Raw genomic sequence first — 44,112 nt, forward strand, 5'->3', positions numbered from 1 at the left:
GGGTGCGGCGCCGGGCCCAACTGGCGAAGGTCCCCGCAAGGGGGCCTGAGCCAGGCGGGAGCGCCTCTGGATGCGGCTGAAAGCCCGTCAGTTGCCCAGGATGTCGCGCAGGATATTGTCGACCGCACGGCCCAGCTCCTGGCCGAGGTTCGGCCCCTGGCGGCGGCGGTGCTCGCGGCGGGTTTCCTGCGGCGGCGGCGCAATCGGGGCGGGCTCCAGCATCGGCAGCGGCTTCGGCTCCAGCCCCTCGTGCACCCGCACCATGGTCTCGCGCCAGATCTCCGCCGGCAGGCCGCCGCCGGTCACGCCCGAAAGCGGCGTGTTGTCGTCATAGCCCATCCAGACACCGGCCACGTAATCGGCGGTAAAGCCGATGAACCAGGCATCCTTGGCCGCAGAGGTGGTGCCGGATTTGGCCGCCGCCTGCCAGCCCGGGATCTGCGCCCGCTGGCCGGTGCCGCCGGCAATCACCTTCTCCATCATCCAGACCAGCTGCTGCGCCGCCTCGGTGCGGATCACCCGCTCGCCGATGCCGCCGCTGGCGCCCATCAGCGCATCGCTGTCCTCGACCAGCTTCAGCTCGGTCACCCCGTAAGGCGTCACCGAGGAGCCGCCGTTGAGGATACCGGCATAGGCCCCGGTCATCTCCAGCAGGCTGCTTTCGGAGGCGCCCAGCGCCAGCGCAGGCCCGGCCGCCAGGTCGCTGTCGATGCCGAAGTCCTTGGCCACACGGCTGACCTTGTCGCGGCCCACCGCCTCCGAGATCTTCACCGCCGGCACGTTGAGGGAATCCCGCAGCGCGCGCGCCAGCGTCACCTCGCCATAGAACTTGCGGGTGTAGTTATCGGGGCACCATTGGCCGGAGCCGGGAATGTTCAAACAGTATTTTGCGTCCAGCACCCGGTCATAAGGCGAATAGCCCAGCTCCAGCGCGGTGGCATAGACAAAGGGCTTGAAGGCCGAGCCGGTCTGCCGCTTGGCCTGGGTGGCGCGGTTGAACACGCCCGAGACCTTGGTCTTGCGGCCGCCGACCATCGCGCGCACAGCACCATCGGCGCTCATCACCACAATCGCCGCCTGCGCCTTGGAGCCCGGGCGGACCTTGTTCTCGAATACGTACTTCAGCGCTTCCTCGGCCGCCGTCTGCAGGCGCTGGTCCAGGGTCGAGCGGATCACCACGTCCTCGGTGGTCTGGTCGCCCAGGAAGTCCGGGATGGTGTCCATTACCCAGTCGGCAAAGTATCCGCCGGCCCGCGCCGCGGCGGCCTCGCTCAGCTCTGCCGGGTTGTCCTGGTTGCGCTTCATCTCCGCCGTGGTGAGATAGCCCTGCTCCTGCATCAGCCGCAGCACGGTGGCGGCCCGGTCCTGCGAGCGCTGCAGGCTGTTGGTCGGCGCCAGCGTCGAGGGGGCCGTCAGCAGCCCGGCCAGCATCGCGCCTTCGGCCGGGTTCAGCTGGTTGGCGGATTTGCCGAAGTACCGCTGCGCCGCGGCCTCGGCGCCATAGGCACCGCCGCCCATATAGGCACGGTTCATGTAGATCGAGAGGATCTCGTCCTTGGTGTATTTGGCCTCCAGCGCCAGGGCAAAGATCGCCTCCGTCGCCTTGCGCCACAGCGAGCTCTTGCGGCAGTCGGCCTCATAAGCGCTTTCGCTCTTCCACTCAGCGGGGTCATAGACCCGGCCCAGGCACAGGAGCTTGGCGGTCTGCTGGGTGATGGTGGAGCCGCCATGGCCGGACAGCGGCCCGCGGCCCTCGCTGAGGTTGATGCGCACGGCGCTGGCGATGCCGCGCGGCGAGATGCCGAGGTGGCGGTAGAAGCGCTTGTCCTCGGTTGCGACAATCGCGTTCTTCAGATGCGGTGAGACGGTATCCGCCGTCACCACGCCGCCGAACTGGTCGCCGCGCCAGGCAAAGACCTCGCCTTCGTGATCCAGAATCGTGACGGACCCGCGGGCGCGGCCGTCCAGATAGGCCGAGACGTCCGGCAGCTTTGCATACTGAAACGCCACCGCCAGACCGACCAGCAGGCAGACCACCATGCCGATGCGCCAGGTGAATCCCCAGACCAGCCGGAACGCCCAGGCAAAGGGTGCCAGCAAGAGGCCGATGATCCCGCGCTTCTTCGGCGCGGGCCTGGCGCGGGCCTTCTTGCGGAACAGCAGGCCAAGCAGCCCGGGCTTCTTCGTCTTGCGCGCGGGCTTCCTGCGCGCAGGCTTTTTGGCGGCGGCGGGCTTGCCCTTGCCGCCTGCGGAATAGCGTTTTTCTGCCACCAGAGGCTTGCGCCCGGATCCTTGAGCCATCGTCATTTCCTGCCCGGTTTGCCCGATTGCCGCGACAATACTCTGCCTGCCGCGGATTGTAGAGGGGGCAGAATCCGGACCTTTCCCCTTTTGCCAGATGTCCGGTTTTTAAGCGAACCGCGCAAAAGGCGCAAAATTATTGTGCGCCCGCAGAAAGACGCGCGGAAACTTGCTGGCCGTTTCTTTGCACGACTCGGATGGGCGGCTTTGCTGCAAGTGCGAAATGCATCGGCATGGGGCCGGCGTAAGCAAATGCAGGGGATGCTGCGATGAAAATGATCATAGCTGCCATCAAGCCCTTCAAGCTGGACGAGGTCCGCGAAGCGCTGACCTCGCTGGGTGTGAGCGGGCTGATGGTCACCGAAATCAAGGGCTTTGGCGCCCAGGCCGGGCACACGGAAATCTACCGCGGCGCCGAGTACGAAGTGAATTTCTTGCCAAAGCTGAAGCTGGAACTGGTGGTGCCCGCGGATCAGGCCGAGCAGGCCGTCAGCGCCATCGCCGAAACCGCCCGCACCGGCAAGATCGGTGACGGCAAGATTTTTGTTCTGGATGTGGAACAGGCTGTGCGGGTGCGCACCGGCGAAACCAACCTCGAGGCGCTTTAAGCGCGCCCGGCATGGAGGAAAGACTTATGAAGCAACTGAAACTCCCCCTGGCAGCCTTGGCGCTGACCGCGCTGCCGGGCCTGGCGCTGGCCCAGGACGGCCCGGCCTCGGGCGTGAACCCTTCGACCGATACCGTGTTCATCCTGAACTCGCTGCTGTTCCTGGTGGGCGGCTTCCTGGTGTTCTGGATGGCGGCAGGTTTTGCCATGCTGGAAGCGGGCCTGGTGCGCTCCAAGAACGTGACCATGCAGCTGACCAAGAACATGGCGCTGTTCTCGCTGGCGGCGGTGTTCTACTGGCTGATCGGCTATAACCTGATGTATCCGCTGGGCAGCTGGTCCGTGGACGGGGTGCTGTCCGGCGTCTTTGGCCCCGGCGTTCTGGAGGCCGTGGGGATCACCGCGGAAGGCGCGGATGACTATTCCTATGCCTCCACCGGGTCGGATTTCTTCTTTCAGCTGATGTTCTGCGCCGCCACCGCGTCGATCGTGTCCGGCACCCTGGCCGAGCGCATCAAGCTGTGGCCTTTCCTGATCTTCACCATCGTGCTGACCTCGGTGATCTACCCGATCCAGGCCAGCTGGAAATGGGGCGGCGGCTTCCTGGAGGAGATGGGCTTCCTGGACTTCGCTGGCTCGACCGTGGTGCATTCGGTGGGCGGCTGGGCCGCGCTGACCGGCGCGCTGATCCTCGGCCCGCGTATCGGCAAGTACAAGGACGGCAAGACCATCCCGATGCCCGGCTCCAACCTGGCGCTGGCGACGCTCGGCTGCTTCATCCTGTGGATGGGCTGGTTCGGCTTCAACGGCGGCTCGCAGCTGGCGATGGGCTCTGTGGGTGATGTGGCGGATATCTCGCGCATCTTCGCCAACACCAATGCCGCAGCCGCAGGCGGCGCCGTGGCCGCGCTGGTGCTGACCCAGCTGCTGTTCAAGAAGCCTGACCTGACCATGATCCTGAACGGCGCGCTGGCGGGCCTGGTGGCGATCACCGCCGAGCCGCTGACCCCGGGCCTGGGCCTGGCCACCCTGATCGGTGCGATCGGCGGCGTGATCGTGGTCTTCGCAGTGCCGTTCCTGGACAAGCTGCAGATCGACGACGTGGTCGGCGCCATCCCGGTGCACCTGATCTGCGGCATCTGGGGCACCGTGGCCGTGGTTCTGTCGAACCCCGATGCCAGCCTGCTGAAGCAGCTGACCGGCATCGCCGTGGTGGGTGTCTTCACCGTTGCTGCCTCGGCCGTGGTCTGGATCATCCTGCGCGCCACCGTGGGCATCCGGGTGGGCGAAGAGGACGAGGTCAACGGCCTCGACATGGCGGAGCTGGGCATGGAAGCCTATCCCGAGTTCTCGCCGAGCTGAACCGTCCAGCCTGCTGAACAACAGAAACACGGCCCCCGGGGCCGTGTTTTGCTTTTCTCCGGACAGACCGCGGGACCGCGCCCGCTTTCACACCAAATGCCCGGCAATCTGTGCTATACTTTTACGCTCTACTCACGGGACAAAGGATATTGAAATGACGATATTCCGTGTGAACACCGACCGCGACATGGCCGAGGTGGTGAAGAAGGGCCCCCAGCGCATCAAGGACAAGGAACTTGTGAAGGCGCTCAAGGAATTCAGGGATCTCGACAAATGGCGCAGCGCGCTGGACGACCTGAAGTATCTTTCGGACCTCAACGTCAAACGCGCGCGCACCGTCTATTCGATTTGCGACAAGCGGCTGAAGGACAAGGGGCTGTCGAAGGACGACAAGGGGGAACTGCTGTTCATCCGCAAGAAAGCCTATGAATTCACCATGTCGATGAAGAAGCTTGGCTTCGTCTGACCGCTTTTGCCGCGTCCGGCGCACAAGAAAACGCGCCCCCAGCGGGGCGCGTTTGCAGATCAGCCCGCTTGCATAGGCCCGCGGGCGGTGCTGTTGAGCCTGGCGTCAGCTTTTAGGCACCACGATCACTTTGGGAGCCGCCTTCTGATCGCGGTAGTCGCGGCGGTCCTCGGCGCGGTCCAGGTGATCCTCCACCACGTCCCAGACGCCGGTATCCACGGCTTCATCGCGGCGGTTCTCGCGGCGGTCGGCGCGGTTTTCCACCCGGTCGATGACTTCACCGTTCGCAGCAAAAGCCGGGGCAGCCAGCGGCAGGGCAACGGCGGCGGACAGGATCAGGGCGAGGGCAGATTTTGCGAGGGTCATTTCAGGTCTCCTAGGCTGTGTTACGCGTGACTTCCGCAAGCACAAACGCGGGCTGCGGCCGCTTCCGTCGCCGCCCCCAGGATTACCTTGCGTCAAGCAGCAGCCTGCACCGCGCCAGCGGTGCCACGCCCAAGCCTGCAAGGGGCTTGGCGCAGCCAGGGCACGCTGCCAGGCGCGGGAGCCTGCCCTTGCAGAACCGCAGATCACCGCTGTTGCGAGCAAAAGTTTTCTGAAAACTTTTGCCTGAGACTTTTCAGAAAAGCCTTAGGCGCCGCCCCAAGAAAAAACGCGCCCGAAAAAGGGCGCGCTCCTGACTTTCAAAGCACCTGAAGCTCAGACGCCGGCGTCAACAATCGCCTTGGCCAGCACCGGCACGGTCTTCGCGTTAAGACCGGCAATGTTCAGGCGGCTGTCGCCCACCATGTAAATGCCGTTGTCCACCCGCATCTTCTCAACCAGCTCCGGCGTGGTGCCCAGGAGCGAGAACATGCCGCGGTGCTGGGCGATGAAGCCGAACCGGTCGGACCCGGTCAGCCGCTGCAGCTCATCCGCCAGCTGCTGGCGCAGGCCCAGCATGCCCAGGCGCACTTCTTCCAGCTCCGCGGCCCAATCGGCGCGCAGCGCGTCGTCGTTCAGGATCATCGTCACCAGACGGGCGCCATGATCCGGCGGGAAGGAGTAATTCTGCCGGTTCAGGAAGGCCAGCGTGCCCTGGTTCAGCGCCTGCGCGGAGGCATCGTTCGAGACAGCCATCAGCAGGCCGGTGCGCTCGCGGTAGATGCCGAAGTTCTTGGAGCAGCTGGCCGCGATCAGCGTCTCGGGGCAGCTGGAGGCCACCAGCCGCACGCCCAGCGCATCTTCTTCCAGACCGTCGCCAAAGCCCTGATAGGCGATGTCGATCATCGGGATCAGGCCGCGCTCATTCAACAGCGCGATGACCTCTTTCCACTGCACCTCGTTCAGGTTGGCGCCGGTCGGGTTGTGGCAGCAGCCGTGCAGCAGCACAACGTCGCCCTTCTGCGCGCCCTTCAGGTCTTCCATCATGCCGTCGAAGTTCACGCCGCGGGTGTCGCGGTCGAAGTAGCGGTAGACGACGGTTTCGATGCCAACGTAGTTCAGGATCGACACGTGGTTCGGCCAGGTCGGATCCGACACAAAGACGTGCGCCTTGGGGTTGGCCATCTTGATCAGCTCAAACGCCTGGCGCACCGCGCCGGTGCCGCCGGGGGTGGCAGCAGCCGCGATGTTTTCACGGGCAACCGCATCGCCCAGGATCAGCTTGATCATCGCGTCCGAATAGGCCGGATCGCCGGCCAGGCCGACATAGGACTTGGTGGTCTGCTCTTCCCACAGCTTGTGCTCCGCCGCCTTGATGGCGCGCATCACCGGGGTGACGCCCTCGGCGTTCTTGTAGACGCCGACGCCAAGGTCGATCTTGTCCGCGCGCGGGTCGTCGCGGTACATCTGCATCAGCGCCAGGATCTTGTCGGCGGGCTGGGGTTTCAGGGTCTCGAACATCAGTTCTCTCCGGTAGCAACGGGAAGGGTCGGGAAGGCACCCCATTCCACCCAGGACCCGTCATAAAGCGAATGATCGGTCTTGCCGATCCGCTCTAGGGCGAGGCTGAGGATGGCGGCGGTGACGCCCGATCCGCAGGAAGTAATCGCAGGTTTGTTCAGATCGACGCCGGCGGCCTCAAAGGCGGCGCGGATGCCCTCGGCATCCTTCATGGTGCCATCGGCGTTCAGCACCTGGCCGAAAGGCACATTGCGGGAGCCCGGGATATGGCCCGCGCGCAGGCCCTCGCGCGGTTCCGGCGCGTCGCCGCGGAATCGCTCGGCAGAGCGGGCGTCGATGATTTCATGATCGCCCAGCTTGGCGGCGGCGGAGACCTGGGTCACGTCGCGCACCATGTGGTTCTGCACCCGCACGGTCATATGGCGGTCGCGGATCACCGGCGGCAGGTCCTCGACCGGATGGCCCTCGGCCTGCCACTTCGGAAAGCCCCCGTCCAGCACCGCGACATTGGTCTGCCCCATCAGCCGGAACAGCCACCAGACGCGGGCGGCGGAAAACAGGCCGGCACCGTCATAGACCACCACCTGATGGCCGTCGCCCACACCCATCGCCCGCAGCTTGGACATGAACTTCTCGACCGGCGGCACCATATGCGGCAGGTCGGAACGGTTGTCGGAAATTTCGTCGATATCGAAGAACCGTGCGCCGGGGATATGGGCAGCCTCATATTCCGCCTTGGCGTCGCGGCCCTGCTGCGGCAGATACCAGGAGGCGTCCAGCACCCGCAGATCCGGGTCCTTCAGATGGGCGGCAAGCCAGTCCGTGGAAACCAGCGTCTTCGGATCGTCCTGCATCAAAGCGTCTCCCTATCTGCATATAGCGCCATGGGTACATCCGGCAGCACAGCGGTGCAAGCTATCCCCGCCTTCTACCTGCGGTTACAAAATTCTTGCGGGGATTTAACGGGCCGGCGATAACAGGGAACACTGTTTGAGCTTGTTATTGCAGAGGCGTATTGCCATGCCCGGTTTCCGTCGCATTCTTTCAGCCCTTCTCGTTTCCCTTTGCCTGGCCAGCCCCCAGGCGGTGCGCGCAGACTGCGTGGAAATCGGCAAAACATGCATAAATGACAATGACTTGAAGGCGCAGGTCAGGATTGGCCGCCATACGCCGGACCTGCAGGGGCTGGAGCGGTTCACCCAGCTGACAGAGCTGACACTGATGGCCGATCTGCGGTTTGATGCGCCGGTCGACCTGTCGCCGCTCACTGCGCTGCCAAACCTGGAACGGCTGGCGCTGGTCAGCATCACCGCGCCCGATATTGCTCCGCTCACCCGGCTGCCGGAGCTGAAGCGGCTGAGCCTTGATTCTGTCCACGCGCCGGACTTCACCCCGCTGGCCAGCATGACCGGGCTGGAGCACCTGTCGGTCTGGGGCGTCGAGGAAGTTACCGACCTGTCCTTTATGCGCGGCCTGATCCGTCTGCAAAGCCTGAATATCGCCGATTCCGGCGTCACCGACCTGAGCCCGCTGGAGGACCTTGAAGAGCTGGAGATCTTTCTGGCCTTCAACACGAAGGTGTCCGACCTGAGCCCGCTGGCGGCGGCCAATCTGCGGGTCGCCTGGATCTCCAACTGCCCGGTGGAAAGCGTCGCCGCGCTGGCCGCCTCGGACCGGCTGGAGATGCTGCGGGCGGATGGCACCCGGCTGCAAAGCCTGGAAGGCCTGCAGAACAAGCCGGCGCTGCAAACGCTGATCCTGTCGGACACGCAGGTGGCGGAGCTGGCGCCGATCGCGGATGCGGCAAACCTGAATGAGCTGGCGCTGGACGGCACACAGGTCAGCGATCTTTCTCCGCTCGCTGGTCTGAACGCGCTGCGCAAGCTGACCCTCAAGGGCACCGCGGTCGCCAGCCTGGCGCCGCTCGCGGGCAAGAACCTGCGGGAGCTTTCGGTGACCAACACGGCGATCGCGGAGCTCGACGGGATCGAAGGCATGGATCAGCTTTGGGAGCTCAGCATATCGGGAACCGGCATTCGCGATCTGACACCGCTCACCCGCTTGAAAAAGCTAGCCATCCTGCGGGTGATCGGCCTGCCCGCGGGGGCGCTGCGGCCGCTTCTGGAGATCGACAGCCTGCGGATCGTCTTTGCCGGCCCCGCCCTGAAGTCCCACAAGCGCCTGCTGGGCCGGGAGAAGATCACGGAATACATTTCCAGCGTACAGTAGGCCGCCAGGCCTCGCCTGCCTGGATCAGCGTCAAACAGATCCGCCAGCTTTTTCCGGCCACCTCAGGCCACCACCCGCAAGCGCGGCGCTGCCGGACGGGCTGCCGCCTGCCCCGCCGAAAACCGGTGCGCAAAGGCGAGCCCCGCGCGGATAACATGCGGGTCCATCTGCCCGCCGGTGGCATCCGCGACGGCGTCGCGCGCCCCTGGCGTCTGGTCCCGGCGCATGTGGTGCAGCATCCGCAGCAGCGCCGCCTCGTCCGGGGTCACCGTGCCGCGAAGCTCCAGGTCAAAGGGATCGATAAAGGAAAACTGCCCGTTCCGGCTGTCCAGCACCGCACGCAGCAGCTTCATCAGCGCCTGCGCCGCGGGCAGCCCGATGGCTTCGCCCCAGCGCTCCGCCGCCGCCATATAGGCCCGCTGCCAGGCCTGGCTGTCCGGTGTCTCATAGCTCAGCAGAAACTGCCGCAGCACCGGCAGCAGCCCGGTCTCGAATTCGTCGAATTGATGCGCCGCCAGCCCGGCCTCATGCGAAACTTTACTCATCCGCTTTTCCCTTGGTGAAGTCTGGGCAGCAGGCGGGCTGTCCTCTCCGTCCGGGCTTGATCCAAAGGCGAATCTGCTGGGCAGCATTTGTCTGACTTATTTAGTCAGGCATTGCAATGGCCGGGAACGGTCCGAACCCGGCACCACAGGGCGGCAGGCGCACGCCGCCTGCTTCTTTCTGGTTCAAAATACCCCGGGTGAATTGGCCGCCAGGCCAAGAGGGCAGAGCCCTCCCCTGCCGGAACGCTGCCTCAGCGGGCGTCCTTCAGCAGCCGCTGCTTCTGGCGGCCCCAGTCGCGCTTGGCCTGGGTTTCGCGCTTGTCATGCAGCTTCTTGCCCTTGGCGATGCCCAGTTTGATCTTGGCGCGGCCCTTGTGGTTGAAATAGATCACCAGCGGCACCAGGGTCATGCCCTTGCGTTGGGTCAGGTTCCACAGATCCGACAGTTCCTTGCGCGACACCAGCAGCTTGCGGCGGCGACGCTCCTCGTGCTTAAACACCTTGGCCTGCTCGTAAGGCGGGATGTAAGAGTTCACCAGCCACAGCTCGCCATTCTCCACCGCGGCGTAGCTGTCCGCGATATTGGTGCCGTTGCCGCGCAGCGCCTTGACCTCGGACCCTTCCAGCACGATGCCGCATTCGATATCGCTTTCGATCGCGTAATCGAAACGGGCCCGCCGGTTCTCGGCGATCACCTTGTAGTTCGGGTCTGATGTCTGCTTCTTCTTGGCCATGGGCGGCAGATGTAAGGCCGCGCGGCGGCGGGTGCAAGATGGCGCTCACACCTTGCGGCTGCGCAGCAGCGTGAAAACACCACTGCCGACGATGACGGCGCTGCCGATCAGGGTCAGCGCATCGGGACGTTCGCCGAACACCAGCACCCCCAGTACCATGGCAAAAACCAGCCTTGTGTAGCGGAACGGCGCGATGACCGAGATTTCCCCGGCCCGCATCGCCCCCGACAAGGCGTTATAGGCAATCACCCCGATCACCGTCGCTGCGCCGATATCCAGCCAGTTGCGCGGGGCCGGCCAGACCGTGCCGCCGGTCCAGCCCAGCGCGATCGCCCCGGCCACCACCAGCATGGCGAACCCCAGGAACCCCAGCTGGTTGTTGCTCATGTCCTTGGGTGCCGCGCGGGTGGCCAGGTCACGGCCTGCAAATCCCAAAGTGCCAGCCACCGCAAACAGCGAGGCAGGCTCAAACCCGCTGAGGCCCGGGCGCAGGATCAGAAGCACCCCGGCAAAGCCCAACCCGATTGCCAGCCAGCGCCGCCAGCCAACGGTCTCACCAAAGAACACCACCGCGCCAGCGGCCACCACCAAGGGCGTTGCCTGCAGGATGGCCGAGGCTGAGGACAAGGGCGTCAGCGCAATCGCCAGAGTGAAACACAGGCGCCCCACGACCTCCGCCAGGGAGCGCCACAGCATCGGGCGCGTGCCGAACCCCGGGTGCCAGGGGGCGTGACCTTGCGCACGCGCCAGCGCTGCGAATACTGCCATGCCGCCGAGGCCAAACAGGATCAGGATCTGCCCCACCGGCAGGCTGGCGGCGGCGGATTTGATGAACATGTCCTCCAGCGCAAAGGCCGCCATGGCCAGCACCATCAGGAAGCTTCCGCGCAGCGTGTCCATTCCGGTGCTCCTCAAATCCCTAAAACTCAATCACTTGCGCAAGTGGTAGGCAGCCTGGAGAAAATACACAAGTGAAGCACATCAATCCCGCTGCGTCAGACCCGCCTGCCGGTAGTGGTGCATGTTGAGGAAGGCCGCGCCTGTCTCCAGGCTGCGGTAGCCATGCGGCTGGTCAGCGGCAAAGCGCAGGCCCTGGCCTGCTTCCAGCGGCACCCATTCCCCGTCCTTCAGCACCTCCATGGAGCCATGCAGCACAAAGACCTCCTCGGTCACCCCGGTGTCGTGCGGCTGCGACTGATGGCACTGACCCGGCTTCAGCGTGACCTGAAAGGTCTCGGCCCCCAGGAGCGGGTCAAAGGGGAAAACGATCTTGACTCCGATGCTGCCGGGAAACTGCACCGTCTCATAGACCCCGGCGGCCTCCCCCACCGGCCGGGTTGCCTCGCCGATCAGGGTGGTCAGCGGCAGGTGGAACCCCTTGGCGATCTTCCACAGCGTCGCAATCGTCGGGCTTGATTCGCCGCGCTCGATCTGCCCCAGCATCGCCTTGCTGACCCCGGTCGCCTCCGCCGCCTTGGACAGGCTAAGTCCCGCCGCCGCGCGGATTTCCCGCAGGTTCAGGGTGATGCCGTCATCGCTCATTGTCTTTGCCTCTGCACTATCTGGCAAAAAAATCTGGCAAAAAAGCCTTGTGCGTTATAACGCACAGAATGTAGTGTGCGCTATAACGCACAAAACCCCTACCCGATCCGGCGCCAGAGGAAAACCCGCATGCTCAAGGATCTGAAGCTCTCGCATCTTGTCTCCGGCGCGGTTGCCGTTCTGGTCGGCTACACCGGTTCGGTCGCCATCATCTTCCAGGCGATCGAGGCGGTGGGCGCGACCCAGTCCCAGGCCAACAGCTGGATGCTGGTGCTGGGCCTCGGTATGGGGATCACCAGCCTGATCCTGTCGCTGATGTACCGGATGCCGGTCCTGACGGCTTGGTCGACGCCGGGCGCGGCGCTGCTGGCGGTCAGCCTCAACGGTGTGCCGCTGGCGGAGGCGGTGGGCGCCTTTCTCCTGTGCGCAGTCCTGCTGACCCTCACCGGCATCACCGGCTGGTTCGCCGCCCTCTCCCGCCTGATCCCCGACAGCCTGGCCAGCGCCATGCTGGCGGGCATCCTGTTCCAATTCGGCCTCTCCGCCTTCACCTCGCTGCAGACCGACACCGCGCTGGTGGCGGTGATGGGCCTCACCTTCCTTGCGGGCCGCAAGCTGTTTCCCCGCTACACCATCCCCGCGGTGCTGGCCGCGGGCGTGGTCTGGTGCGCAGGCACCGGCGCATTCGGCAGCCTGGAGGCGCTGGACCTGACGCTGGCCCGGCCGGAGTTCGTCATGCCCGCCTTCTCGCTGCCGGTGCTGATCGGCATCGGCCTGCCGCTCTACATCGTCACCATGTCCTCGCAGAACATGCCCGGCGTGGTGGCGCTGAAGGCCTGCGGCTATGAACCGCCGGTGTCGGCCAGCCTCACCGTTACCGGCCTGGCCTCGCTGATCCTGGCGCCCTTCGGCGGCTTCGCCTTCAACCTCGCCGCCATCACCGCCGCGATCTGCGCAGGGCCGGAGGCGGATGAGAACCCGGACACCCGCTATCTGGCGGGCGTGATGACGGGCCTTGTCTATATCCTGGTGGGGCTTGGCGGCGCCACCGTCATCAGCCTGTTCCTGATCGCGCCCAAGGCGCTGGTTGCCGCCGTAGCGGGGCTGGCACTGCTGGCGACCATCGGCAACAGCCTGTCGGCCGCGCTGGCAGAACCGAAGGGGCGCGAGGCGGCGCTGATCACCTTCATGACCACGGTCTCCGGCATCAGTTTCCTGGGAATCGGCGCGCCGTTCTGGGCGCTGGTGCTGGGGCTGGCGGTGAATCACTGGCTGAAGCCCCCCGAACCCGCCCCGGTACGCGCCTGAGAACCACCGCCAGAGACATTTCGCCACTTAAATCCGGCGCAATCTGCGCCAATATTACCGAAGAGAGCCCCGCCCGGTTGCCTTTATTGCGCAAATCGTGTCCCTGAGGGCAAAGACTAAGGGAACCAGCCTGATGCCAAAGTACCGATCCAGAACCTCCACCCATGGCCGCAACATGGCGGGCGCGCGCGGACTGTGGCGCGCGACCGGCATGAAGGACGATGATTTCGGCAAGCCGATCATCGCCATCGTCAACTCCTTCACCCAGTTCGTGCCCGGCCACGTCCACCTCAAGGACCTGGGCCAGATGGTCGCCCGCGAGGTCGAGGCGGCCGGCGGCGTCGCCAAGGAGTTCAACACCATCGCGGTGGATGACGGCATCGCCATGGGCCATGACGGCATGCTCTACTCGCTGCCCTCGCGCGAGGTGATCGCCGACAGCGTCGAATACATGGTCAACGCCCATTGTGCCGACGCCATGGTCTGCATCTCCAACTGCGACAAGATCACCCCCGGCATGCTGATGGCCGCCATGCGCCTCAACATCCCGGCGATCTTCGTCTCCGGCGGCCCGATGGAAGCGGGCAAGATCGACATCGCCGATCTCGACATGAAGAAGATCGACCTGGTGGACGCGATGGTTGCCGCGGCGGATGACCGTTTCACCGACGAGCAAGTGAAGCACATCGAGGAGAACGCCTGCCCCACCTGCGGCTCCTGCTCCGGCATGTTCACCGCCAACTCGATGAACTGCCTGGCCGAGGCGCTGGGTCTGGCGCTGCCGGGCAACGGCTCGACGCTGGCCACCCACGCTGACCGCAAGGAGTTGTTCCTGGAAGCCGGCCGCAAGATCGTCGAGATCACCAAGCGCCACTACCAGGACGAGGAAAAGGGCCTGCTACCGCGCGAAATCGCGACCTTTGAGGCGTTCGAGAACGCGATGAGCCTGGACATCGCCATGGGCGGCTCCACCAACACCGTGCTGCACCTGCTGGCGATTGCCAACGAGGGCGAGGTGGATTTCACCATGTCCGACATGGACCGCCTCAGCCGCCGGGTGCCCTGCCTGTGCAAGGTGGCGCCGAACATCCACAACGTCCACATGGAGGACGTGCACCGCGCCGGCGGCATCTTCTCGATCCTGGGCGAACTCAGCCGCGCCGGGCTGCTGCACGAGGACTGCCACACCGTGCATACCGCCACCATGGGCGAGGCGATTGCCAAGTGGGACATCAAGGTCGCCAACAACCCGGAGGCCGAACAGCTGTTCAAAGCGGCCCCCGGCGGCGTCCGCACCACCCAGGCGTTCTCCCAGGCCAACCGCTACAAGGAACTGGACACCGACCGCGAAAACGGCGTGATCCGCGCCAAGGAGCATGCCTTCAGCCAGGACGGCGGCCTGGCGGTGCTGTTCGGCAATATCGCCCGGGACGGCTGCATCGTGAAAACCGCGGGTGTGGATGAGCACATCCTGAAGTTCACCGGCTCCGCCTATGTCTGCGAAAGCCAGGACCAGGCAGTCAACGACATCCTGACCGGCAAGGTCAAGGAGGGCGACGTGGTGGTGATCCGCTACGAGGGCCCGCGCGGCGGTCCGGGGATGCAGGAAATGCTCTACCCGACCTCCTACCTCAAGTCGAAGGGCCTCGGCAAAGCCTGCGCGCTTCTGACCGACGGGCGCTTCTCCGGCGGCACCTCCGGCCTGTCGATCGGCCATGTCTCCCCCGAGGCAGCCGAGGGCGGCACCATCGGCCTGGTGCGCCAAGGCGACAAGATCGAGATCGACATCCCCAACCGCACGATCCACCTGGCGGTCTCCGACGAAGAGCTGGCCGCGCGCCGCGAAGAGCAGGACGCCAAGGGCTGGAAACCCGCCGAGCCGCGCAAGCGCAAGGTCTCCAAGGCGCTGAAAGCCTATGCGCTGCTGGCCACGTCGGCCGCCAAGGGTGCCGTGCGTGCGCTGCCCGACGAAGACTGAGGCGCAATAGCCTGACTTTGGCTTCAAACCCGCCGCCTCAACGCGGCGGGTTTTCTTTTGCCCTCCGCGCCTGAGGCCGGGTCAAGGGCCGCGCAAGGCGCGGCGGCGCAGCCGCTTGCCCTTGAGGCGGTTTCAGGTGCTTTACCATGGACAGGGCGCGTTCAGGGCAAACCTGCCCCTGAACCGCTTCTCAGCAAATTCTGCGCCAGCAAAGACCTCCCGCCCCCGCTTTGGCCCGCTGGCTGACGCCAGCACGCCACGCGGCGTTGGGCGTGGCGCCGTGCTGGCGCACGGCGCGCCTCCGGCGGGAGTATTTCGGCAAAGGAGAGGCTGCTCTGCCAGATGAGGCACCCGCCCGCGCCGCGCCAGCGGCGCCCGGCCCAAGGCTTTGAGCTGCATCTTTGATGCTGCCCGAAGGCGCGGGAGCCACGCTTCTTTCAACACTCAAAATGACTGGGGAAAGGACAGTTTTTCCACGGGGTCACCGCATTTCACAAAGCCAAAGATGCGCACTGCATTCCCCTCGGCTTGCCCAGCCAATCCAATCTGCTCGAGCCGTCTTTGAAAGGCGGCATCAGCCAAGCAGCTGCCACGCAATTCCACCCATTCCAAATCCGAAAAACCGCCGTCGGAAAAATGGTAGTACCATTCGCGGTCCCAACCACTTACGTATCCGCTGACTATACAACGAGACCGGAAATCAGGCCTGTCGCCGGGGTCCAGCGTCAAGACCAAGTCCCTGAGCTCCATCCATTTGGTCTGGCTGGAAACGGGGTAGCTGTCCTCGGCTTCCTGCACCACGCCTACTCCCCCAGCTTGGCGTGCACCTCGTCCAGGTCGATCTCCCCCACCGGCATCTTGTTGGCCGGGTTCTCGAAATCGTACTTGAACAGCTCGAAATCGCGCTTGTAGATCTCGTAGACCAGATGCATCGACAGGTCGTCGAAATAGTCCTCGACCGGATGCGCGCGCTTGGGGCCGTGGCCTTCGCTTTCGTTGAAGCGCGGGATTGCGGCCAGGTCGACGGCATGCGGCGTCTCGATCGCGTCCAGCACCTGCTGCATGCCGTCGTTGAAGGCCTCGGTCCAGAAGATCTGGTTGTAACGCCCGCCGTTCAGGATGAAGGTCGAGACATGCCCCGACATTGCCGACCAGTGGATGTCCGGGTCCATCGGGCGGCGCCAGCGGATGGTGTCGCGGGCAAACAGCAGGAACCGGCGGAAGCTGGCGATCTGGTCGAACTCCTGCTTGCCGTCTTCGCCGCCCACCTCGATCCCGTATTCATAGGCAAGCTTGGGCACCAGGTTGCCGCGGTAGCGGCGGCCGTTGCGCTGGATGCCGCAGATCTTGTCGAAGAAGGAGCTGAGGATGCGGGTGTAGGGATTGCGCACGCAGGTGAAGGCATAGGAGCGGTGCCCCTGCACATTGCGGGTGATCGGCCCCTGGCTGTGCTCCTGCGACCATTTGTGCAGGCCCTCCTTGGCGTCGTGAATGTCACCGTCGAAGAATGTCCCGTGATCGGAGTAATAGAGGATCTGCCCGATCGTCGAGCAGGCGCATTTCGGCACCACCCGGTAGACCACACTTTCACTTTCCGTCATCCAGGTGCCGGGGAACCCCATCCGCTGCCCTCATTTTTATCCGCCGTTCCCTGCAGTCATCGCATATGTTTACCGAAACGGGAACTATCTGGTTTATTCGTGCCTTCAGCCCGCTTATCAAGGGAAACAATTAGGCAAGTCGAGGCGCTCCGTCCACCCTATGGCGAAAATCGCATATATTCTGCTCTGCCATAAAGACCCCGAGGCGATCATCCAGCAGGCTGAGCGGCTGACCGCGGTCGGCGACTACATGTCCATCCATTTCGACGGGCGGGCGGCGCCGGAAGACTACCAGATGATCCGGGATGAACTGGCGGACAACCCGAATGTGACCTTTGCCAGCAAGCGGATCAAATGCGGCTGGGGAGAGTGGTCGCTGGTGCAGGCCACCCTGCACGCGCTCATCAGCGCGGTGGAGGAGTTCCCGCGCGCCACCCATTTCTACATGCTGTCGGGCGACTGCATGGCGGTGAAGACGGCGGAATATGCACATCGCTTTCTGGACGGGCACGACAAGGACTTCATCGAAAGCTTCGACTTCTTCGAAAGCGACTGGATCAAGACCGGCATGAAGGAAGACCGGCTGATCTACCGGCACTTTTTCAACGAGCGCAAGCACAAGCAGCTGTTCTACTGGAGCCACCGGCTGCAGAAGCGGCTGGGGCTGCAGCGCGAAATTCCTTCCGATATCCAGGTGCAGATCGGCAGCCAGTGGTGGTGCCTGCGGCGGCGCACGGTGGAGTGGATCCTGAAATTCATCCGCAAGCGCCGCGATGTCATGCGGTTCTTCCGCACCACCTGGATCCCGGATGAGACCTTCTTTCAGACCCTGGTGCGCCACCTGATCCCGGAACGGGAAATCGAATGCCGCACGCTGACCTTCCTGATGTTCACCGATTACGGCATGCCGGTGAACTTCCACAATGACCACTACGACCTGCTCTTGAGCCAGGACTTCCTGTTTGCCCGCAAGATCAGCCCCGAGGCCAAGGAGCTGAAGTCCCGCCTGGGGCGGCTTTATGCGGCGCAGGGCGTGGACTTCCAGATCTCCAACGAGGGGCGCAGCCTCTACCGGTTCCTGGCCCAGCGCGGCCGCATCGGGCGCCGCTTTGCACCGCGGTTCTGGGAGACCGAAAGCAGCCTCGGGCGCGAACGCGAGCTACTGATCGTGGTCTGCAAGAAATGGCACGTTGCCAAGCGGCTGCTGGAGCAGATCCGCCAGGTGACCAACATCCCCGCCATCGAGTATCTGTTCAACGAGGAAAACACCCCGCTGCCCGACCTGGGCGGCATCCAGACAGCCCTGATGAAGCGCACCCGCCACCGCCGGGCGCTGATGCGGATGCTGTTCGAATACTACGAGACTGATCAGCTGATCATTTGCCTGGATCCCGGCGCCATCGACCTGATGAATGATTTCCATTCCGACCGCTCCTCGACCCGCTTCCTGCACATCGAATGCGAGTTCAGCGATGACTACCTGATCGGCCACGCCCACCGCGTTGGTCTGGCGGGCGAGCGCACGCCGCAGCTGGCGCTGGAACGGCTGCTGCCAACGATCCGGAACGATATCCTGCACGAGGGCGACAGCATCCGCGACGCCGGGTTCAGCCAGCTGTTCCACATGCGCGAGGGCGCCAGCCCGGAGGAAAACGCGGGCCAGCTCGGCGGCTTCCTGAACCTGTCCGGGGACAAGGCGATGGAGATTGCCGCGGCCCGCCACCTGTTTGCCGACTGAGCCGGCTGCCGGTCACGCCGCGGCACAGATTGACAAGCGCGCACCTGTGGCCTCGTCATGTTCAGATGCAGGGATCCGCCCGGGGCGTCCGTGCGCCTGCCCGGCCTGGGCGCAGGCCCTCGAGCACTGAAAGGGGTGATGGATGGCAGACCAGGCGGAACCCAAGGCGGTCTTCCTCACCGGCAGCCTGATGCGGCATGTCACCCGCATGTCGCTGACGGCCAGTATCGGGCTGATGGCGATGTTCGCAGTCGATTTTGTCGACATGGCCTTTATCGCCATGCTGGGCAACGACGCGCTGGCCGCCGCCGTGGGCTATGCGGGCACCCTGCTGTTCTTCACCAATTCGATCAATATCGGCCTGTCGATTGCCGCAGGCTCGCTGGTGGCGCGGGAGCTGGGCGCGGGCCGGCCGGATCAGGCCCGCCATTATGCCACCAGCGTCGCCGCCATCGGGGTCCTGACCGGGCTGGTGATGCCGGTCTTTGTGCTGGCTTATCTGGAGCAGATCCTGACGCTGCTTGGCGCGGAGGGCGAGGTGCTGCGGCTGGCGATGCGCTATGTCTGGATCATCCTGCCGACGATGTGGGTGATGGCGCTGGCGATGACCGGCATGGCGGTGCTGCGGGCCCATGGCGATGCCCGCCGCTCGATGGTGGCGACGCTGTATGGCGGCGGGCTGAACGCGGTGCTGGATCCGCTGCTGATCTTCGGCCTGGGGCTGGGGCTGGACGGGGCGGCCATCGCCTCGGTGCTGGCCCGGGCCTGCATGCTGGTGGCCGCGTTCTGGCCTGCGATCCGGGTGCACCAGGGCTTCATGCGGCCCGCACCGGCCCAGGTTGCCGGCGATCTGCGGGCGATCCGGGCGATTGCGCTGCCGGCGGTTCTGACCAATATCGCCACCCCGGTCGGCAACGCCATTGTCTTGCGCGAGATCGCCCAGTTCGGCACCGAGGCGGTGGCCGGAATGGCGGTAATCGGGCGCCTGATGCCGGTCGCGTTTTCGGTAATCTTCGCGCTGTCGGGCGCCATCGGCCCGATCATCGGCCAGAATTTCGGCGCCGGACAGTTTGACCGTGTCCGCAAGGCCTTTGTAGCCGGCATCACTTTCACCGCGGTCTACGTGCTGCTGATGGCCGCGGTGTTGTTTGCCCTGCGAGTGCCAATCGCGGACTTGTTCTCCGCCACCGGCGAGACCCGCACACTGATCTACCTGTTCTGCGGGCCGCTGGCGCTGGCGCATTTCTTCAACGGGGTGATCTTTGTCGAGAACGCCAGCTTCAACAACCTGGGCCGGCCGGTCTATTCCACCTGGATCAACTGGGGCCGCCACACCCTGGGCACCTGGCCGCTGGCGGTGCTGGGCGGCTACCTGGCCGGCGCGCCGGGGGTGCTGCTGGGCCAGGCCGCAGGCGGGATGATCTTTGCCGCACTCGGCGCGCTGCTGGTGCACCGGGTGCTGCTGGGTCTCACCCAGCCCGCCCCGGTCGATGCCTTTGCGCCGCAGAACCGGCTGCACGCCCTGCTGGGCCGCCGCGGCTGGTAGCGCTTTACCGCCTGGCAGAGCCCGCCAGATGCTCGGCAATCCAGTCGAACACCAGGCTCGGCCCCTGCAGGCGGCTGGAGTAGTCGCGCGACATCACATAGCCCGCATCGCTCACCACCACATCGGGCACCGCCTGCACCAGCGCGCCCTCCTGCAACAGCCTGTCGATCAGCCCCATCCAGCCCAGCGCAATGCCGTCGCCGGACACCGCCGACTGCACCACCATGTCGTAGTTGTTGAAGCTGATGTAGTGCTTCGACCGCTCCCCGGCGATGCCCAGACGGTCGAACCACCCCTGCCAGGTCTGCCACTCCGCCGAGGCCGGTTTCGACAGGCTGAGCAGCTGGCAGTCCAGCAGGCCCGCGGACGAGGCCACCGGGCCATGCTTCTCCAGGTAGGCCGGGCTGCACACCGCCCCGACCCGCTCCTGCAGCAGCATCACATCGCCGTCGCCCATGCTGCTGCGCGGGCCGACGTGGATCTTGATATCGCAATCCTCGCCATAATCGTCCGGCGGCACCTGGCTGGCGAGGATCTGAATCTCGATCTCATCCCCCAGCTCTGCCCGCAGATGCGACAGCCGCGGCAGCAGCCAGAAGCTGGAAAACGCAAAATCCGCCGAAATCCGCACCCTGGGCCGGGACTTGCGTTCCAGCAGCGATGACACGGAATTGCCCATTTGCGTCATCGCCGGGCGCACCACATTCAACAGCCGCACCCCCTCGTTGGTCAGCGACACGCCGCGGTGCCCGCGCCGGAACAGGGCAATGCCCAATTCGGTCTCAAGTCCCTTGATTTTCTGCGAAACCGCCGACTGCGTCAGCCCCAGCGCCTCTGCCGCACCGGTGAAATTGCCATGCCGCGCCACCAGGTCGAAGGTGTGCAGCGCGACCAGGTTGTAGCTCAGCTTCCTATTAATGCTGCTAATGTCATCCATAAATAATTGCCTACTGCAAAAGGCAGAATTTTTATAACAGAAAATGCCCTGCGTAAGTTCTGCTAAAGCCGCAGCCCCGGCGGCATCAACCGGCAGAGCAAGGGAAACAGGGATACTCTATGTCAATCAAACCTCCTCTGACGGATCTGCCGATCGGCACATCCGACCGCGGCTTTTACCGGGGCTTCAGCCAGATCGTCACCATCTCCTCAAAGCTGATGATCGGCGGGCTGGTGGTCTGGGCCATCGCCTTCCCGGAACAGTCGGGCGCGGTGCTGAACTCGATCAACGGCTTCATCCTCGCCTCCTTCGGGGCCTGGTACATCTGGACCGTGGCGCTGTTCGTGCTGTGCTGCATGGCACTGGCGATGTGGCCCACCGCCGGACGGCTCAAGCTGGGGCAGCCCGGCGACCAGCCCGAATTCTCCAACTTCTCCTGGTTTTCGATGATGTTCGGCGCAGGCATCGGCGTCGGCATGCTGACCTGGGCCGTGGCAGAGCCGATCTATCACTGGAACAACAACCCCGAAGTGATCCAGGGCCTCACCAACGGCGGCACCGCGGACAACATCCGCATGGCCTACAAATGGTCTTTCCTGCACTGGGGGCTGGGTGCCTGGGCCTGCTATGCCATTGCCGGGCTGGCGCTTGGCTTCTTCAGCTACCGCCGCGGCCTGCCGCTGACCATGCGCTCGTCGCTGACACCGCTGTTCGGCGCGCGGCTCTCCGGTTCCATCGGCCATACCGTCGACATCGTCGCGGTGGTCGCCACCATCCTTGGCGTCGCCCAGACCCTGGGGTTTGGCGTTGAACAATTCGTCTCCGGCCTCACCCGCATCGGCATTGGCGGGCTGACCAACGAGGGCGGCACCGCCAACACCACCGGCGTCATCGTCGCGATCCTGGTGATCATGCTGGCCTCCACCGCCTCGGCGCTGTCGGGTGTGGGCAAGGGCATCAAGTGGCTCTCCAACATCAACATGGCGCTCAGCATCGCGCTTTTGGGCTTCTTCCTGCTGTTCGGCTCCACCTTCTTTGGCCTGCAGGCGCTGCTGGTCGGGCTCTGGGACTATCTGACCGCCATGCCCGACATGCTGTTCCGGGTCTGGACCGGCGACGGCAACCCGGACAGCGTTGCCTCGAAACTGGAAGGCTGGCAGGGCGGCTGGTCGGTGTTCTACTGGGCCTGGTGGATTGCCTTTGCTCCCTTCGTCGGCCTGTTCCTGGCCCGAATCTCCAAGGGCCGCACCATTCGCGAGTTCGTACTGGGCGCGATGATCGTGCCGTCGCTGATGTGCTTTGTCTGGTTCACCTGGGCCGGCGGCACCGCCATCGACCTGGAGCTGAACGGCGGCGCGGGCGGCCAGATCAGCTCGGCACCCGATGGCGACAAGATCTTTGCCATGGTGCAGTACATGCTGTCGCCCTGGCTGGGCTGGGCGATGTCGGTGATGATCGTGATCCTGCTGATGACCTACCTGGTGACCACGGCCGACAGCGCGGTACTGATCGTCAACACCATCAATGCCGCCGGCGACGAGGGCCCCAAGGCCCGCCCGCACATCGTCTTCTGGGGTGTGGCGCTTGGCGCGGTGGTGACGGCGCTGTTGCTGGTCGGCGGCCTCAAGGCGATCCAGACCGCGATGGTGATCGGCGCCCTGCCGTTTTCGCTGGTGATGGTTCTGCAATGCGCCGCCCTGATCAAGGCGATCTACAATGACGGCCGCCGCGCGCAGGCGGGCCTGGCCACCGCCATCACCCAGGAACCGGCTGAATAAGGATCTCCCCCGGCGGATGGCTGCGGACGGGCAGCGCAGCCATTCGCCACTTTACAACCTCCTCCGCTCCTTCATGCTAGGGGCGGACGCCTTCAACCAAAGGACCACAAAAATGACCAGATACTACAACAGGGAAACCCTTCACCCCGCAGTGCGGATGCATGCGGAGGAAGTTGCACAACACAAGCTGGACCGGCGCGAGTTCCTGAGCCGCGCAACCGCGCTGGGGGTGACCGCCTCTGCCGCCTACGGCATGATCGGCCTCAGCCAGCCGGTGCAGGCGGCGGCCAATGTCCAGGAAGGCGGCACCATCCGCATCCAGCAGGTGGTGCGTGCGCTGCTCGACCCGCCGCTGTTCAACTGGCCGCAGCTTGGCAACCTGGTGCGCGGCTACATGGAATACCTGGTGCAGTACAACGCCGACGGCACCTTTGAACCCCGCCTGCTGGAAAGCTGGGAGGTCAACGAGGACGCCACCGAATACCTGCTGCACATCCGCCCCGGCGTGCACTGGAACGACGGCCGCGGCACCCTGACCGCCCAGGATGTGGCCTACAACTTTGCCCGCTGGTGCGACGGCAAATGGGAAGGCAACTCGATGGCCGCCCGCATGGGTTCGCTGCAGAACGAGGCCGGCGACGGCCCCGCCGAAGGCTCGCTGGAGGTGGTGGACGAGCTGACCCTCAAGGTGAAGCTCACCCGCCCCGATATCACCATCATCCCGGCGGTGACCGAATACCCCGCCGCCATCGTGCCGGACGGCTGGTCCGGCGACCCGGGCGCCGACCCGATCGGCACCGGTCCCTACAAGCTGGTCGAATACGAGGTCGGCGTGAAGGCGGTGCTGGAGAAGAACCCGGATCACCAGTGGTGGGGCGAAGGCGCCCATCTGGACCGGATCGAGTTCATCGACTTCGGCACCGACGGCGCCACCCACCTGTCGGCGGCGGAGTCCGAAGAGATCGACATGGTCTATGAAACCGTGGGCGAATACGTCGACATCTTCACCTCCATCGGCTGGAACGTCAGCGAGTCGGTCTCGGCCAACACCCTGGTGCTGCGCACCAACCGCGACGCCGAGGTGGACGGGAAACAGCCCTACGCCGACGCCCGCGTCCGCCGCGCCCTGGCGCTGGCCTGCGACAACGCGGTGCTGCTGGAGCTCGGCTATGACGGCCGCGGCACCCTGGCGGAAAACCACCATGTCTGCCCGATCCACCCGGAATACGCCGACATCGGCGCCCCGGTGCGCGACGCAGAGGCTGCACGCCAGCTGATGGAAGAGGCCGGGATGCTCGACTTCGAGCATGAGCTGATCTCCATCGACGACGACTGGCGCCGCAACACCACGGATGCGCTGGCGGCGCAGATGCGGGATGCGGGGCTCAAGGTCAAACGCACGGTGCTGCCCGGCAATACCTTCTGGAACGACTGGGACAAGTACCCGTTCAGCTCCACCGACTGGGGCCACCGCCCGCTGGGGGTGCAGGTGCTGACACTGGCCTACAAGACCGGCGTTGCCTGGAATGAAACCGGGCTGGCCAGCGCCGAGTTCGATTCCATGCTGGAAGCCGCTTCGGCCATTGCCGACGCCGACACCCGCCGCGGCCACATGGAGAACATCGAGAAGTTCCTGCGTGACGACGGCACCATCATCCAGCCCTACTGGCGGTCGCTCTACCGCCACGCCCGCCCGGGTGTGATCGGCGCCGACAGCCACCCGATCAATGAAATCCACGTGCACAAGCTGGCACTGGAAGCCTGATCAGGGGCTGAAAGAAGAAAAGGGCGCGCGCCACACCGGCGCGCGCCCCTTTTTATGGCCAGATCTTTTATGGTCAGATCGCGACCTCGACCCGGCCGATCGGGTTGGAGCAGCAGGCCAGGATATACCCCGCCTCCACATCCTCTTCCGAGATGCCGCCGTTGTGGACCATATGCACCTCGCCCGCGGTTTTCTTGACCTTGCAGGTGCCGCAGATGCCGAAGGTGCAGCCCGACGGGATGTTGAGGCCCGACGCCTTGGCCACCGCCAGCACCGTGTCGGTCTCGGTGCAGTTTGCGGTCACGCCCGACGCGGCAAAGGTGATCTCGGCCGCCGCGGTCTCCTCGGGAACCACATCGTCCAGCTCCGGCGCATCGGCCTCGGTCTCCACCGGCGCGCCAAAGCTCTCCTGGTTGTAGTTCTCCATGTCGAAGCCCAGGCCGTTCAGCATGTCGCGCACCGCCTGCATGAACGGATCCGGCCCGCAGCAGTAGACTTCCCGCTCCAGGTAGTCGCCGGCGATGATCCCCAGCATGATCTGATTGAGCTGGCCGCGGTAGCCGGTCCAGACCTGATAGGGATCGTCCTCTTCCACCACGAAATGCAGCTTGATACCGGGCACCCGCGCCGCCATGCCTTCCAGCTGGCGCCGCGCGATGATCTCGCTGGGGCGCTTGGCGCAGTTGATGAAGCAGACGTCGGGCGACTGGCCGCGGTCGAACAGATACTGGGTCATCGACAGGCTCGGCGTGATGCCGGAGCCTGCAGAGATGAACAGGAACTTGCCGTTCGGACGCTTGGGCAGGGTGAACACGCCTGCCGGGCCGGACGCCTTGAGGAACATCCCCGGTTTCAGGTGGTCCAGCATCCAGCGGGTGCCGATGCTGTCCGCCTGCGCCTTCACCGTCACCGAGATCGACAGCGGCCGCGACGGCGAGGAGCTGATGGTATAGGTCCGCCAGACAGTCCCGCCCGGCACCGGCAGCTCCAGCGTCAGGAACTGGCCCGGCTGGTATTTGAACCACGCGCCGGACGGCGCGCGGAAGCTGAAGGTGGCGGTGTTCGGCGCCTCCGGCACGACCGAGACGCATTCCAGCATCTCGTCGTCCTTCCACGCCAGGGTTTCGTCCAGCGTCTCGAAGTTGGCCTGCAGTCCCATGCGCTTACTCCGCTGCGATCAGGTGGCGGCCGGTCAGCGCGCGGGTCAGGTGCCCGGCATACCAGTTGGAGAACTGGATCACGCCGCTTTCCTGGATTTCCGAGTACGGGCCGGGCTCATAAGCGGGCGAGTTGATGCCCTGCTGGTTGTCCTCCACCACGATGCGGTCCTCGTCATTGGTCGCGACCCAGACCTCGGTCAGCCGCTTCAGGTCATAGTCCTGGCCCTCGACCGCATCCTTGTGCACAAGCCACTTGGTGGTGACTTCGGTCTCGGTCGGGCTGATCGGGGTGACGCGGAACACAATCGAATGATCCGGCAGGAAGTGGTTCCAGGTGGTCGGGTAGTGGAACTTCAGGAGCGTGCCCGCATCGGCAAACGGCACCCGGCCCAGCTTCTTGGCCACCGCCGCCTTGCCGTCCATGGTATAGCTCTCGGCGCCCTCATTGAGCGGCATCCGCGCCACGCGGTACTGGCCGCGCGCGTCGATCTTGAACTGCGCCGGGATGCCCGCGCCTTCGATGCGGTCAAAGTGCTTCTGCAGGTGCGCCGGGGTCTCGCCGCCTTCGATGCCGGTGACGGACGGATCCTCCGGGAAGGTCCGGCACAGCGACGGGTGGTTGCCGCCGCAGTGATAGCACTCGCGGTTGTTCTCCCAGACCAGCTTCCAGTTGCCGTTCTCGATGATCGAGCTTTCATAGGCGACCTTGGCGTTGGCCAGGTCATGCGGCTCCAGATAGGGACGCGCGACCTCGGCAAAGGCGTCGAAATCCGGCGCCTCTTCCGCCAGGCAGATATAGATCAGCCCGGCCAGGTCACGGCAGTGCACCGGCTTCAGCCCGTGCTTGGAGGCATCGAAATCCGGCCCCATGTCGCGCGCCCACAAGAGCGAGCCGTCCAGCTCGTAGGTCCACTGGTGGTAGGGGCAGACCAGCTTGGGCGAATTGCCCTTCTTCGCCTTGCACACAACCGAACCGCGGTGGCGGCAGGCATTGTGGAAGGCGCGCACCTGGCCATCGGTGCCGCGCACGATGATGACGTTGTAGGCGCCGACCTGATGGGTCACGAAATTGCCGGCTTTCGGGATCTCGCAGGCAGGAATGGCAAACAGCCACTCGCGGTAGAAGATCTGCCGCATGTCCAGATCCAGAACGCCCGGATCGGTATAGAACGCCTGTTCCAGGGAATAGTTTTTCTGACGGGCCACCAGTTTGGCCAGAATGTCGCTGTCCTGAAGCATCTGCTTCTCTCCTTTGCCGCATCCCCGCGGCAGGTTGGCTTGGCTGCGGGCATGGATGGAGAGATTGCAGGCCACGCGCCTGCAACCGCCCCGCCGCCGCCCGCGGTTGACGTTTTTAGGGCAAGGCTGGTTTCCGGACTGTCCCGGGGCCATTCGGCGGCGGGGCCTGGCACCTTCCCGAAGCCATTGGCTTCAGTGGTTTTTTGCCATGCCTTGCCCGGGGTCACCGTTGCGGGGGCAGTGCCGGAGTTTCACCAGCTTCCCAATTCTCCGCCCCGAAGGGCGGCACCTTGCTGAGGCGGAAATTGCCCTATTCCCAGGCTATCGGCGGAGACAAATCCGACCCGCCAAAACCGGAAAAAGACATGCATATTATCCCCGCTCCAAGCCCGCTTCCGGCGCAAAATCTCAAACCGGCACTCGCCAGTCTGTTTGCGGCAAAGCACTGATCTGCGGCGCCTTTGCCTCCGAATCGGCCAGACGCACCGATTCGGCAGGCGGGGAACAGCGGCCGCGCCGGGCCGTGCCGCGGAATTCACCTCTTGCCGCGGCCCCTGCCCCGCGGGCAATAATTGCCCGGTATTCCAAGACCTTTCACCAACCCCGCGTGACCAGAAAGGGCCGCCCATGCCCGGACCAAAGACAGACAGCAGCGCTAAGACCATGATGGCCGTCGTGACCACCGGAAACGGCGGCTATGACAAGCTCGAGTACAAACCCGTGCCGATCCCGGAGCCCGCAGAGGGGGAGCTTCTGCTGCGGGTTCTTGCCGCCGGTGTGAACAACACCGAAATCAACACCCGGCTCGGGTGGTATTCCTCCAGCGTGACAACGGACACCGCCGCGGCAGCCGGCCACCAGGAAACCCAGGCTGAGCACAAGGCCGACGGCGGCTGGAACCAGGCAACCCCCTTCCCCCTGATCCAGGGCACCGACTGCTGCGGCGAGGTTGTTGCGGCCGGCCCAGGCACCAGTCAGGCCCTAACCGGCAAGCGGGTTCTGGTGCGCCCCTGCATACGCCCCAATGGCTACGGCGTGATGGACAACGTCTGGATGGCCTCGGACTTTGACGGCGCCTTTGCCCAATATGTCAAAGTCCCCGCCACCGAGGTGTTCCCCGTTGACTGCGCCTGGTCGGACGAGGAGCTGGCGACGATCCCCTGCGCCTACGGCACATCTGAAAACATGCTGCACCGCGCAAACGTCCAAGCTGGCGAGCTGGTGCTTGTGACCGGCGCCTCCGGCGGTGTTGGCTCGGCCACCGTGCAGCTGGCCAAACGCCGCGGCGCCCGGGTGGCGGCGGTCACAAGCCAGGGCAAGATGGATCAGCTGCGGCAGCTAGGCGCGGACGTAATCCTGGACCGGGGCAGCGACCTGCTTGCGGAACTGGGCGGGGAAACCGTGGACGCCGTTGTCGACAACGTGGCGGGAGAAGGCTTCCCGCAGATGCTCAAGCTGCTGAAACGCGGCGGCCGCCTGGTGTCCAGCGGCGCCATCGCCGGGCCGGTTGTCGATCTGGACATGCGGGACATGTATTTGAAGGACATAACCCTGATCGGCTGCACCGCCTGGGACGAGCCGGTGTTTCCAAACCTGATCTCATATATCGAGCGCGGCGAAATCCGGCCGCTGGTCGCCAAGGTCTTCCCGCTCAAGGACATCGCCAAGGCACAGCAGGAGTTCCTGGAGAAAACCCACTTCGGCAACTTCGTTCTGGTGCCGCCGCAGGATTGACCCGCCAGCCCTTTCAGGACCAATGAAAAAGGCCGCCCAGTCGGCGGCCTCTCCTCACTTCGACTTCCAGCTGTCCAGCCAGCGGCGGAACCGGCCTTGCCGCTCGGCAATCGCATCGCCCGCGGCATAGAGGCTGTCCTCGGCGCTTTCGATCATCGGGTCGATCCGCGCCCGCCGGAACCGGCGCCAGCGCACATAGATGGCCCACAGGACCGCAACCAGCAGCACCAGGAAGATGATGCTGAACCAATTGGTTGGCTTGTCCTCCGGCCCCGCCACCGGCTTGATCGACACCGCATTCGGGAAGATCGACAGGAACTCGTTGCGCCAGCCGTAGTGCATCACCGCCACCCACTCCGGATTGGCCTTGGTCGAGATGCTGTCATTGGCGTCCGTATACAGGTTCGCCGTGTCGAACTTGAAATAGGGCGGCCAGTTCCAGCCGGTGTCCTCGTTGCGGTAGACAATGGCGCGGCCGCTGGGGCGCACCCCCTGGATGAATTGCACATCGCGGTTGATCAGCTCCGCCGACTGGTCATCCGGCTTGGACCAGAAGATGCGGGTCCAGTCATTCAGCTCCTGCCGCTCCTCATAGGTGTTGACGATGCGCACCACGTCGTATTGCGGCAGCGTGTAATGCAGGAAGGCGCCGAACAGCACCCAGAAGGTGATCAGGAAGGCCCATTTGATGAAACGCACGGGGCAGCTCCTCACATGAAGTTAATGACATAGACCAGAAGCGCGATGGCTCCCAGCGGAACGATATAGACCAGGAGGATCAGCTTGCGCCGGAACGAGCGGTCATACTGCCTCAGCCCCCGCTGGATGAAGGCCGCGCGGTCGCCGGTCAACCCCTTGTCTTTCCAGCGCCGTTTCAGTTTCGCCCGCCGCACCTCGCGCGAGTAGAGCGACACCGCGCCATAGACCACGGTCAGCACCACCAGCAGGATCAGGACAAGGCGGATAAAGCCGAACATCTATGCTGCCTCTTGGTTACTTGTTTCCAGTTTCTCTTGTTGGGCACCAAACAGAGGTTCGCGCCCGGTCCCGAGGGTGGGCGTTTCACGCCCGCCGTCGTGCTGAAAGCACGCCTCCGGCGTGACGGGGGCGGGGACGGGCGCGAACCGGGCTGCAAGCAGCCCGGAAAGTGGTGTTTCCCTTAGACAGGATCATATCAGCGCCCCCTGACCCGGTTCACAGCCCCCCAGGGGCCAACCCGCTCCACCAGCCCCTGGCGCCGGTTCCGCGGCAGCTTCGGCATCCGCCCCTCCATATCCGGCTCATGCCCGAACAGCGCCTCCCGCGCCCCGGCCTTGTCCACCGCATACTCCCGCGCCAGGAACTCCGCTGCATAGGCCTTCTTGGTCTCCGGCCAGCCGCGGTACTGGCGGTAAAATTCCTCCTTGTGGCAGATGAACAGCTGGCGGAAATCATGCGGGCACAGCTCCGCCAGCAGCATGTTGACCAGATCCCGCTCCGGCGTGTCCGCCGCCCGCAGGGAATAGAAATAGGCCGGATGGTCCGAGCGGATCCGCGGCCACTTGCCGCCCCCCTCGGCCCAGCGCACCAGCGCCGCCAGCCCCTCGAACTCCGCCGGCAGCTCATCCGCATGGCGCGCCGCCATCCGCCGCAGGTCCGATCGCGACAGGCCCGACAGGTCCCGCCCCTTCTCCGTCAGCACCGACACGGCAAGGAACCCCATCTTCTGCCGCAGGATCGCCGCGCCATCGACGCCGCGCGCCCGGATCACCGGCTCCGCCAGGCCGTTCAACTCCAGGAACCGGGCAATCGCATTGCGCTCGCCCAGATCGAACACATGGCGCAGCGGCACCCCCTCGGGCTTTACACCGCTGGCAATCACCGCCGGGTGTTCCACCCCCTGAAACACATACAGCCCGCCAAAATGCGCGGTCCAGAAGTTCGACTGCTCAAAGACCTCATGCTCCAGATGCACCGGATTGCGGGTCACATCGCCGGTCTGTTCCGCCGTCGCGATCATCTCCCCGATCAGCGCATCGTCAAACCAGGCATCCTCGCCGGTCTTGAACCGCTCCACCAGCTCCGCCAGGTGGTCCGCATAGCGCAACGTGCCCTTGGTGGTATCCGCCTCAATCCGCACCTGCCGGATGTCGAACAGCTTGGCGGGTGAGGACACCTCAAACACCGAATTCACCAACTCGCCTGCGACCGCATCCGTCGCCGTCAGCGCAAACAGCTGGCGTTCATTGACCTCGATAAACCGCCGCAGAATGTCCCGGCTGGTGGAGAATTTCACGTGCAGCAGCGGGCAGCGCTTCTGCTCGGTGCTGAGCAGAATGAACTGCCGGTTCACCCCCGCATGGTTCAGATAATGATCATCCCCCAGCTCATCCCCGATCTCCGGCGAAAACCCCGAGATATCGACGTGGAAATCCGTCAGAGCCGTGGTCTTGCCGGTCAGATGCTTCAGCGCGCGGTTATACCGCTCCACCAGCGCGGGCGAGGCCACATGGAAGAGATTGCCGAACATCAGGCCATGCTGGATGAGGCGTTTCATTGGGCAGCCTCCAGTTTTTCAGCGACAACATCCTGAAACCATCGGTCTGTATTTACCACTTGCTGTAAGTGCAAAGTTAGCTTCTCCAAACCGATATTTCTTAACCGTTTTGTTTGCTCGTCACTCAACCTCTCTCTAATCTCATCCACTTCACGCAACTCAGATAGCAAAAATTCGTAGTAAGTCTTTGAAGTTGGCTTACTTATAGCAAGGTCAGCTCGTTCCCATTCAGAAATTTCCGTCACAAAACGGCTAATACTATTGGAGGCGCTTCTAATGTAAAAGTCAGAACTAAAGTCTTCCAATGGGTTCCAGGGCGACGGGAACAACTGCATTTCGTGCGGGGACGAATAAGTCTCATGGCCTCCTAAATGGGACCAAGTTCCTCCGCGAGCAGTCTCTTCTTCGAGTTTTTGAACAATCCATTCCAGTTGCCGGTCCAGAAGTCCTTCCGCCCGCTGCTCATCTCTTTGTCGTTGTTCGTCCTCGAAAACTGCAGCCTGTTTTTCTAACACTTCGGCTTGAGCACTCTGCGCGTCCGCCATCTTCTCAAACTCTTCACGCTGTTCGCGTAGTTCGGTTGCTTGAAACAGCACAGCAACAACGACCCAAACAAATGCCAAGCTTCCAGCAACGCCAGCTAGAGTATCGCCCATCTCATTTGGTGTTGCTTGCTGCAAATATTGCCACTTGCTCGCAAACTCATGCCCGTCCGCTACAACTGGAAATGTCAGAGACCACGAAAAGAGACCAAGCACCGCGAAAGTAACGACAACGCCCGCAACAAACGACCATTCGGTCCAAATCGACTTTGTTCGTTCAGCCATTCAAACCTCCCCGCCCGAGGCGCTTGCGGCTCGGGCAGCGCCCGTCCGCCCCCCCTGGGCGGGCGCTCCGCTTCCGCCCGCGGACAGGCTCTGCCCTTGTGTTGTGCGAGACAGTCACCCCTGCCCCTCCAAGTACCTTCTCTTGGCCTCTTCCTGCCGCCCGAAATCGCGCACCATGTTTTCAATCGCTACCTCATCAGACTTGTCGGCATAGCGGAACTCGCTGTCGGCGTAGCGGTTGATCTCCTGGATCACCATGCCGACCGTGATGGGCACCCGCAGCTCGGCAATCATCGCGGATTTGGCCTCGTAGTCCTTGAACAGGAACAGCTCCGGGTTCTCCATCCATTCATCCGGCAGCTCGAAGTCCATCGCCCGGACCTTGACCGCATCGGTGATGTTCTTGATGGCACGGCCGGTAAACCGCTCATCCGCAGCCTGGATCGCCTTCAGATAGGTGCCGAGCTTGGCCAGATCATCCAGCGCGCCGATCTGGTCGTGCACCCGGCCAAAGACCTCCATCAGCCCCGGCTCCTGCGGCCGGTTGTGCGCCTCGAATGACCGCGCGACGGCCTTCTTGATCTCCTGCGCGCCATAGAGGTCATGTTCACCCAGCGGGATCGCATGGTTCTTGCCCATCAAGAGCGTCAGGATGTCGATGTAATCCTCCCGCGTCTGCGGCCCGTCCACCAGGAACCGCGCCCCGGCCCGCTGGCGCAGCGCGTCGTCCACATTCTCCGGGTAGTTGGAGAACATGCCGAAGGTGCAGTTGCCGCGCACCACGGTATTGGCGCCGGCAAAGGCCTCCATGAACACCGCCGTCACCTCCTGCTGGCCGGCGGAGGACTGCCGGTCGCCGCGCTTGCCCGCAATCTGGTCGATATCGTCGATGGTGCCAAAGCCGATCACGCCCGGATCAATCACATTCTGAATGAACGATTTGGCGTTCTGCCCCGACTTGCCCTGGTAACTGTCGATATTGTCGATGCCGAAATTCTGGTAGCGGAAGGGGTAGCCTGCGTTCTGGCAATAGTCGTGGATCAGCCCCGCCATCATCTGGATCAGGGTCGTCTTGCCGGTCCCCGGCTTGCCGTCGCCCATAAAGGTGAAGATGAAGCCGCCCATCTCGGCAAACGGGTTCAGGCGGCGCTCGAAGTCATAGGCCATCAGCATCTTGGCCAGCCGCATCGCCTGGTACTTGGCGATATGGTTGCCAACCACCTCATGCGGCTTCTTGAACGCCATCGTCAGGGTGGTGGACTTCGCCTTGGCCGCCGGTTCAAAGCCATTGATGGTCAGGTCATCCGCCTCCACCCGCCAAGAAGCCGCGGTGAACGCCTCCAGCCGCGGCGCGTTTTGCGCCCGCAAGGCCGCCTTCTCCATCAGTTGCTCCGCATAGGCCGCCGCAGCCGCGATCAGATGCGCATCATCGGGCGCATGCAGCGCCAGCTTCTGGTCCAGCTCCCACAGCGCCCCGTGCAGGGCAAGCGGCGCATTGTCGGTTAGCAGCTCCTCCGCCTCGCCCACCTCGGCCTGCGCCTCGGACCCGTGCGGCGCCAGCAGATAGGCGGTGGCATTGGCAAACACATGCGCCGCAATCAGCGCCTCCGCCGCCAGCAGCCCGGTGAACTCCCCCTTGCGCGCCGCATCCAGCGATCCGGCCAGATTGGCCCGTTTCAGATCAGCCAGACCGGAGACATCCGCATAAGCCTCCGCCATCGCCAAGGAGACCGCCAGCGCCCGGCGCAAGGCGTGCTGCAAGGTCGCCTGCAACGGAGAGGTCAGCGGGTCCTCCCCATCCGCCGCCTCGATCCGGGCAATCAGATGCACCCCTTCGGGCCGCGCGGTGGAGCGCGTCACCAGCCCCGGCGTGGTCGAGCGGAAGCGGCGGCTGCGGGCAATCCCGGGCGAGCGCTCCGGCGCCTGTGCGACGGCCTGCGGCTTGGCAATGCGCGGGGTATGATCGAACCCTTCCAGCATCGCCGCCGCGGCGGCGTAATGCTTGCGGATATCCTCTTCCCGCAGCTCCATCTGATTGCCTGAAATGCTCATCTCACCCTCTCAATCCGTAGCCAGCGGGCCGAAATTCACCCGCGCTTCTTCTTTGCCAAAATACTCCCGCCGGAGGCTCCCGCACTCACACCACGCGCAAGCGTCAATACCGCAGTACCTGCCCCGCCTCGCTCACCACGAACTTCTGCACATCGCCGAACCCGGGCGGGTCCAGCTCGGCCAGCACCTGAAAGGGGCGCTGCGGCAGAATGATGGCGCGCTGCGTCCGCGTGGCCCCGGTATCGGCGCCGCGGCCGCCAAAGGGGTCGAGCGCAAAGATCTCCCGCTCCACGGTGCCGAACCAGCCCGCGCGCTCCTCGCGCACCTCCTCGCTTTCAAGCTCCTCCAGCGTCCAGGCCAAGGCCCAGTCCTGGCCCTCGGGCGCCTCCGCCTCCTCCAGCACCCGGTGCAGCGGCCCGGACTGCTCGGTATAGGCGGAGGAATACATCGGCCCGACGTGGTAGCGGCGCAGATGCTTGGGGTGGAGATCGCCGAAATCTTCGTCAAACCCCTTGGCGATGGTCACCAGCTTCAGACCGGCCAGCGCCTGCGCCATCAGATGCGCCTGCACCTCGGGCCAGCGGCGCTCATCCTTCGGCAGCGCCACCTTGCCGCTGTCCTCCAGCTCCATCAGGTAGATCACCGGCAGGTTCACCTGGCTGTCATAGGCCGCCCAGTGCAGCAGGAACCGCCGCCGCCGCTCACCGATGTTTTCCAGCCATTCGCATTCGGGGTCGTTCTGGGTCCAGAACAGCTGCCCCTTCAAGAGCTCCTGGTAATACAGCCGCTGCGACAGGGCGAATTGCAGCTTCGACGGCACCGCCCGGTCCGAGATGATGGTGCGCACCATATCGTCCTTCAGCTGCTCTTCGGAGGCCATATTGGCCAGATGCCGCTTCGCCTGCAAAGCGTCATTGGCCATGGTCATCAGCTCTGCTGCCACCGGAAAGCCGCTGTCGCGCTTGTCCATCGCCAGGCTGCCAAAGAAGCGGCCCGTGTCGCGGCCGGCCATCAGGTATTTCATAGAGAGCGCACGGAAGGTGAAGTTGAGCCGCATGAGGTAGGCGGTCAGCACCTTCACATCGGATTTGCTGAGCCGCCCCTCCGCCTGCATCGCCGCCGCCACCCGCGTGAGATGCCGGATAATGGTCTCAAACTTCCGGAAATAGCGGCGCGAGGCGAAGGTATCGGCGAGGCCCGTGTGGTCGCGGGAGGGATCGGTCATGGCCGCAGACCTTCTTCTTCGGACGTGCCGCCTGCGGCACGGGCAGCGCCCGTCCGCCCCCCCGGGCGGGCGCTACGCGTCCACCTGCGGCCGGGCCCCGCCCTGTGTTGCTCACAAAAGACCATCAAGGATGATCACCCCCCATAGAGGTTCTTGTCGTGCTTCTCGACAATCGCGGCAAACCGGCGGGCAAAGCGTTCGTCCGCCTTGGCCTTCTTCTCCAGCACGTCGCGGGCAAACACCATGTTGCCCTCATGCGCTTCCAGCATGTCGGCCATCTTCTGGTTGGTCGCGGTGCCAATCGCCGCCATCGCGGTCTGGGCTTCCTTGTCGGTCTGCACGCCGATCTCGTTGATCCGGTGCGCCACATCCTGCTGCTGCGCGGTCTTCAGCGATTTGGTCAGCGCATCATACAGCACCACCCGCTGCTGGGTGTCGGTCTGCAGCTTGTTGATCAGCACCATCTGCGTCGCCGCCTGGTTCTGCAGGCTGTCGACCCAGGTCTTGCCCTTCTCGATATAGCGCTCCAGCGTCTGCGACTTGGCGAGCTTCACCTGCTCGTCCTGCACCAGCGCGTTGTACTTGGCGTTGAGCTCGGCCAGCTCGGTCTCCAGCTTGGTGCGCGCGGCGGCGTCCTGCTCGACCGAGATCTTGTTCTCCAACGCGATGATCTGCGGGTCCAGCCCGACAATCTCAGCCCGCACCCCCTCCAGCTCCTGCACGGTGAACTCGCGGTCGTCCAGCGTGGCAGTCAGGTTCACCTGCACCTTCTCGCGCTGCTCTTCCAGTGTTGCCAGCTGGCCCTCCAGCAGCTTCACGATCACGTCGGACTTGGCAATCAGGTCCTGCAGCTTGTCGTCGATATTGGCGGTGCGCATCCGCTCCTGGCGCATCGAGTCCGACTTGCCCTTGGAGAAGAAGCCGACAAAGCTCTCCCAGCCGGTCTTCGACCGCATCTCGTCAAAATCCTTGGAGAACGCTGCCGTCACATCATCCAGCCCCATAATCAGCTCGGCGATATTGGCGTTCATCACCTCGGTGTGCGCGTGCACATCCTCCAGCGTCGCGCTTTCAATGTCGATGCTGGCATCCTCACCCGCCTCGATCTTGCTGCGCGCCGTTTCGATCCGCGAGGTCAGCGCCTCGATCCTGGCCTGGGAGTCCCGGACCTTTTCCTGGCTCTCCGCCACCATCCTGTCAAATTGGGAAACACTCATAGTATCCGTTCCTCCCTCTCAAATGCCTGATCTTGATATGGGGATGTAAAGTTCTTTTACATCCCTTGGAGCGGCTCAATTCCGCCCCCTTTGCAAGCACTGTTGCAGAGAGGCCGCACAAAGAAAACCCCCGGGGAAACCCGGGGGCTGTTTCGCGCAAAAGGGGCAGCGTTACATGGTCTGCTGCTTGCCCAGCACCAGAAAGGTCATCATGCCGAAGGGCGGGATATTCTCCTGCTGCTCGACGCTCAGCCCGTCCTCCTGCAGCACCGTTTCCAGCGCAAAATCGGAATGCCAGCCGATCACATTGGCCAACGGCGCCGAGAGCTTCTCCAGCGAGGCCCGGACCCCCTTGCCGCTCTTGAAGTGATTGGTGATCACCACCTTGCCGCCGGGTTTCAGAACCCGCGCGATCTCGCGCATCACGCGCTCCGGCTCGGGCACGACGGACAGCACATGCATGGCCGCGACGGTGTCAAAGGAATTGTCCGGGAAATCCAGCTGCCGGGCATCCATCTGCCGCAGCGCCTCCACCTGGGTCAGCCCCATCTCCCGCACCTTGGCTTGCGCCTTCTTCAGCATGTCATGGCTGAAATCGATGCCGGTCACCTGCAGGTGCGGCGCATAATGCTGCAGCGACAGCCCGGTGCCGACGCCAACCTCCAGCACCTTGCCTTCCCGGGAATTGATATAGCGGGTTGCGCGGCGGCGGCCCGAGCGCGTCACCGCGCCAAAGGTCCTGTCATACACCGGCGCCCAGCGCGCGTAAGATTCCTCTACTGCCTTGATATCCAATTCGTCCCTCCCCTTGGACGTCCCGGGCTAGCGCTTCGGCTTGGAAACCAGCCCCCAAATCACCATAGCAACATAACCGACGCATAGCACAACCAGCACCGTCCATGCATAGGTCAACAGTGCCGCAGCCAAGAAGGCAAAGCCCACCAGCAGGTATTTGACATGCTCGCGGGAGATCTTCATCGCCTTGGGCGACCAGGTCTGGATGTGGCTGATCATCAGCAGGCCGACCACCACCATATGCAGGCAGATCAGCAGTTCCGGCAGCACCATCGCCCCGTCAAAGGCGAAGGAGACAAACATCGGCAGCATCGCCAGAAACGCCCCGGCCGGCGACGGGATGCCTTCGAAATAGCCGCTGCGCCCCTTCGGCTCCTCCTCCGATTTGCTGCCGACATTGAACCGCGCCAGCCGCACCACGCAGCAGACCGAGAACACCAGCACCGAAATCCAGCCCACGCCGCGCACGTCCTGCAAGGCCCAGAGATAGATCACCATCGGGGTCGCCACCCCGAAATTCAGGAAATCGGCCAGCGAGTCGAGCTCCGCGCCCATCTTGCTCTCGCTGTGCAGCGCCCGCGCCAGCCGCCCGTCCAGCCCGTCCAGCACCGCAGCCAGCAGGATCAGCATCACCGCCAGCGTGTAATTGCCGTAAACCGCAGCGCGGATCGCCGACAGGCCCGCACAGATGGCGCCGATGGTCATCATGTTCGGCATCAGCTGGATCAGCGCGAATTCGGATTTCTTCTTTTCCGGGGCGTCATACATGGCGTTGGCTCTTTCTTCCTCGCGGGGCGCGTGTGTGCCACGGCAAGAGGGTAACATCTGGGCTTGCTATGCCGTGGCGCACATATGCCCCAAGACCCGCCCCGGCGCAACGGTCGTGCCCGCCGTGCGGGATCAGCCCTCGTTCAGTGTGGTGAAAAGCTGTCCGGAAACCGCCAGCCGCCGGGGCAGCTGCACCTTCCGGACGCGATGACAGGACATTCGCGCAGACCGCGCGCCTCCTTCACCATTTGTTAGATGCCCATGACGATTATGCCATTCAGCGGCATTTGCTTCAAATGAGGAAAAATAAAAGTTGCTTGAACGACAAACACCTGATCCGGCTCAAGAATCCTGCCATCAAAGAACCCAGGACGCAGAAAGACTCGTCCAGACCGCAAAATCCGAACCCCTGACCGATGGCGGCATCCGGACCTCACAGCTCCTCTCCGAAGCGCTCACCATTGATCCCTGCCACCACCAAGCGCAGGTCTTGCAGGAACGGCTCCACCAGACATTTGTCCCGCGCTGGCATTTTCCGATGCTCGCGGACAAGGCGCGCAACAGCGCCTACGCCCAGGCCATCGAGGCCAAGGTGAAGCCCGGTGACGTGGTTCTGGACATCGGCTGCGGCGCCGGCCTGACCGCCATGCTGGCTGCGCGTACGGGCGCGAAACATGTCTACACCTGCGAGCAGCAGCCGCTGATCGCCCAGGCCGCCACGCAGGTCATCGAGGCAAACGGCCTGAGCGACCGCATCACTGTCATCCCGAAATGGTCGCATGAGATCGTCGTCGGCGCGGACATTCCAGAGCAGGCAGATGTGGTTATCTCGGAAATCGTCGATACCGTTCTGCTGGGCGAAGGCGCCCTTGCGACCCTTACCCATGCCATGTCTGCACTTGCCAAACCGGACGCCCGCGCGATCCCGGAGCGCGGAACCTTGCTGGCCCAGCCGGTGGAAAGCCCCGGCCTCCTGAACCTCTGGCGGCCGCATGAGGCCGAGGGTTTCGACCTCAGCGCCTTCCACCATTTTGCCCGCGTGGCGCAGCTCACCCCGAACGATTTCGAGGCTTGCAAGCTTCGCTCCTTGGGCCCGGCGGCAGAGCTGTTCGCGTTTGACTTCACCCGGCCAAACATCAATCCAGGGCGCACCACAGCGGATCTCGCCTGTGCCGCCGCAGGCACCATCCATGCGGTCCTGGTCAGTTTCGAAATGGACCTGGCCCCCGGCATCCAGGTGTCGAACGGAGTGAACTCCGGCGGCCATTGGGGGCGGACCGCCTACCTGCTGGACCATCCGCATCTTGCGGCACCCGGGGACCGCCTGCGCGTGACCGCGCAGCACGATGCCTCCCAGCTCAGCCTGTCCGTGCAGGATGCTCTGCCCCGCGCCGCGGAGCAGACCACCGCAACCCTGTGGATGACCCGCGGATGGAACGCGCACCGCCAGCTGCTGGCCGACGGCGGCCCGGCGGCTCCGCAGGCTCCGGTTTGCCCGCCGTCAGAGGCCGCGCTTGCTCGCCCCCAAGGCCAAGCCTTTCACTAGCCCCGGACCCGCGGGGCGCCTACCCGGTGCACAGGGGGTGTACAGGGGGTGCACGCATGGCACCCCCTGCATTTTCGTGTTCAGCCGGCCTCAGCCGACAACGTTGAACTCCGGCCCGTAGGGGTACTTGGTGATGTTCTCGTTGCCGTCCTCATGGATGATCAGAATGTCATGCTCACGGTAGCCGCCGGCGCCCGGCTGGCCGTCGGCGATGGTCAGCATCGGCTCCATCGAGATCACCATGCCGGGCTCCAGCACCGTGTCGATGTCCTCGCGCAGCTCCAGCCCGGCCTCGCGGCCATAGTAGTGGGACAGCACGCCAAAGGAGTGGCCATAGCCGAAGGTGCGGTACTGCAGCAGATCGCGCTCTTCGAAGAAGGCGTTGATCTTATGAGTGATTTCCGCGCAGCTTGCACCCGGTTTCAAGAGCGAGATGCCGTATTCATGGGCGGCAACGTTGGCCTCCCAGATCTTCAGGCTCTCGGCATCCACTTCCTTCACGAACATGGTGCGCTCCAGCGCGGTGTAATAGCCGGAGATCATCGGGAAGGTGTTCAAGGACAGGATGTCGCCGCGCTGCAGGGTGCGCCCCGTCACCGGGTTGTGGGCACCGTCGGTGTTGATGCCGGACTGGAGCCACACCCAGGTGTCGCGGTATTCCGCATCCGGGAAGCGCTTGGCAATCTCCAGCTCCATCGCGTCGCGTCCGGCCATCGCCACGTCGATCTCCCGCGCGCCTTCCTTGACCGCCTCGCGGATCGCAAAGCCGCCGACGTCGGCCACCGCGGCACCAGCCCGGATCATGTCCAGCTCGGCTGCGGATTTGCCCATCCGCTGGCGCATGGTCGGCTCGTAGAGGTCAACCAGCTTGGACGGCGCCAGGAAGGCTTCCAGCTTGCCCTTCTGCAGCAGGGTCAGGTGATCGCTTTCATAGCCGACAACCGCGCCCTCGCCCGAGACAGACTTGATTGCGCGCCAGAAATTGTCGCGCTGCCAGTCGGTGTAGGTGATGTTGTCGCAGAACGAGCGGCGCCAGGGCTGGCCCGCGTCAATGCCGGCCGAGATGGTCACAGCCTCGGACGCTGTCACCACCAGGCCGTATGGGCGGCCAAAGGCGCAATAGGTGAAGCCCGAGTAGTAGGAGATGTTGTGCATCGAGGTGAAGACAGCAGCGCTCACCCCTGTGTCGGCCATGATCTTGCGCAGGCCCGCGATCCGCGCCTCGTATTCGGAGACGGCGAATTGCAGCGGCGCCTTTTCACCATTGTGAAAACGGTACATTTCAGGACGTGCAGTCATATCAGACCCTTCCTTCTTACAAGAAAGGTCCCGGCGTTCAGGACAGTTTGGAATGTGGGGGCACCATGTATCCCATGCGGTTTCCCATGCGGCGACGCCATCGCCTGGCCCTTGCGTGGAAGATGCGGCGGAAACCGGATTCGGGCAAGAAGTTTTTTACGTTCAGGAAGCCTGTAGGGTGGGCGATTCCGCCCACCGCTCCGCGATCAATTCACGATCAGCGCCACCAGGTCGCTTTCGGGATCCGCCAGCGGATCAATCACGTTGAAATGGTGCTTGCCGAAGGCGATCACGTGATCCGCTTCCCAGGCCTCCACCAGCCAGATCGCCTGGTCCAGGAATGCCGGGCGCTCCTCGCCGCCGACCCAGACCGTGACCTCCGCCGGATAGCGGTCGGTCATCTCCACCGGGCTTTCGGCAACGGCGGCAGCGGAATCCATCTTGAACTTCTGGTTCATCGAGGTGCGCAGCAAAGGCAGCAGATCCGCCAGCGGCGAGATCGGGATCACCGTCTTGATCCGCTCCCCTACCTCCGGCGGCAGCAGGGCCTTGTCCAGCATCCGCGCCACCAGATGGCCGCCCGCGGAATGGCCGGCCAGCGCAATCGGACCCTCCACTTCCGCCGCGATCCGGGTCACCGCCGCGGTGATCTGCCGGGTGATATCGGCGATCCGCACGTCCGGGCACAGGTCATAGGACGGCATCGCCACCGCCCAGCCATGCGCCATTGCGCCGCGGGCCAGATGCGACCAGGAGCTTTTGTCGAACGCCAGCCAATAGCCGCCGTGGACAAAGACAAACAGCCCCTTGGGGGTGCCTTCGGGCAGGAACAGGTCGAACCGCTGCCGTGCCCCTTCGCCATAGGGGATGTCCAGCCGGGCGCGCTCGTGCAGGCTGTTGCGGAAATCCTCTGCCGAGGCCGCCCAGCGCGGCGGGTACTTGTCTGCGTTTTCGATATAGGCCCCGTTGGCATAGGCATCATCCAATTCCATGCCCAGTCTCCCCTGTTCTTATTGTTGGCCGTTACCTGACAGTCTCGCACAGGAGATGTCAAATTGCCCGGCTGAAAATGCTGCTGCCCGCAGGCAAAGCCGAAAAATTTGATCAAATTCTGGACTCATCAATCCTTCTGGACATATCAAGGCGCAGCTGATTTGCATTTCAGCGACAGAACACCCGGGAGGCCCGCAATGCTCGACGCAACCACTGACCTGAAATCCCTGCTCAAAGACCCCAGCCTGCTGGAGACCCGCGCCTATATCGGCGGCAAGTTTTCCGATGGCGACGGCACCTTTGACGTGACCAACCCTGCCCGCGGCGACGTGATCGCCCAGGTGGCCGATGTCAGCCGTGCCCAGGTGGCCGGGGCCATTGCCCAGGCGGAAGCCGCGCAAAAGGAATGGGCCAAGTGGACCGGCAAGGAGCGCGCCAATGTGCTGCGCAAATGGTTCGACCTGATGATGGAGAACCAGGAGGATCTGGCGGTGATCCTGACCGCCGAAATGGGCAAGCCGCTGGCGGAATCGCGCGGCGAGATCGCCTATGGCGCCTCCTTCATCGAGTTCTTTGCTGAAGAGGCCAAGCGTATCTACGGCGAGACCATCCCCGGCCACCAGCGCGACAAGCGCATCACCGTCATCAAGCAGCCGATCGGCGTCGCCGCTTCGATCACGCCCTGGAACTTCCCCAACGCGATGATCACCCGCAAGGCGGGTCCGGCGCTGGCGGCGGGCTGTTCCTTCATCGCGCGCCCGGCGGCCGAAACTCCGCTGTCGGCCATCGTTCTGGCAGTGCTGGCGGAGCGCGCAGGCATTCCGGCGGGCGTGTTCAACGTGGTGCCCTCGTCCCGGTCCTCCGACATCGGCAAGGAGTTCTGCGAGAACGACGCGGTGCGCAAGCTGACCTTCACAGGCTCCACCGAAGTGGGCCGCATCCTGTTGCGCCAGGCCGCGGATACAGTGATGAAATGCTCGATGGAACTGGGCGGCAACGCACCGTTCATCGTCTTTGACGACGCCGACCTGGATGCGGCGGTCGAAGGCGCCATCATGTGCAAGTTCCGCAACAACGGCCAGACCTGCGTCTGCGCCAACCGGATCTATGTCCAAGCCGGCGTTTACGATGCCTTTGCGGAGAAACTGAAGGCCGCCGTCGAGAAGATGAACGTCGGCGACGGCCTCAAGGACGGCATCCACTTCGGCCCGCTGATTAACAAGGAAGCGGTCGAGAAAGTGCAGGAGCATATTGCCGATGCAACCTCGAAAGGCGGCGAAGTGATCCTGGGCGGCAACCCGTCGGAGCTGGGCGGCAGCTTCTTCCAGCCGACCATCGTCAAGGGCGCAACCCAGGACATGGCCTTTGCCACCGACGAGACCTTTGGCCCCCTCGCCCCGCTGTTCAAGTTCGAGGACGAGGACGAAGTGATCGCGATGGCCAATGACACCATCTTTGGCCTGGCGTCCTACTTCTACGCCAAGGACCTGAGCCGCGTGCACAAGGTGGCCGAGGCGCTGGAATACGGGATCGTCGGGGTGAACACCGGCATCATCTCGACTGAAGTGGCGCCGTTCGGAGGCGTCAAGCAGTCGGGCCTGGGCCGCGAAGGCAGCCACCACGGCATCGAGGATTACCTGGAGATGAAATACATCTGCATGTCGGTCTGACCCAAGAGGTTAGTGCCAGGCCATCGACCTGGCGACCCGGCTGATGGCGCTGGCCCAGGCGGCTTCCGTCTCCGGGTCCAGTGCCGGCCCTAAAACATCGCGCAAAGCGGCAATCAGCGCCCGCTTTGCCGCTTCGCTCTCCCGCGGGCCAAGATCCAGATGGGCGTGTTCCTGAACCAGCCGCTCGCTCAGCTCTGCCAGCGTGTGCGGGTCATCCAGATTGCGCACACAGGCGGCAATCATCGCGGTCAGCATCGCCTTCTGCTTCACGAAATTGCCGCGGAACTTGCTGCGCGCCTCCGGCAGGCGGGTGAACAGATGCACGTAGAACCGTTCTGCCAGATCAGCCTTGCGGGCAAAAATCCCGGCAAAGCTCTGCTGAACATGCTGAATTTCCTGAGGTTTCATCAAACCGCCTATGCTTTGCAACTCAACCACGGCACCAGGCTTCCGCCGCGGCAGGGCTGCAGCAGACGGGACATGCACCGGTACTCAACACGTCTCCCCCCATCGAGAATGCGGCCAAAAAGCTAAAATTTACTTGCGCGCGCAACCAGAGCTGGAACATGTCCCCGCGGGGACAACTCTTGGAAACAAAAAGCCCCCCGGCAAAAACCGGGGGGCTTGTGGACTCGGACCAGGGTCCGCGGGATCAGTTGACCGTTTTGGCCTCGATCTCGGGACGGGCCGAGCGGGAGGAGGAGATTTCGATCCGGCGCGGTTTCAGCGC

38 protein-coding genes and 1 riboswitch are annotated in these 44,112 nt (G+C 64.0%); of the genes, 13 read left to right on the plus strand and 25 right to left on the minus strand.

The annotated features are described in order from the left end of the window. Positions 1-87 precede the first annotated feature (87 nt). On the minus strand, positions 88-2,301 hold the full coding sequence (locus ACFMBG_RS16550; protein WP_421055804.1) for a transglycosylase domain-containing protein: 2,214 nt from the start codon (positions 2,299-2,301) through the stop codon (positions 88-90). 269 nt (positions 2,302-2,570) lie between these two features. On the opposite strand from ACFMBG_RS16550, the gene ACFMBG_RS16555 reads away from it, so the two are divergent. From ACFMBG_RS16555 to ACFMBG_RS16565, 3 genes are all read left to right on the plus strand, one after another. Next, positions 2,571-2,909: a P-II family nitrogen regulator gene (locus tag ACFMBG_RS16555; RefSeq protein WP_421055805.1), complete on the plus strand. Its 339-nt coding sequence runs from the start codon at positions 2,571-2,573 to the stop codon at positions 2,907-2,909. Between the two features lie 26 nt (positions 2,910-2,935). After that, entirely contained in the window at positions 2,936-4,270 is a 1,335-nt protein-coding gene (locus ACFMBG_RS16560) for an ammonium transporter (protein WP_421055806.1), read from the plus strand. Between the two features lie 154 nt (positions 4,271-4,424). Next, the gene (locus tag ACFMBG_RS16565) at positions 4,425-4,736 is read left to right on the plus strand and encodes a hypothetical protein (RefSeq protein WP_421055807.1); all 312 of its coding nucleotides are present in this window, start codon (positions 4,425-4,427) and stop codon (positions 4,734-4,736) included. Positions 4,737-4,841: 105 nt separating this feature from the next. Here the strand turns inward: ACFMBG_RS16565 and ACFMBG_RS16570 are convergent, their stop codons facing one another. The 3 genes from ACFMBG_RS16570 to sseA all read right to left on the minus strand — a co-directional run bounded on the left by ACFMBG_RS16570 (position 4,842) and on the right by sseA (position 7,474). Beyond that, positions 4,842-5,102 (minus strand): hypothetical protein, encoded by a 261-nt coding sequence (locus ACFMBG_RS16570; protein WP_421055808.1) that lies wholly within the window; start codon positions 5,100-5,102, stop codon positions 4,842-4,844. A 333-nt stretch (positions 5,103-5,435) separates the two neighbouring features. Continuing rightward, on the minus strand, positions 5,436-6,620 hold the full coding sequence (locus ACFMBG_RS16575; RefSeq protein WP_421055809.1) for an amino acid aminotransferase: 1,185 nt from the start codon (positions 6,618-6,620) through the stop codon (positions 5,436-5,438). After that, entirely contained in the window at positions 6,620-7,474 is an 855-nt protein-coding gene (sseA, locus tag ACFMBG_RS16580; RefSeq protein ID WP_421055810.1) for a 3-mercaptopyruvate sulfurtransferase, read from the minus strand. The genes ACFMBG_RS16575 and sseA overlap by 1 nt, the downstream gene beginning before the upstream one ends. 283 nt (positions 7,475-7,757) lie before the next feature. Between sseA and ACFMBG_RS16585 the strand changes: the two genes are divergently transcribed. Continuing rightward, the gene (locus ACFMBG_RS16585; protein ID WP_421055811.1) at positions 7,758-8,849 is read left to right on the plus strand and encodes a leucine-rich repeat domain-containing protein; all 1,092 of its coding nucleotides are present in this window, start codon (positions 7,758-7,760) and stop codon (positions 8,847-8,849) included. A 62-nt stretch (positions 8,850-8,911) separates the two neighbouring features. Here ACFMBG_RS16585 and ACFMBG_RS16590 read toward each other — a convergent pair whose 3' ends face one another. The 4 genes from ACFMBG_RS16590 to ACFMBG_RS16605 all read right to left on the minus strand — a co-directional run bounded on the left by ACFMBG_RS16590 (position 8,912) and on the right by ACFMBG_RS16605 (position 11,670). Next, on the minus strand, positions 8,912-9,394 hold the full coding sequence (locus tag ACFMBG_RS16590) for a hypothetical protein (protein ID WP_421055812.1): 483 nt from the start codon (positions 9,392-9,394) through the stop codon (positions 8,912-8,914). Between the two features lie 251 nt (positions 9,395-9,645). Then, entirely contained in the window at positions 9,646-10,128 is a 483-nt protein-coding gene (smpB, locus tag ACFMBG_RS16595; protein WP_222479055.1) for an SsrA-binding protein SmpB, read from the minus strand. 45 nt (positions 10,129-10,173) lie between these two features. Then, positions 10,174-11,028, minus strand: coding sequence for a DMT family transporter (locus ACFMBG_RS16600; RefSeq protein WP_421055813.1), 855 nt, complete (start codon positions 11,026-11,028; stop codon positions 10,174-10,176). Between the two features lie 81 nt (positions 11,029-11,109). Then, the gene (locus ACFMBG_RS16605) at positions 11,110-11,670 is read right to left on the minus strand and encodes a helix-turn-helix domain-containing protein (protein WP_421055814.1); all 561 of its coding nucleotides are present in this window, start codon (positions 11,668-11,670) and stop codon (positions 11,110-11,112) included. A gap of 129 nt (positions 11,671-11,799) precedes the next feature. Here ACFMBG_RS16605 and ACFMBG_RS16610 point away from each other — a divergent pair, with 129 nt between their 5' ends. Then, on the plus strand, positions 11,800-12,978 hold the full coding sequence (locus tag ACFMBG_RS16610; protein ID WP_421055815.1) for a benzoate/H(+) symporter BenE family transporter: 1,179 nt from the start codon (positions 11,800-11,802) through the stop codon (positions 12,976-12,978). A 133-nt stretch (positions 12,979-13,111) separates the two neighbouring features. Continuing rightward, positions 13,112-14,956, plus strand: a complete 1,845-nt coding sequence (ilvD, locus tag ACFMBG_RS16615; protein ID WP_421055816.1) for a dihydroxy-acid dehydratase — start codon at positions 13,112-13,114, stop codon at positions 14,954-14,956. Positions 14,957-15,400: 444 nt separating this feature from the next. On the opposite strand, the gene ACFMBG_RS16620 is transcribed toward ilvD, so the two are convergent. Both ACFMBG_RS16620 and ACFMBG_RS16625 read right to left on the minus strand, forming a co-directional pair. After that, positions 15,401-15,754 carry a DUF6678 family protein gene (locus tag ACFMBG_RS16620; protein WP_421055817.1) on the minus strand — a complete coding sequence of 118 codons (354 nt, stop codon included), beginning with the start codon at positions 15,752-15,754 and terminating at the stop codon, positions 15,401-15,403. A 5-nt stretch (positions 15,755-15,759) separates the two neighbouring features. Further along, a complete protein-coding gene (locus ACFMBG_RS16625; protein WP_421055818.1) occupies positions 15,760-16,578 on the minus strand; it encodes a sulfotransferase family protein in 819 nt (272 codons plus the stop codon). A gap of 139 nt (positions 16,579-16,717) precedes the next feature. Between ACFMBG_RS16625 and ACFMBG_RS16630 the strand changes: the two genes are divergently transcribed. Both ACFMBG_RS16630 and ACFMBG_RS16635 read left to right on the plus strand, forming a co-directional pair. Next, positions 16,718-18,295: a DUF5928 domain-containing protein gene (locus tag ACFMBG_RS16630; RefSeq protein ID WP_421055819.1), complete on the plus strand. Its 1,578-nt coding sequence runs from the start codon at positions 16,718-16,720 to the stop codon at positions 18,293-18,295. Positions 18,296-18,437: 142 nt separating this feature from the next. Beyond that, entirely contained in the window at positions 18,438-19,841 is a 1,404-nt protein-coding gene (locus ACFMBG_RS16635) for an MATE family efflux transporter (protein ID WP_421055820.1), read from the plus strand. A 4-nt stretch (positions 19,842-19,845) separates the two neighbouring features. On the opposite strand, the gene ACFMBG_RS16640 is transcribed toward ACFMBG_RS16635, so the two are convergent. Then, the gene (locus ACFMBG_RS16640) at positions 19,846-20,778 is read right to left on the minus strand and encodes a LysR family transcriptional regulator (protein WP_421055821.1); all 933 of its coding nucleotides are present in this window, start codon (positions 20,776-20,778) and stop codon (positions 19,846-19,848) included. Between the two features lie 119 nt (positions 20,779-20,897). Here ACFMBG_RS16640 and ACFMBG_RS16645 point away from each other — a divergent pair, with 119 nt between their 5' ends. Together ACFMBG_RS16645 and ACFMBG_RS16650 are read left to right on the plus strand one after the other, a co-directional pair. Then, positions 20,898-22,556: a BCCT family transporter gene (locus ACFMBG_RS16645; protein ID WP_421055822.1), complete on the plus strand. Its 1,659-nt coding sequence runs from the start codon at positions 20,898-20,900 to the stop codon at positions 22,554-22,556. 112 nt (positions 22,557-22,668) lie between these two features. Further along, a complete protein-coding gene (locus ACFMBG_RS16650) occupies positions 22,669-24,321 on the plus strand; it encodes an ABC transporter substrate-binding protein (RefSeq protein WP_421055823.1) in 1,653 nt (550 codons plus the stop codon). A 73-nt stretch (positions 24,322-24,394) separates the two neighbouring features. Here ACFMBG_RS16650 and ACFMBG_RS16655 read toward each other — a convergent pair whose 3' ends face one another. Both ACFMBG_RS16655 and ACFMBG_RS16660 read right to left on the minus strand, forming a co-directional pair. Then, positions 24,395-25,480 (minus strand): FAD-binding oxidoreductase, encoded by a 1,086-nt coding sequence (locus ACFMBG_RS16655; RefSeq protein ID WP_421055824.1) that lies wholly within the window; start codon positions 25,478-25,480, stop codon positions 24,395-24,397. 4 nt (positions 25,481-25,484) lie between these two features. Then, a complete protein-coding gene (locus ACFMBG_RS16660; protein WP_421055825.1) occupies positions 25,485-26,720 on the minus strand; it encodes an aromatic ring-hydroxylating oxygenase subunit alpha in 1,236 nt (411 codons plus the stop codon). A gap of 107 nt (positions 26,721-26,827) precedes the next feature. Continuing rightward, positions 26,828-27,028, minus strand: a riboswitch (cobalamin riboswitch). Between the two features lie 319 nt (positions 27,029-27,347). On the opposite strand from ACFMBG_RS16660, the gene ACFMBG_RS16665 reads away from it, so the two are divergent. After that, complete coding sequence (locus ACFMBG_RS16665; protein ID WP_421055826.1) at positions 27,348-28,454, plus strand: alcohol dehydrogenase family protein; 1,107 nt, start codon at positions 27,348-27,350, stop codon at positions 28,452-28,454. Positions 28,455-28,508: 54 nt separating this feature from the next. Here ACFMBG_RS16665 and ACFMBG_RS16670 read toward each other — a convergent pair whose 3' ends face one another. The 9 genes from ACFMBG_RS16670 to pssA form a co-directional block, all read right to left on the minus strand. Continuing rightward, a complete protein-coding gene (locus ACFMBG_RS16670; RefSeq protein WP_421055827.1) occupies positions 28,509-29,153 on the minus strand; it encodes a DUF1523 family protein in 645 nt (214 codons plus the stop codon). A gap of 11 nt (positions 29,154-29,164) precedes the next feature. After that, the gene (locus ACFMBG_RS16675; RefSeq protein WP_421055828.1) at positions 29,165-29,431 is read right to left on the minus strand and encodes a hypothetical protein; all 267 of its coding nucleotides are present in this window, start codon (positions 29,429-29,431) and stop codon (positions 29,165-29,167) included. Between the two features lie 197 nt (positions 29,432-29,628). Beyond that, complete coding sequence (locus ACFMBG_RS16680) at positions 29,629-30,990, minus strand: DUF6638 family protein (protein WP_421055829.1); 1,362 nt, start codon at positions 30,988-30,990, stop codon at positions 29,629-29,631. Beyond that, positions 30,987-31,817 (minus strand): hypothetical protein, encoded by an 831-nt coding sequence (locus ACFMBG_RS16685; protein ID WP_421055830.1) that lies wholly within the window; start codon positions 31,815-31,817, stop codon positions 30,987-30,989. The genes ACFMBG_RS16680 and ACFMBG_RS16685 overlap by 4 nt, the downstream gene beginning before the upstream one ends. A 114-nt stretch (positions 31,818-31,931) precedes the next feature. Then, complete coding sequence (locus ACFMBG_RS16690) at positions 31,932-33,869, minus strand: AAA family ATPase (RefSeq protein ID WP_421055831.1); 1,938 nt, start codon at positions 33,867-33,869, stop codon at positions 31,932-31,934. A gap of 103 nt (positions 33,870-33,972) precedes the next feature. Then, a complete protein-coding gene (locus ACFMBG_RS16695; RefSeq protein ID WP_421055832.1) occupies positions 33,973-35,094 on the minus strand; it encodes a hypothetical protein in 1,122 nt (373 codons plus the stop codon). A 134-nt stretch (positions 35,095-35,228) separates the two neighbouring features. Continuing rightward, positions 35,229-36,311, minus strand: coding sequence for a hypothetical protein (locus ACFMBG_RS16700; RefSeq protein WP_421055833.1), 1,083 nt, complete (start codon positions 36,309-36,311; stop codon positions 35,229-35,231). Between the two features lie 171 nt (positions 36,312-36,482). Beyond that, positions 36,483-37,106 carry a class I SAM-dependent methyltransferase gene (locus tag ACFMBG_RS16705; protein ID WP_421055834.1) on the minus strand — a complete coding sequence of 208 codons (624 nt, stop codon included), beginning with the start codon at positions 37,104-37,106 and terminating at the stop codon, positions 36,483-36,485. Positions 37,107-37,133: 27 nt separating this feature from the next. Then, positions 37,134-37,874, minus strand: a complete 741-nt coding sequence (gene pssA, locus ACFMBG_RS16710; protein WP_421055835.1) for a CDP-diacylglycerol--serine O-phosphatidyltransferase — start codon at positions 37,872-37,874, stop codon at positions 37,134-37,136. Positions 37,875-38,187: 313 nt separating this feature from the next. On the opposite strand from pssA, the gene ACFMBG_RS16715 reads away from it, so the two are divergent. Beyond that, positions 38,188-39,420: a class I SAM-dependent methyltransferase gene (locus tag ACFMBG_RS16715; RefSeq protein ID WP_421055836.1), complete on the plus strand. Its 1,233-nt coding sequence runs from the start codon at positions 38,188-38,190 to the stop codon at positions 39,418-39,420. Positions 39,421-39,510: 90 nt separating this feature from the next. Here the strand turns inward: ACFMBG_RS16715 and ACFMBG_RS16720 are convergent, their stop codons facing one another. Continuing rightward, entirely contained in the window at positions 39,511-40,719 is a 1,209-nt protein-coding gene (locus ACFMBG_RS16720; protein ID WP_421055837.1) for an aminopeptidase P family protein, read from the minus strand. A 206-nt stretch (positions 40,720-40,925) separates the two neighbouring features. Next, positions 40,926-41,711, minus strand: a complete 786-nt coding sequence (locus ACFMBG_RS16725; protein ID WP_421055838.1) for an alpha/beta hydrolase — start codon at positions 41,709-41,711, stop codon at positions 40,926-40,928. Between the two features lie 198 nt (positions 41,712-41,909). Here ACFMBG_RS16725 and ACFMBG_RS16730 point away from each other — a divergent pair, with 198 nt between their 5' ends. Beyond that, positions 41,910-43,382 carry an NAD-dependent succinate-semialdehyde dehydrogenase gene (locus ACFMBG_RS16730; RefSeq protein ID WP_421055839.1) on the plus strand — a complete coding sequence of 491 codons (1,473 nt, stop codon included), beginning with the start codon at positions 41,910-41,912 and terminating at the stop codon, positions 43,380-43,382. Between the two features lie 9 nt (positions 43,383-43,391). Here ACFMBG_RS16730 and ACFMBG_RS16735 read toward each other — a convergent pair whose 3' ends face one another. Continuing rightward, the gene (locus ACFMBG_RS16735; protein WP_421055840.1) at positions 43,392-43,790 is read right to left on the minus strand and encodes a globin domain-containing protein; all 399 of its coding nucleotides are present in this window, start codon (positions 43,788-43,790) and stop codon (positions 43,392-43,394) included. Between the last annotated feature and the right edge of the window lie 322 nt (positions 43,791-44,112).

The sequence above is a fragment of the Leisingera coralii genome (assembly GCF_049056525.1).
GTDB classification, from domain to species: domain Bacteria; phylum Pseudomonadota; class Alphaproteobacteria; order Rhodobacterales; family Rhodobacteraceae; genus Leisingera; species Leisingera coralii.

What these genes read in the sequence shown, in the direction of transcription:
- ACFMBG_RS16550 (WP_421055804.1), bottom strand. Translation starts at nt 2,301, where the DNA reads ATGGCTCAAGGATCCGGGCGCAAGCCTCTGGTGGCAGAAAAACGCTAT.
- ACFMBG_RS16555 (WP_421055805.1), top strand. Translation starts at nt 2,571, where the DNA reads ATGAAAATGATCATAGCTGCCATCAAGCCCTTCAAGCTGGACGAGGTC.
- ACFMBG_RS16560 (WP_421055806.1), top strand. Translation starts at nt 2,936, where the DNA reads ATGAAGCAACTGAAACTCCCCCTGGCAGCCTTGGCGCTGACCGCGCTG.
- ACFMBG_RS16565 (WP_421055807.1), top strand. Translation starts at nt 4,425, where the DNA reads ATGACGATATTCCGTGTGAACACCGACCGCGACATGGCCGAGGTGGTG.
- ACFMBG_RS16570 (WP_421055808.1), bottom strand. Translation starts at nt 5,102, where the DNA reads ATGACCCTCGCAAAATCTGCCCTCGCCCTGATCCTGTCCGCCGCCGTT.
- ACFMBG_RS16575 (WP_421055809.1), bottom strand. Translation starts at nt 6,620, where the DNA reads ATGTTCGAGACCCTGAAACCCCAGCCCGCCGACAAGATCCTGGCGCTG.
- sseA (WP_421055810.1), bottom strand. Translation starts at nt 7,474, where the DNA reads ATGCAGGACGATCCGAAGACGCTGGTTTCCACGGACTGGCTTGCCGCC.
- ACFMBG_RS16590 (WP_421055812.1), bottom strand. Translation starts at nt 9,394, where the DNA reads ATGAGTAAAGTTTCGCATGAGGCCGGGCTGGCGGCGCATCAATTCGAC.
- smpB (WP_222479055.1), bottom strand. Translation starts at nt 10,128, where the DNA reads ATGGCCAAGAAGAAGCAGACATCAGACCCGAACTACAAGGTGATCGCC.
- ACFMBG_RS16600 (WP_421055813.1), bottom strand. Translation starts at nt 11,028, where the DNA reads ATGGACACGCTGCGCGGAAGCTTCCTGATGGTGCTGGCCATGGCGGCC.
- ACFMBG_RS16605 (WP_421055814.1), bottom strand. Translation starts at nt 11,670, where the DNA reads ATGAGCGATGACGGCATCACCCTGAACCTGCGGGAAATCCGCGCGGCG.
- ACFMBG_RS16610 (WP_421055815.1), top strand. Translation starts at nt 11,800, where the DNA reads ATGCTCAAGGATCTGAAGCTCTCGCATCTTGTCTCCGGCGCGGTTGCC.
- ilvD (WP_421055816.1), top strand. Translation starts at nt 13,112, where the DNA reads ATGCCAAAGTACCGATCCAGAACCTCCACCCATGGCCGCAACATGGCG.
- ACFMBG_RS16625 (WP_421055818.1), bottom strand. Translation starts at nt 16,578, where the DNA reads ATGGGGTTCCCCGGCACCTGGATGACGGAAAGTGAAAGTGTGGTCTAC.
- ACFMBG_RS16630 (WP_421055819.1), top strand. Translation starts at nt 16,718, where the DNA reads ATGGCGAAAATCGCATATATTCTGCTCTGCCATAAAGACCCCGAGGCG.
- ACFMBG_RS16635 (WP_421055820.1), top strand. Translation starts at nt 18,438, where the DNA reads ATGGCAGACCAGGCGGAACCCAAGGCGGTCTTCCTCACCGGCAGCCTG.
- ACFMBG_RS16640 (WP_421055821.1), bottom strand. Translation starts at nt 20,778, where the DNA reads ATGGATGACATTAGCAGCATTAATAGGAAGCTGAGCTACAACCTGGTC.
- ACFMBG_RS16645 (WP_421055822.1), top strand. Translation starts at nt 20,898, where the DNA reads ATGTCAATCAAACCTCCTCTGACGGATCTGCCGATCGGCACATCCGAC.
- ACFMBG_RS16650 (WP_421055823.1), top strand. Translation starts at nt 22,669, where the DNA reads ATGACCAGATACTACAACAGGGAAACCCTTCACCCCGCAGTGCGGATG.
- ACFMBG_RS16655 (WP_421055824.1), bottom strand. Translation starts at nt 25,480, where the DNA reads ATGGGACTGCAGGCCAACTTCGAGACGCTGGACGAAACCCTGGCGTGG.
- ACFMBG_RS16660 (WP_421055825.1), bottom strand. Translation starts at nt 26,720, where the DNA reads ATGCTTCAGGACAGCGACATTCTGGCCAAACTGGTGGCCCGTCAGAAA.
- ACFMBG_RS16665 (WP_421055826.1), top strand. Translation starts at nt 27,348, where the DNA reads ATGCCCGGACCAAAGACAGACAGCAGCGCTAAGACCATGATGGCCGTC.
- ACFMBG_RS16675 (WP_421055828.1), bottom strand. Translation starts at nt 29,431, where the DNA reads ATGTTCGGCTTTATCCGCCTTGTCCTGATCCTGCTGGTGGTGCTGACC.
- ACFMBG_RS16680 (WP_421055829.1), bottom strand. Translation starts at nt 30,990, where the DNA reads ATGAAACGCCTCATCCAGCATGGCCTGATGTTCGGCAATCTCTTCCAT.
- ACFMBG_RS16685 (WP_421055830.1), bottom strand. Translation starts at nt 31,817, where the DNA reads ATGGCTGAACGAACAAAGTCGATTTGGACCGAATGGTCGTTTGTTGCG.
- ACFMBG_RS16690 (WP_421055831.1), bottom strand. Translation starts at nt 33,869, where the DNA reads ATGAGCATTTCAGGCAATCAGATGGAGCTGCGGGAAGAGGATATCCGC.
- ACFMBG_RS16695 (WP_421055832.1), bottom strand. Translation starts at nt 35,094, where the DNA reads ATGACCGATCCCTCCCGCGACCACACGGGCCTCGCCGATACCTTCGCC.
- ACFMBG_RS16700 (WP_421055833.1), bottom strand. Translation starts at nt 36,311, where the DNA reads ATGAGTGTTTCCCAATTTGACAGGATGGTGGCGGAGAGCCAGGAAAAG.
- pssA (WP_421055835.1), bottom strand. Translation starts at nt 37,874, where the DNA reads ATGTATGACGCCCCGGAAAAGAAGAAATCCGAATTCGCGCTGATCCAG.
- ACFMBG_RS16720 (WP_421055837.1), bottom strand. Translation starts at nt 40,719, where the DNA reads ATGACTGCACGTCCTGAAATGTACCGTTTTCACAATGGTGAAAAGGCG.
- ACFMBG_RS16725 (WP_421055838.1), bottom strand. Translation starts at nt 41,711, where the DNA reads ATGGAATTGGATGATGCCTATGCCAACGGGGCCTATATCGAAAACGCA.
- ACFMBG_RS16730 (WP_421055839.1), top strand. Translation starts at nt 41,910, where the DNA reads ATGCTCGACGCAACCACTGACCTGAAATCCCTGCTCAAAGACCCCAGC.
- ACFMBG_RS16735 (WP_421055840.1), bottom strand. Translation starts at nt 43,790, where the DNA reads ATGAAACCTCAGGAAATTCAGCATGTTCAGCAGAGCTTTGCCGGGATT.